Consider the following 54,651-nt stretch of genomic DNA (forward strand, 5'->3'; position numbering starts at 1 on the left):
CTCGCCCGACTTGACGTTCTTCACGCGGACGCCGGTGACGGCGCGCGGGTTGCCCAAGGTGCCGTCGCCCTCGCCGACGATCTCCTCCACCGTGCTGTCCCACACCACCTCGATCTTCGGGTGGCGGAACAGGCGGTCCTGCATGATGCGTTCGGCGCGGAAGCTGTCGCGGCGGTGGATGACCGTCACCTTGGTGGCGTGGTTGGTCAGGTACAGCGCCTCCTCCACCGCGGAGTTGCCGCCGCCGATCACCGCGACCTCCTTGCCGCGGAAGAAGAAGCCGTCGCAGGTGGCGCAGGCCGACACGCCGAAGCCGCGATAGATCTCCTCGGTCGAGATGCCGAGCCAGCGCGCCTGGGCGCCGGTGGCGATGATGACGCTGTCGGCGGTGTAGGTGTCGCCGCTGTCGCCCTTGCAGACGAAGGGACGCCGGCTGAAGTCGACGTCGGTGATCAGGTCGAACACCATCTTGGTGCCGACATGCTCCGCCTGCTTCTGCATCTGCTCCATCAGCCAGGGGCCCTGGATCGGATCGGCGAAGCCGGGGTAATTCTCCACATCGGTGGTGATCATCAGCTGGCCGCCCGGCTGCATGCCCTGGACCATCAGCGGTTCCAGATTGGCGCGCGCGGCATAGATGGCGGCGGTGTAGCCGGCCGGGCCGGCGCCGATGATGAGGACCTTGGTGTGGTGCGTGGTGGCCATGGGTCTGATCCCGCTCTGTATCGGCAAATGACGTGGTGCGTTTTTGGAACGGCTCTAGAAACCGAACATATGGTCGAGGCTGAAGGCGCTGTCACCGGCAGCAAGGCAGCCATGGTAGCCGAACAGGCGGCAGGTGGTGTCGCGGATCAGCACATAGGCATGCTCGCCCGCCGCCAACCGTTCCGCTTCGGTAAACATCTCGTGATAGCGCCAGAAACGCGAGCCGCCGCAGGGGATCGCCAGCCGCTTGCGCGCCACTTCGACGCCGTCGCGCCGCACCAGGATCAGGCTGGTGTCGGACGTGGCATGCCACTGGGTCGAGGCAGGGTAGACGAGGTGGCAGAGCGTGTCCCACGGGTCGGTGCCCAGCCGCAGGAACAGGCGGGTCGACAGGCCCGGCGGACGGCCATGGTAGCTCTGCGGCTCGTCGCGATAGACCATCGCCATGTTGAACATGTGGCTGCCGAAGCTGGTCTCCGCCACATGGCCGGTCGTTACGTCCTCGTAACGGACCAGCGCGTGCAGCCAGCCGTCGGCCATCGTTCCGGCCTCGAAATCATAGACGAGTTCGACATGGCCCCAACCGTCGACGACGCTTTTGTCGGCGACCAGCCCGGTCACGTCCAGCGCCACGCTGTCGGAGCGCTTCAGGTTGCCGAAGCGGTGTTCGGCGATCTCGGCGCCGTTGCGGTCGTAGACCACCGCCTTCACCGGCAACTCGGTCTGCGCCGTGCTCATCGGCGTCGGCAGCAGGGTGGTGCGCCAGCGGCCCATCGGCAGAAGCGGCGCCGGCAGGATGTGGCCCTTGCCGACCACGCCCTTGTCGATGGCACCGCCGGTCAGTTGCGGCAACTTGGGGTCGGGCTTCAGGTCGGTGCGCTCGACATTGGCATGGGCCATGCGGCGGCGACCGTCGGCGGCGACGATCTCGTAGCGCGGGCGGACGAAATGCTTGCCGGCCTGCACCTCGAACTGCTGCGGCCAGCGCGCCTCGGGGAACAGGTCGGCGACGTCCAGTTCGACGGTGGCGAAGGCCGGGACCGGCTGGTCGAGCCTGCGGATGTCGGCCGAGCCCATCAGGTTCAGGCCGACGGCGCCGGCCGGGATCGGCGTCGGGTGGCTGTTCTGGATCCACAGGGTCACCCGCTCGCCCTCGCGCGGGGCGGGCAGGCCGGCATAGAGGTCGGCCGGCCACGCATTGGCGTCGTGGGTGCAGGACAGCACCGTCTCGTCGTCGCCATAGGTGTCGAGCGCGTATTTGACCACGTCATGCCCTGCGGCGCCGATGACATGCAGGAACAGCGAGCCGCAGAAGTCGGACAGCTTGAAGCGCTCGCGCACCTGACGGCTGTCGATCACCACGGTGCCGTCGGTCGGTGGCATCGGCTCCGTCCAGTCGGCGATGGGGCGGCCCTCGCCGTCGAACAGACAGGCCCACAGCCGGGTGCCCTTGGCGCCATAGCGCGGCCAGTAATTGGCCGACACCACGCGGGTGTGGTGGCCGGCGCCGTCGCGGAACCAGGCGAAGTTGGTCGCCCAGTTGAACTTCGACAGATAGTGGCCGGGATCGTTCAGCATGTCCTCCGGCACGCGCATGGCGTCGAGCGAGACGACGCCGGCCTGCTTCGGGATCAGATGCGCGATGTGGCCTTCCAGCCGTTGGGAGTCGAAGGCGACGATGAAGACGGTGCGGGCGCCGCTGGACGGCAGGTCGGTGACCGGGCGGGCGGCATGGCCGAACACCTCGCGGCCCACCTGTTCCACGTCCTGGACATAGATGCCGCCGATGTCGATCGACGACAGGTCATAGAACTCCGCCAGCCCCGACAGCAGGCCCAGCGGGTCATAGACCGCAACCGGGCCGAAGGAGGCCAGCCGCGCGATCAGGATCGCGGCCTTGGGCGCCGCCAGCGGGTGGCCCACCGCCTTGAAGAAGCTGGAGCCGCCGGTGACGTTGGAAAAGGTCTCGATCCGAAGGGGCATGAGGACACACACGCGCGATAGCAATGCCAGGGCGTCGGTTATAGCCCCTTCGGCCGGGCGGGCGACAGTGATTTGCGGACGGACGCGTTTTGTCCGTCGGTGCCGACGCCCACCCACAAGAACCCCCTTGTCGAAGAGCGGGTTTCGATATATCTAAGTTTTCGTTATATCGAAACTGCATCTAGAGAGGGTTCCATGTTTCGGCATCTGTTTCACGGCCACGGCCGCCGCTTCTCCCGTCCGGACTTCGACGACGAGATGGGGGAGGGACGGGGGGAAGGCCGCGGCCGGCACGGGCGCCACGGCCATCGCGGCGGCTGGGAAGGCTGGGGTGGCCACGGCAAGGGTGGGCGCGGGGAGCGGCGCATCTTCGACCATGGCGATTTGCGCCTGGTCCTGCTGTGGCTGATCGCGGAGAAGCCGCGCTCCGGCTATGACCTGATCAAGACGATCGAGGAGATGGTCGGCGGTGCCTACAGCCCCAGCCCCGGCGTCGTCTATCCGACGCTGACCCTGCTGGAGGAGCAGGGCCACATCCGAGTCGGCGCCACCGAGGGCAACAAGAAGCTCTACGAGATCACGGAGGAGGGCACGGCGGCGCTGGCGGCGGCGGCGCAGACGGTGGCGGCGGTGCGCGAGCGCATCGCCCATGCGAAGGCCTGCCGCCAGCGTGAATCGTCGCCGCAGATCGTCCGCGCCGTCGAGAACTTCAAGATGGCCCTGCGGATGCGCCTGTCGCGCGGCGACCTGACGACGGAGCAGACCCAGGCCATCGCCGACATCATCGACAACGCCGCCCGCAGCGTCGAACGCATCTGACCAAGCAGGAGACAATGACCATGGCCGCATCGACCGCGCGCATCGCGACGCCGAACGGGCGCCGCTACATGACCCAGCTGTGCAAGCATTGGGCGCACAAGTTCGAGGTCGTTTATGACGAGACCCAGGGACTCGTCCCCTTCAGCCCCGACAGCCGCTGCCGCATGGCGGCCGACGATGCGGGGCTGACCCTGACTCTGGAGGTGGCGGACGCCGGGCAGATGGAGCGCATGCAGGGGGTGGTGATCGACCACCTGAAACGCTTCGCCTTCCGTGAGGATCTGGGCGAGGTGACTTGGGGCCTGGTGGAGTGAATGTGGGGTGAGGGCGCATTTTCCCGAATCTGTCTGCGACAAATCCTGTTGAGAATTACCGCGCCAGCGGTGTAAAACGGTTCTTAACCAACAGGCGGGAATGGGAGAGAAGGCGGTTTTCCACCGCCGGGCCGCCCATGGACAGATCACCGGGAGTCGTTCGTGATGCTCCGCATCTCCAAGAAGCTGATGTTCGCCATCGAGGCGGTCCTCGACATCGCCTACAACGCGGGCACCGAGCCGGTGCAGTCGGGGGAGATCACCCGGCGCCAGGGCATTCCGAAGCGGTATCTGGAACAGGTGCTGCAGCAGCTGGTGCGCGAAGGCGTGCTGGCCGGCGTGCGGGGGCCGCGCGGCGGTTACCGGCTGGCGCGCGAGCGGCGGCGGATCACGCTGGGCGAGATCGTCAAGGTCGTCCGCGCGATGGAGACCGCCACCGACCCGATCGAGGAGCCGGCCGGTTCCGTGCTGGGCCATCAGGTGGTGCGCCCGCTGTGGGGCGAACTGCAGGAAGAATGCATGGTGAAGCTCGACACCATCACCATCGAGGATCTGTGCATGCGCGCCCGCCGCGCCGGTGTGGAGAGCGAAACCGAGGACCGGATCGACTTCACCATCTGATGCGGTCGGGCTGATGCGGTCGGACTGGGCTGGTGCGGATGGCCTGGGGACCCCACTTGCCATTTGCCCCACTTGCCATTTGACAGCGTGCCGAGGCTGGATAATGCTCCGCCCGGGGTGTTGAACTCACTTATAACACAAATCTCAGAGGTGGAATCATGGCTGCACCGGAATTCCGCGGCAAGATCTACGACAGCATCCTCGATACGATCGGCGCCACGCCGCTGGTGCGCCTCGACCGTCTCGCCGCCGAGGCGGGGGTGAAGGCCCAGATCATCGGAAAGCTGGAGTTCTTCAACCCGCTGGCCAGCGTCAAGGACCGCATCGGCCGCGCCATGATCGAGGCCGCCGAGGCCGCCGGCACCATCGCCCCCGGCCGCACGACGCTGGTCGAGCCCACCTCCGGCAACACCGGCATCGCGCTGGCCTTCGTCGCCGCCGCCAAGGGTTACAAGCTGATCCTGACCATGCCGGAAAGCATGTCGGTGGAGCGGCGCAAGATGCTGAAGCTGCTGGGCGCCGAGCTGGTGCTGACCCCGGCGGCGGAGGGCATGAAGGGCGCCATCCGCAAGGCGGAGGAGATCCTGGCCGCCGACCCGAACGCCTATCTGCTGCAGCAGTTCAAGAACACCGCCAACCCGGCCGTCCACCGCGCCACCACGGCGGAGGAGATCTGGAAGGACACCGACGGTCAGGTCGATTTCCTGATCTCCGGAGTCGGCACCGGCGGCACGCTGACCGGCACCGCCGAGGTCATCAAGGCGCGCAAGCCCTCCTTCAAGGCGGTGGCGGTGGAGCCGGAGGACAGCCCCGTCCTGTCCGGCGGCATGCCCGGTCCGCACAAGATCCAGGGCATCGGCGCCGGCTTCGTCCCCGACATCCTGAAGAAGGAGCTGATCGACGAGGTGGTGCGCATCTCCAACCAGCGCGCCTTCGAGACCGCCCGCAGCGTCGCCCGCCTGGAAGGCGTGCCGGTCGGCATCTCGTCCGGCGCGGCGCTGGCCGCGGCGCTGGAGATCGGCGCCCGGGCGGAGAATGCCGGCAAGCAGATCGTCGTGATCCTGCCGTCCTTCGCCGAACGCTACCTGTCGACCGCGCTGTTCGAAGGTCTGGAGTAAGACCGTACCGATGCGGGTGGGGGCGACCCTTGCCCCCGCTTCGCAGCGTCGGTTCGCAGCTTGGCGGCGAAATTCCGGCCCGAAATTTGACGGAATTTGCTCTTTGGGCTAATCTTCCCGGCAACCGCACCGCCATTTCCGTCCGTGCCGCCGCCGGGGAGTGACCGCCATGACGGATATTACCGCCGCCACCTATGTTCCGAACCTGTCGAGCAGCGCCTTCTCCCAGTTCAAGGGGAAGACGACCAAGATCGGCAACGACGGGGCCAACGCCGACAGCCAGACCTTCACGGTCAGCAAGGCCGGCGAGTTCAATTTCAAGATCAACAACACCTTCACCAACGTCGAGATCCGCAACGACCGCAACGAGGTGGTGAGCACCATCAAGTCGCAGGAATCGGCAGCGGACGCCACGGCGCGGCTGGGGCCCGGCACCTACACCGCGACCTTCTCGCAGGCCAACCGGGCGGCCGGCGTGCGCGATTATTCGATGGACGTCACCGAACGGCAGAATGTCCTGGTAACGGCCGGCGGCGCGACGCTGAAAGGCACCGCTCAGCCGCCGGAAAATGGCGACACCGGCGTTCAGAAGCACACCTTCAACGTCGTGCAGGGCGGCACCTTCACCGCCGACATCTCGCTTCCCAACACACGCTGGGCGATGATGGACAAGGACGGCAAGGTGGTGGCCGCCAGCGACTCGGGCAAGACCGATACCAATCAGAACTTCCTGCAGAAGCCGACCTACAAGCTGGAACCCGGCCAATATTCGATGGTGATCGTGCCGCCGTCCAGCCTGAAGACCCCGACGGATTTCCGGCTGGGCTTCGTGCCGCGCAATCCCGACCTGACCGACAGCGGCACGACCCAGGAAAGCGCCATCCAGAAGACGCTGCGCGAGCGGCAGGACCGGCTGCGCCAGTGGGCGTCGGAAGCGAAGCCCACCACCTCGACCAAAGCCTGACCGGCAACACTGCCGGCTTGCGGAAAACGCGGCATCGAATGTTGCTGCAACGGCCCGTCCTTGCGCTATGCTGCGGGCCATGGACTTCACGGATACCCAGCTTCACCGCTATTCCCGCCACATCGTGCTGCCGGAAGTCGGCGGCATCGGCCAGGAAAAGCTGTTGCGTTCCAAGGTGCTGGTCGTCGGTGCCGGCGGCCTGGGCGCGCCCCTGCTGCTCTATCTGGCGGCGGCCGGCGTCGGCACCATCGGCATCGTCGACGACGACACCGTCGACCTGTCGAACCTGCAACGGCAGGTCATCCACGACGAATCGTCGCTCGGCCTGCCGAAGGTGGAGAGCGCCGCAGCCCGCATCCGGGCGCTGAACCCGGATGTCCGGGTGGAGACGCACCGCAGCCGGATCAGCCGCGACAATGCGATGGACCTGATTGCCGGCTATGATCTGGTCGCCGACGGGTCGGACAATTTCGCCACGCGCTTCCTGCTGAACGACGCCTGTTATCTCGCCGGCAAGACGCTGGTGTCGGCGGCGATCCTGCGCTTCGACGGGCAGCTGACCACCTTCAAGGCGCATCTGGGCGCGCCGCACCCCTGCTATCGCTGCCTGTTCCCCGAACCGCCGCCGCGCGGCGCGGTGCCGTCCTGCTCGGAAGGCGGGGTGCTGGGGGCGCTGGCCGGCTCCGTCGGCTCGCTGCAGGCGACGGAGGTGCTGAAGGAGCTGCTGGGGCTGGGCGAGAGCCTGTCGGGCAGCCTGCTGATGATGGACACGCTCTATGCGTCCTATCAGCGCATCTCCATCAAGCGGGATCCCGACTGCGCTCTTTGCGGCGATCATCCGACGATCCACGACCTCTCCGCCCATTGACGGGCGCCGCGGCAAAGACGGGAGGCGGCCGATCATGTCCACCACCATATCCGCATCCGCAACCACTGCCGGCGGCACGTCGGCCCTGTCGATCGTGCTGTTCGCCGGCGGCTTCGACCGCGTCCATTACGCGCTGGTGATGGCCAGCGCCGCCGCGGCCACCAACCGCAAGGTCACGCTGTTCTTCACCGGCCGCGCCCTGCGCGCCCTGGTGCATGAGCGGGAGCCGGGCGTGCTGGGCTGGCACGACCTGGATCCGGCCGACGACGGCAGCACGCCGGTGGCGCGCGACCGCTATTTCGCCACCCACGGCCTCGCCACCTTCGAGGAGCTGCTGGAAGCCTGCGTCGCCATGGGCGTCACCGTGATGGCCTGCGAGATGGGGTTGCGGGCGCTGGGGCTGCCGCCGGGCGTCTCGCTGCGTGCGGACGTCCCGGTCGCCACCGGCGGCGTCGTCACCTTCCTGAATGAGGCGCCGGCCGGCGGCGCCATGCTGTTCGTCTGAAACTTCTGGAACGGGCATGAGCGACAACCGCGAGATCCTCGACCTCGCCAACCGGTTCGAGTCGATCGCCACCGACGGGTTCGAGGGGCGTCCCTACCGGCCGGCGCTGGCCGAGCTTGCCACCCGCGTGCGGGAGCGGCCGGGCATGGCTCCGCGCGTCGCCCATGCGCTGGGGATCATGATCCAACTGATCGGCGAGAGCGATCCCGAGGGGCGGTTCGCCGCCAAGATCGCCATCCTGCGCGAGGCGGTGGGGCTGCTGAGCGACGCCTGAGGCCGGCGTCTGAGCTGAGCGCAGGGCAGCCATGCGTCACGCTGGAGACATGCGCCCCGTCATGGGGGTGAAGACACTCCAGATGAGGATGAACACCATGGCTTTCCGTTTCACCGTCGCCACCGAGACCCCGTCCCTGTACGCCACGCTGTTCGCCACCGCCAAGGCCATCCGCGGCAGCGGCCTGCCGACCGGGCTGGTCCACCTGATCGACCTGCGCGTGTCGCAGATCAACGGCTGCGCCTATTGCATCGACCTGCATACCAAGGAGGCCCGCCACGACGGCCAGGCGGACGAGCGCATCGCCGCCCTCGCCGGGTGGGAGCACTCCGACCTGTTCCTGCCGGACGAACGTGCCGCATTCGCCTGGGCCGAGGTGCTGACCCGCACCCAACATGACCGCATCGACGACGCCTACCAGGCGCTGCAGCGCCATTTCAGCGCCGAGCAGATCGCCCAGCTGACGGTGACGGCGGCGCAGATCAACGCCTGGAACCGCATCGGCATCGCCCAGCATATCGAGGGCACCGCCGTCGGGATGGCGGCGTGACGGCGCTGGCCGACCCGGATACCGCGCTCGCCGCCTTCGCGGGCGAGCGGGCGCGGCTGCGTGCCCTGGCCTACCGGCTGCTCGGTTCGGTGGCGGAGGCGGAGGACACGCTGCAGGATGCCTGGCTGCGCTGGTCCGCGGTGGCGCCCGGCAGCGTCGGGTCGGCCCCCGCCTTTCTGACGACGCTGGTGACGCGGCTGGCGCTCGACCGGCTGCGCTCCGCCCGGGTGGCGCGGGAGCGCTATTACGGGCTGTGGCTGCCCGAGCCCGAGGTCGCCGACTGGGATGACGGGGCGGAGGGCGGGCCGGAGGACGGGGCTGAGTCCGAGTCGGTGCCGCTGGCGATGCTCCTGCTGCTGGAGCGGCTGGCGCCGGAGCAGCGGGCGGTCTTCGTCCTGCGCGAGGCGATGGATTTGGATTACGCGGAGATCGCAGGCATGCTCGGCAAGTCGGTCGAGGCCTGCCGGCAGATCATGCGGCGCGCCCGCGCCCGCATGGCCGAGCCGTCCGCCGCGCTGGCCGATCCGGATGCCGGGCGCCGTCTGGCCGCCGCCTTTGCCGAAGCCAGCGTCCGGCGCGACTATGCCGCCATCGTCGCCCTGCTGTCGGACGACGCCCAGTGGCTGAGCGACGGCGGCGGGATGGTGCGGACGGCGGTCAACCCGCTGTTCGGCGCCGACCGCATCGCCCGCTTCCTGATCGGTGTCCAGCGCAAGCGCGGCCTCAGCTTCCGGTTCGTGCCGGTGCGGGTCAATGGCGGGCCGGGACTGCTGACCGAGCTGGGCGGTTCGTTCCGCAGCGTGCTGGGCTTCGACGTTGCTGATGGCCGGATTGTGCGGGTCTATCAGGTCGCCAACCCGCAGAAGCTGGAGCGGGTGGCGGGCTTTTAAGCTTTCCGGTTTTTAGCCTGCCGCCTCGTCCAGCCAGCGGTCGAGCGCGGTCAGGTCGACCGGGCGGGGCAGGATGGGGAAGGGCAGGTTCGGCATCCGCGGGCCGGTCATCAGGATTCGCGTCTGCGGATAGAGCATCGCCGCCAGCGCAGCGGCGCGGTCGCCCTCGTCGCCCTCATGGTCGAGCGGCAGCAGGGCCACGACCGGTGCCTCCGCCCCGATCAGGGTCAGCGCCTCCAGCGCATCGGCGGTCTGCGAGACCTGGAAGCCGCGGCCGGACAGATGGCCGGCCAGCGCCTCGCGCTGGATGCGGTCGGCATCGGCGACCACGGCGCGGCGCCCGCCGTACCCCGGAATCCGGATGTCCGCCTCGATGCTGAAAGCCACGTTCCCCTCCGTCCATCATGTTTTTGTTATGGACGGGACGAGTATGCGGGTGGGTGAACGGGTTGTAAACGGCCGCTACCTGTGGTTCGACCTTCGTCGAATACGGACCACTTCGCCCTTGTGCATCAGCGCCAGCATCGGCAGGTCGCTGGGATGGTTGCCATATCCCCAGGTGGCGGCGACCGGGCCGTTGCCAGCGATCCAGCCGGTCACCCGCTCCGCCTTGTCCAGCCGCACGCAGTTGGCGGTGCTGAGCCGGCCGGTCAGTCTGCCATCCACCACCTCCATGCCGGTCGCCAGCAGGTCGTCCACCTCCAGCCCGCGCAGCAGCGCCGGCATGTAGAGGTCGAGCGCGCCGGTGGCGACCACCACGCGGCGGCCCAGCCGGCGATGCTCCTTCAAAACGTCGAGCATCGGCTGGTGCCAGCGCACGCGGGGGACCATCCGCTCCGCCGCGGCCAGCGCGTCGGCCACCGGCAGGCCGCGCAGGGTGCGCTTCAGATAGATCGCCTTGACCGAGCCCGGAAAATCGCAGCCCGGCCCGCGGCCGCGGACATGGCGGTGCAGGGCCGACCGGATCGCGTCGGCCAGCGCCAGGGCCGCGCGGCGCCGGCCGATCACCTCGCCGACGAACATCGGCAGGCTGTCGCCATGGATCAGCGTCCCGTCGAAGTCGAAGAAGGCCACGCCGGCCGGCCCCAGAACCGATGACTCGATAGCCGGCGAATCGGGAGCCACCGCCAGCAGCGGCGCGGGCGGCGTGATGCTGATCCGGGGCTCGATGCCGCGGGGCGGAACGGACGTCGTTTGCATGACGATGGTTATCCGGCCGGTGCGGTGCGGCAGGCAAGGATTTTCAGGTCGGCCCAGTCAAGTCGGCCCAGTCAAGTCGGCCCAATCAAGTCGGTCCCGGCAAAGCCGATCAATGCAGCATGGTGGGGCCGCAGGGCGCCTCGAACAGCGGTCCCTCTTCCGACCCGTCCTCCGCGTCGTCGGATGCGAAGTCCGCTCCGGCGCTGTCGTCCACCTCTTCAAGCTGGGCGATCAGGTCGCCCGAGGCTTCCTCCAGCCCGGCCTTGACGGCGATCAGCAGGTTGATGATCTCGCCATTGTCCTGCTCCAGGCTGCGGACCCGCTCTTCCAGCCGGTCGATGCGGCGCATCAGCAGGTCGGACAGGCGGTCCAGCCGTTCGAGGACGGGGTCGGGACCCGGCCCGGCCGTGCTTGGCGGGCTTTCGGGCCGGGCGTCGGGGCGTCGGTCTTGGCGATTGTCGGGACGATCATCCATGGTGCGGCCGGTTCCGGTCAGTGAGGTTTGCTCCTCGCCTAACCTTGGGCCAGCGGCCGGCAAGGTCCAGCCCGGCACCCGATGCACCCCGCAAGCGATGGCCGCCTGATCCGCTCGTTCCGCGTGTGGAGATTCCGGGGAAGGGCGATTCAGCCGGCACCCCTTGTGCGCATCGCCAGCAAGTTCCGTATACAGTTAAGACTCAGATTTATCGGTGCGGCGTTTGCGCGGAACACCGTACAGTTCCAACCGATGGCCGATGAGGTCATAGCCAAGTTCGCGGGCTATGCTTTCCTTCAGCCGTTCCATTTCATCGTTGGTGAACTCGATCACTTCACCCGAATCGACATCTATCAGATGGTGGTGATGATCGGTTCTGGTTTCTTCGTAGCGCGCGCGGCCATCACCGAAATCCAGCCGGTCGATGACGTGCGCCTCTTCGAACAGCCGCATCGTGCGATAGACCGTGGCGATGGAAATGCGCGGGTCGATGGCGGATGCACGGCGGTGCACTTCCTCCACATCGGGGTGGTCCGTCGCCTCCGACAGCACGCGCGAGATCACGCGGCGCTGGTCGGTCATCTTCAACCCCTTCTTCACGCACAGTTCTTCAAGGCGCGAGGGCATGGACATCCCCTGTATTCCTGTCTTTGTTCGACGGGCGACGGTTCGCCCCTCCGGTCTCCCTGATCCCCGGGAACGCCAGCACCGAACGCCGACCGGATGTTCCATCCCGGCCGGCCATTCGCGGCACCCCGAATATCCGACCAATATACTGTGTTTCGGACGCATTCTCAAACACCCACGTCCATCGACAGCCCTACCGGACGGCCGAGCGGACGGCGCTTTCCCAGCCAACGACATAATACTTTCAGACTATTGGCCGAAGGGGGCGGGCAGGTGGGGCGGAAACCAATTGCTCATAATCCGCTGCTAGGTTTTGTCGGACGAAGCGCCGTGCGGTCCGGGACGGCGACCGATCGGATGTGACCATGCCGGATAGGGAGGGGGAGGAGCCGCAATGACGCCATTCGATGTCCCGCCCCCCGTCCCGACGATTCCGGCGGAGCCGCCCATGGACGAACCCGCCTTCACCGCCGCGGGCCTTGCCGTCCCGGTGCCGCCGCTGACCCGGGACCAGGAATGTGCCGCCGCGCTCGCCCGCTTCCGGCGCCAGCCGGAGCTTGCCGCCCTTCCGGTGGTCGACGGCGAGGGCCGCGTCGCCGGGCTGCTGGAGCGTGGCCGCCTGCTGCCGGAGGGCGAAGGAGAGGGTGGCGGGGCAGAGGGGGCCGGGGGAGACAGGGCCGGGGGAGACGGATTCGGGCAACGGCTGGTCTCCGACATGATGGACCCGCACCCGCTGCTGATCGACGGGGCGACCCCGCTGGCGGAGATCGGGCGGCGGCTGGCCAAGCTGAAACCGGCGGCGCTGGTGACCGGTTTCCTTGTGGTGGAGCAGGGGCGCTATCTCGGCGTCGGCACGGTGACGGGGCTGATGGCGCGCTCGGCCGAACAGACGGAGCTGCGCGCCCGCCAGTTGGAGGAGGCGCGCCGGCAGGCCGAACAGGCGATCCGGGCCAAGACCGCCTTCCTCGCCAACATGAGCCACGAGATCCGCACGCCGCTGACCGCGATGATGGGCTTCGCGGAACTGCTGGAGCAGGAGGTGCTGGGGCCGCACGCCATCCCGCTCTATCGCGAATATTCCCGCGACATCGCCGAGAGCGGCCGGCACCTGATGGAGCTGATCAACGACCTGCTCGACTTGTCCAAGGCCGACGCCGACCGGCTGGAGCTGGTGGATGGCACGGTGGACGTGGTGCGGGTGGCGATCGGCACGGCGCGGCTGCTGGCCGAGCGGGCGTCGCGACATGGCGTCAGCATCGCAACCGAGGTGCCGCTGGATCTGCCGCCGCTGCGCGCGGACGAGCGCAAGCTGCGCCAGATGCTGCTGAACCTGCTGTCGAACGCGGTGAAGTTCACGCCCGCGAACGGCGTGGTGACGCTCGGTGCCCGGATGGCGGCGGACGGTGCCTTGTGGCTGTCGGTGCGCGACACCGGCATCGGCATGACCGGCGAGGAACTGGGCAAGGCGCTGGAGCCCTGGGGGCAGGTGGACAGCGCGCTGGCCCGCAGCCAGATCGGCACCGGCCTGGGACTGCCGCTGACCAAGCGCCTGATCGAACTGCATGGCGGCCGCCTGGACGTCGTCAGCCGCCGCGACGAAGGCACCACCATGTCGCTGGTCTTCCCGGCCAAGCGGGTGGGGCGGGGGTAGATAGAACGCGGCCTGTCGTTACTCGTCGCAGTCCACCGTGCTGCCATAGGCGGTGACGAAGGCGGTCATCATCCAGCAGGCCCACTCATCAGGCATGAACGCTTTCTGGTGCATGCAGATTTGGAAATCCCGCTCAACGTCGCTCTTTCCAATACTTTTCCCAGCTCCGGCGAAGGCGCAGATCAGCGTAAAGGAGAATTCATTGTGAAGTTTCTCCATAAAATCATCGCTGACTGAGTTTTCCTGCCGCCCGAACAGATACTGCCATTTCAGGGTGAAGCATGTCTTGAGAAGAAGTGCGCATATCTTATGCTGGTTGATGCGCTGCCTCTTTTCATAATCGTTCCGCACCTTGAATAAGGCGACGTTCTGAAAATAGACGTCAACGAAGACCTCGATGCCGCCGCTTAGCAGAAACACGGGATCGGCCAATCCGTGATCGCGCAACGCGATACGATTGTAGGTCTCCACCGTGATGTCAGCGGTTTCCCGGACGACGCTAATGCGGTTGAGGCGCTTCGACTCGGTGGGGCGAAAATCATCGACTGAGTACGATGGCATGATACGGCAATCTGATTGCAAAAATGGCAGCCCGGATGGGCTGCCATTTCGATTAATCTGAATGATGATCGGAAGAGCTTACTTGGTAATCGCGTCGTAACGCCGAATCCCTTCCTTGATAAGCTCTTCCTTGTTTTCGATCAGATAGCGGAGGATTTTGCCATCATCATGCTCCGTTGACGAATTCTTCATCTTCAGTTCATCGAGCGTCCGCTCGTGCTGATGAGAGGAGCTCGCAATGGGAGCTGGATATGTCATGACGATTGACCGAAGTTTGAGTCTTGTTCAGATGGCAAAAGCGGGCCCGTTTCCGGAAACGCATTTCCCTTGCAGACTCTTTATAGAAGCGCCTGGGTTCCAGATCAAGTAAATTTTATAAGGTTGGCAGAGTAGGAAAAGGAAATGAGACTGCGCGTTGTATGAATTCGATTGTATGGCTATCTAAAAACGCAGATCAAATGAATTACATACATTATCACAGGGTTCAAAAGTTGCTTGACTGCTGAAGCGGCGGCAAGAGAACTGAGGAATATCAATCCTCTTGCCGCCATGTGTATGCCGTGGCGCTCCTGGGTGGCTTACGCCAGCCCCTTCTCCATCGCGCTCGCCAGACGGCGGGCGAAGGCGGCGGGGTCGGGCAGCGGCTCGCCCTCGACGATGCGGGCCTGATCGAGCAGGAGCCAGGCCGCATCCTCCAGCGCGTCGGTGGCGCCGGTGCCCTTGGCCCGTTCGGCCAAACGCTTGATCAGGGCGTGGGACGGGTTGATCTCCAGGATGCGCTTGCCGACCTCGCCGTTCAGCTGCTTGTGCTGCTTCAGCAGGCGTTCCAGGTGCATGTCCATGTCGTTGTCGTCGGCGACCAGACAGACGGCGCTGTCGGTCAGGCGTTCGGACTTGCGGACGTCCTTCACCGCGTCGGACAGGGTCAGCTTCAGCAGGGCCAGCAGGTCGGTCAGCTCGCCCTCCGGCGCCTTCTCCTCCGGCTTCTCGGCCTCCTCGCCCTTGATCTTGCCGAGATCGGCGCCGCCGCGGGTCACCGACTTGAAGGGCTTGCCGTCATAGACGCCGACCGACGGCATCCAGAACTCGTCCACCGGGTCGGTCAGCAGCAGGACCTCGACGCCCTTGGCCTTGAAGCCTTCCAGCTGCGGGCTGCGCAGCAGGGTGTCGATGTCGTCGCCGCTGATGGTGAAGATGGCGTCCTGGCCTTCCTTCATGCGGGCGACATACTGCTCCAGCGACACCAGTTCGTCGCCGGCGGTGGTGCGGAAGCGCAGCAGCTTCAGCAGGTCGTCCCGGTGCTCGTAGTCCTCGTAGAGGCCCTCCTTCAGCACCGCGCCGAAGTTTTCCCAGAACGTGTCGTATTCGGCCGCATTCTCGGTGTCCTTGGCCTTCTTCGACAGTTCCGACAGCACGCGCCGCGTGATGCCGGCCTTGATCTTGGCCAGCATCGGGTTGTGCTGCAGCATCTCGCGGCTGATGTTCAGCGGCAGATCCTCGCTGTCGACCACGCCGCGCAGGAAGCGCAGGTAGGGCGGGATCAGCCCTTCGGCCGCGTCGGTGATGAAGACGCGCTTGACGTACAGCTTCACCCGGTGGGCGCGCTTGGGGTCGAACAGGTCGAAGGGCTTGGTCGAGGGCACATAGAGCAGGTTGGTGTATTCCAGCGCCCCTTCGGCCCGCCAGTGCAGGGTCAGCCACGGATCGTCGAAGGCATGGCCGACATGGTGGTAGAATTCCTTGTACTGGTCGGCGGTGATCTCCGACTTCGACCGGGTCCACAGGGCCGACGCGCTGTTCAGCGCCTTGGCCTCGTCACCCTCGCCGAACAGGATCGGGATGGCGATGTGGTCGGAATATTTGCGGACGATGCCGCCGAGCCGGGCCTCGTCGAGATACTCGTCGTCGCCGTCCCGCAGATGCAGGACGATCTTCGTGCCGCGCGGCAGGCCGTCGGTCTCGGCGATGGTGAACTCGCCCTTGCCGTCGGATTCCCAGCGCCAGCCCTGGTTTTCGCCGGCCTTGCGGGTCAGCACGGTGACCTTGTCGGCGGCCATGAAGGCGGAATAGAAGCCGACGCCGAACTGGCCGATCAGGTTGACGTCCTTCTTGCCGTCGCCCTTCTCCGCACCCTCCAGCGACTTCATGAAGGCGGCGGTGCCGGAGCGGGCGATGGTTCCGAGATTCTCGACCAGATCCTCGCGGTTCATGCCGATGCCGTTGTCGGCGACGGTCAGGGTCCGCGCGTCCTTGTCGACCAGCAGGCGGACCTTGAGGTTCGGATCATCGGCCGAGAGTTCGGGCTGGGTCAGCGCCGCGTAGCGCAGGCGGTCGCAGGCGTCCGACGCGTTGGAGACCAGTTCGCGCAGGAACACTTCCTTCTCGCTGTAGAGCGAGTGGGCGACGATGTCGAGCAGACGGCTGACCTCGGCTTGAAAACTGAGCCGTTCCTCGGTCATTGGGGGCACCTTCGTTGGTTTTGCACAGGTGGGCGTCAAGACGGCGGAGATATGTGAAAGCGTCTCCGCCGTTCAAGAGGCTTGTGGCGTGCAACCGCGGGAGGTGTGCGGTGAGGTGTCGCGGGTGGGGGCGTGGCGATTGCCCCCACCGAGGTCCCCTTACTTCTTCTTCTTCGGCGGCTCCGCCGGAGCCGGTTCGCCGCCGCCGGCCAGCAGCGGGGTCATGTCGGCGCCGTTCAGCAGGAGCTGGCCGGCCTCCGTCACCTCGAACTTGTAGGTGCGGATGTCGGCGCCGGTGTCGTCCTTGCCGGCCTGACCCATGGCCTGGACCATCGCCAGACCGCCCAGCAGATCCTGGGTCTCCTTGTCGGGCTTGGCGCCCGGGGCCGGCTGCATCGCCTTCACCGCGGCGTCGATGCCGCGCAGCAGGACGGTGGCGCCGCCGGTGACGCCGAAGGCGGCCTGGGTGGCGACCTTGACCGCGCCGGTGGCGGTGCCGGCCGTCGCCGGGGTGTCGAGGTTCAGCGCGTCGATCCGCAGCTCCGTCCCGGCCTCGCCCATCGCGGCCATCGCCTGCTGCATGACGATGTCGGAGGACGGCGGCGGCGGGGCCTTGTTCTTGGCGCCCTTCTTCGGCTGGGCCTCTTCCGCCTCGGCGGCCTTGGCCAGTTCGGTGAAGGCCTTCCACAGGGCGCTGTTCGGCAGCTTGGCGACCGACAGCTTGACCTCGAAGGCGCGCGGGGTGAAGGCGGCGGGCGCCGGCGACGGCGTCATGGCGAAGTCGCGCGCCTCGATGCCCATGCTGACGGTGGATTGCGCCTGGTCGAGGTCGGTCAGGCCGCTGCGGAAGGCGAGCTGGCCCAGCGTCACCGTGGTGCCGTCCTCCGGATTGACGACGGACAGGTTGGACAGGCGCATGGCGCCGCTGACGCCGCCGAAGATGCCCTGCAGCTTCGGCAGAAGCTCCGCGCTGGTCGGCGTCGTGCCCTTGGCGGCGGTCTGTTCCGACAGCTTCTGCAGCGCGCTGACCTTGGTCAGGTCGACGCGGGTGTAGGTGGCCTCGGCGGTGACGCCGCCGATCTTCACCAGCTCCTTGTTCTTGTCGTCCTTCACCGACAGGCCGCCGAAGGCGAAGGCGGCCGGGCCGCTCCACAGGGTGGCGCCGCCGGTTCCGGCCTCCGGCTTCAGGTCCTGGACCATGGTCATGGATGCGACGGAGATCTTGCCCTTGCCGTCGGCGGCGCTGACCGCGATGTCGTTGTAGGCGGCATCGACCGCCAGCAGAGTCTCCAGCGCGCCCGACCAGGTGCTGGTGAAGGACTGCTTGCCGATGGAGATGGTGGCGGCGTCGACATACTCGTCGTTGTCGTCGAGGTTCTGCACCTTGATCGCGCTGGGCAGCGTGATCGACACGCCATACTGGCCGTCGTCTTTCGGCGTCACCGACAGCAGCACGGTGCCGATGTCGAACAGCGTGCCTTCGGCATCCTCGGCCGACAGGCGGGGCAGGGCGACGTCGTAATGGTCGCCGGCCGGCTTGACGGTGGGCTCGCCCTGCCATTCGAAGCCGACGCCCTCGCCGTCCTCGCTGGGCGGCGGGAACCAGCGGGGCAGGTCCTTCTTCAGCGAGGCGGCGAGCGCCTTGGCCCCGGCGTCGTCGACGGCCGGAGCGGCATGAACGGGCGACCAGCCGGCAACCAGCGCCAGCATGCCGCCGGCGATCAGGGCGGGCCTCAGGGAACGGACCGGCAGGGCCGGGACGGGCGAAAGACGGCTGAGACGCATCGAGCAACTTCTCCCGGGTACGATTTGGGAGCACGTTAAGCTTGATACGCGACGCCGGTCCATGCCCCTGATGAGCGGACCCTCAAGAGGCGGTTAAAAATCCAGGTCGGCGTAGTGTTTGGGCGGCGGGCAGCCGGTGATGTTGTCGGCCAGCAGGGCGCGGAAGCTGGGGCGCGACTTGATGCGGGCGTACCAGTCCTTGGCCTCCGGACTGCGGTCCCACGGCACGTTGTCGATATAGTCCAGGCAGGACAGCTGCGCCGCGGCGGCGATGTCGGCCAGGGTGAAGACCGACCCGGCCAGCCAGGGCCGCCGTTCCGACAGGAAGGCGATGTAGTCGAGGTGATAGGTGACGTTGGCCAGCCCGGCGCGAATCGCCGGGGCGAAGGGATGGCCCTGGCCGGACAGCCGCTTGATCAGCTTCTCGCCCACCAGATTCTCGGTCACCTCGCGGTCGAACTTGTTCAGGAACCAGTCGGCGACCCGCCGCACCTCCGCCCGCGCCGCGACCTCGCGCGGCAGCAGGGGGGTGTCGGGATAGGCCTCCTCCAGATATTCGATCACGGCGAGGCCGCCGGCGACCACCGTCCCGTCCTCCTCCACAAGAACCGGAACCTCGGCGGCCGGGTTCAGCTTCAGGAAATCGGTGCGTCGCTCCCATGGCCGTTCGACCACGGGTTCGAAAGGCAGGGCCTTCTCGGCGAGCATCACGCGCGCGGTGCGCGACAGGGCGTGGATCGGGTGGTGGTACAGGGTTCGCATGGCGGCGGGACTTTACCGCAACGCCGCAAAGGAAAACAGCCTGCGCATATGCGCCCGAAGGTCTCGTTCGGGGAGGTTTTGCGGCACTTCACCCCGCCCGCGACAGACGGTAGAGCACCAGCGCGTCCGGCTGGTCGGAGGGGGTGCTCACCGGCGTCCAGCCATTGCGTTCGTAGAAGGCGCGGGCGGCGGCGTTGCGGGCGGCGCAGGCCAGCTCGACCGGGTGGGGGCCGCCGCGCAGCAGGGCCAGCGCCTCGCGCAGCAGGGCGGATCCGATGCCGCGCTTGTGCCATCCGGGGTCGATGAACAGGTTGTGGATGACGCCGGCCCTGGGATCGAGCGAGACGAAGCCGACCACCATTCCGTCCGATTCGGCGACCAGCACCGCATCCTCGCGTACGCAGTCGTAGTAATCGTCGAGCCCGAATCGGTCGGCGGGCTGCCAGGAGAAGGCCTGGCGGCGGCCGTGCAGGAAGATCTCGGCACAGCGTTCGGAGTCGGCGCTGCGGGCGGAACGGATCGCGATGCGCACCCCTTCCCCGGCCGGCATGCCCCCTCTCCTTCTGCCCGTTGCGTCCGATCATGTGGATCAACCGGATTTCCGGTCAGACTATTCCACCGGCGGGCCGTCCGGGAACGGTCCTTTCGTCCTGTGTGGGGAGTGGAGCGTTCAGCGCGGCGCCTTGTCTCCGGCCGCCTTCCCAGTGGGGGTCGTCTCGGCAGGGATCTTCCCGTTCGCTGCCTTCTCGCCGGTGGCGCTGTCGGTGCCGGTCGTGCCGGCCGGCGCTCCCGCCGATTCGTTGGCGGCGTTGCCGAGCAGGCCGGCCTCGCGGTAAAAGCGCTCCGCCCCCGGATGCAGCGGGACCGAGACGTTGGCGACCGCGCGGGCGGGGTCGAAGTTGCGGCCCTGCGGATGCCCCTCGGCCAGGACGCGGCGGGTGTTCTCGTGCCACAGCGCGCGGACGATGCCATAGATCAGGTCGGGATCGCGGTCGGCGCGGGTCAGCAGCTCCGCCCCCAGGCTCAGCGTCGGGGTGGGGGCGGTGCCGGGATAGGCGTTCGCCGGGATTTCGTCCTCGATATAGAAGCGCTGGGTCCGCAGCAGCCGGTCGGCCGGCTCGCCGTCCAGCGGCACCAGCCGGATCGGCACCCGCGCCGCCACGTCGCTGACCGCCGCCACCGGATATCCGCCGACCATGAAGAAGCCGTCCAGCTCGCCCTTCGCCAGCCGGTCGGCCGCCGTGCCGGGCTTCAGGTAGAGCGGCGTGATCGTGCTTTCCGACAAGCCGTAGGCGTCCAGGATCAGCCGCGCCTCCACCAGCGTGCCGGAGCCTTCCTCACCCAGCGAGATGCTGCGGCCCTTCAGGTCGGCCATGCGGTCGATGAAGCCGTCGGAGCGGACGACGACCTGGATCGCCTCCGCATAGAGCATGCCGAGCGAGCGCAGTTCCGCGAACGGGCGCTTGCCGGTGAAGCTGCCGGTGCCGCTGTAGGCCCAATAGGCGACGTCGGCCTGGGCGAAGCCGGCCTCCACCGTGCCGGCGCGCAGCATCTCGACATTGTCGACCGAACCGTTGCTGGCCTGCGCCACCACGATCAGGCCGGGGATGCCGCAGCTTCCCCCCTTGTCGCAGGGGCGGGAGCCCGGCGGGTTGGAGATGGCGTTGGCGATCAGCCCGCCGATCGGAAAATAGGTGCCGGCGGTGGTGCCGGTGCCGATGCGGAAATAACGCAGGTCCTGCGCCAGGGCCGGCCCGCCCGACAGAATGCCTCCCAGCAGCGGCGCCAGCGCCACCCCTCCCATCAGGCCGCCCAGCAGATGGCGGCGGGTCAGGCTGGACGTGTCGGAAGCGGGCGCATCGGGATCCTCCCGAAGCTCCGGTGAGGGGAGCCCCGGCGGGGTAGGGCAGGCTTTGGCGGCTGCGCGGGGCACCGGGGCGTTCCGTTCGTCTGGCCCGCCGGTCCCGGACGGGAAGGGCGGGGCGGGAAGGAGGGGCGTGTCTTCAAAGATTTCCGCGCAACCCCGTCATTTCAAGGCGCAACCGGTCAAATCACGCCGACGAGGTCAAGAACGCCGGCGACTGCTACCGCACCGCCACACAGCCGCACCGCGCGCTCCGACTCGGCCTGCGTCACCGCGACCGACAGCCCGAGCCCGCCGCAGGCGACCAGCATCAGACCGGCGGCGAATCCGGCCCAATAGAGCGGTGGTCCCTGGTGGGCATGACCGTGGAACACCGCAGCGACCGCGGCGATCAGCACCGCCAGCACGGCGGGCGCCCGCACCCCCAGCGCCACCAGCGACCCGACCACCAGCAGCGAGGCGGCCAGTCCCGGCCCGGCATAGGGCAGCCGCACCCCCATCTGGGCGGCGAAGCCCGCCGCCAGCGCCGCGGTCACGGCGGCGGCCGGCACCTGCCACACCGCGGTGCCGCCGGTCTGCCCGGCCCACATGCCGATGCCGAGGATGCCCAACAGATGCTGCAGCACCCACACCGGCGTGGTCAGCCCGCTGCCGAAGGCCCCCGTCAGCGTCGTCATGCGCCCGCATCCCCCATACCGTGTCGATCCGGCAGCCGGTATGGCGGCTGAGGCGGGGCGGGGTCAAGCGGTCAGGCTTCCGGTCGGGGAGGGCGGACGGCTACCGCGCCAGCGGGTCGCCCCATTGCCGCAGGTCGTTCTCGCGCTTCATCAGCTCGCGCTGGCCCAGCGGATCGAGCCGTCCCATGGCGTCGTCGGTGCGCATGCGGTCGACCTCCGGCCGGATCAGGTCGCGCTTGAAGGCGTCGGTGGCGCTCTGGGACGAGGGCGGCGGCGGTACCGGGATCGGTCGCGGCGGCTGGGGCAGGACGGCCGGGTCGGGCGGGGGCGACGAACTGCCGCGGCGGCGCTTGGGCGGGGGCTGGCCGGTGTCCTCCGAGTCGCGGCGCGCCTGCGGAGCCTCCGCCTGCGAAGTCCGGGCCTGCCGGGTCTGGAGGGCGGGCTTCGAGCCGGCGCGCGACTGCTCCGCCTGGATCTGGCTCCAGGTCCGCCGCTCCCCGCCGCCGGGGATCACCGTCTGCTCGTGGACCGGCGGAAAGGCCTGGGCGCGGCCGGGCATGTCGTCGCGCAGGTCCGGCTGCGCACAGGCGCCGGCCGCCAGCAGGAAAGCCAGCGGAGCCAGACGGCGGGCGGGGAACGGGAGATGTGGGGTCATCGATGGAATGTCGGCACTGCCGATCGTTTCGGCAAGATGACCCCAAAGGAGGGACTCGCGCCAAGGCCAAGCCGGCGCTAGAATGTTCTTTGTTTGTTCTTGATTGTTGGTCATCGTATGACACGCCCTTTCTCACACCCGCCCGTATCTCCCTCTCCCCCCCGGGGAGAGGGTCGGGGTGAGGGGGATGTGCGGCGGGGCCTTCGGGAAAATCCTGAAACGCACCCCCCTCACCCTAACCCTCTCCCCGGGGGGGAGAGGGGATCTTGCAGCAGGGGAGAGAAGGGAAAGCGCCGCATCCTCGCTTTGTGGCTCCTGCGCTTGGCCACCGACGCCCGGGAACGGCTCATGCCGCCGGAGTTGCGTGCGCGTCCCCTTGCCCTGCTGCGGACGGAGCGCCAGCGGCGGATGGTGGTCGCGGTCAACCGGGCGGCAGCGGTGCTGGGCATCGCTCCCGGCCAGACCCTCAGCGATGCCCGCGCGCTGGAGCCGGCGCTGGAGGTGGCGGAGGCGACGCCGGAAGCCGATTCGGCCCTGCTCGGCCGCATCGCCGACTGGGCGCGGCGCTACAGCCCCTGGACCGCGGCGGACGAGCCGGACGGGGTGGTGATCGACATCACCGGCTGCGCCCACCTGTTTGGCGGCGAGGCAGCGCTGGCCGCCGACCTGACCGGCCGGCTGCGCGCCGCCGGCTTCGCCGCCCGCGCCGCCATCGCCGACACCCCGGCCGCCGCCTGGGGACTGGTGCGCTTCGGCAGTCCGGAGGAGCGGCGGCGGGAGGCGGTGGACGGCCTGCCGCTCGCCGCCCTGCGGCTGCCGGCGGAGATGGTGGAGGGGCTGCATGCGCTGGGCCTGCGCCGGATCGGCGACCTGCACGCCATGCCGCGGGCGGGGCTGGCGGCAAGGTTCGGGGGCGGGTTGCTGCAACGCTACGATCAGGCCCTCGGCCGGCTGGACGAGCCGATCTCGCCGCGCCGGCCGGTGGCGGACCACCGCGAGCGGCTGACCTTCGCCGAACCGATCGCCACGCCCGAGTCGATCGCCGGGGCGCTGCGTCATCTGCTGGGCCGGTTGTGCAAGGGGCTGGAGACGGCGGGACAGGGCGCGCGCCGGTTGCGGCTGGATGCCCACCGCACCGACCAGCGGGTGGACGACGAGCCGCAGAGCCTGACGCTCGGCACCAGCCGCCCGACCCGCGACCCGGCGGCGTTGGCCCGGCTGTTCGCCCCGCTGCTGGAACGCATCGAGCCGGGGCCGGGCCTGGAAACGCTGGTGCTGTCGGCGACGGAGACCGGGCCGCTGTCGGCCGTGCAGACCGGCATGGATGGGGAGGAGGCGGATGGCGGACTCGCCGAGCTGGTGGACCGGCTGACTCTGCGGCTGGGGGAGCGGGCGGTGCTGCGGCTGGTGCCGCGGGAAAGCTGGCTGCCGGAACGCTGCGTGGCGCCGCATCCGCCATTGGAGAGGTTGCCGCCGCCGAAGCCCTGGCCGGCGGGACAGCCGCGCCCGTTGCGCCTGCTGACCCCGCCCGAACCGGTGGAGGCCACCGCCCCGCTGCCCGACGACCCGCCGCTGCAATTCGTCTGGCGCGGCGTGCGCCACCGCGTCAGCCGCGCCGAGGGGCCGGAGCGGATCGAATGCGAATGGTGGCGTGGGGAAGGATCGCTGGGGCTGGCCGTGCGCGATTACTACCGCGTGGAGGATGGCGACGGCCGCCGCTTCTGGCTGTTCAGGGCCGGGCTGTACCGGCCGGGGGAGAACCCGCGCTGGTTCCTGCACGGGTTTTTGGGGTGAGGGTGGTGGGGAATGGAGAAGTTAGACCCCCACCCTAACCTCCCCCGCTGGGCGGGGGAGGGGATAAGTGCTTAAGCGGGAAAGCAGCGGCAGTCCCTCCCCCGCCCAGCGGGGGAGGCTAGGTGGGGGCAACACGGACCAGGAACTTACCCCAGCCCCTTCTGCCCCATTTCCAGGAACTTCTCGCGGCGCTTGGCGCGCAGGGTGGCGCCATCCAGGCCGTCCAGTTCGCCCAGCGACTCCTCGATGCAGTCGCCCAGCTTCTTGATCGTCTCGGCCGGGTCGCGGTGGGCGCCGCCGATCGGCTCGCTCACCACATGGTCGATGACGCCCAGTTCCTTCAGGTCCTGGCTGATCAGGCGCAGCGCGATGGCCGCCTCGCCCGCCATGTCGGAGCTGCGCCACAGGATCGACGCGCAGCCTTCCGGCGAGATCACCGAATAGATGGCGTGTTCCAGCATCAGCACGCGGTCGGCGGTGGCGATGGCGATGGCGCCGCCCGATCCGCCCTCGCCGATGACCGAGGCGACCATCGGCACGTTCAGCCGCAGGCAGCGCTCGATACTCTTGGCGATGGCCTCGGCCTGGCCGCGCTCCTCCGCCTGGACGCCGGGGAAGGCGCCGGCGGTGTCGACCAGCGAGACGACCGGCAGCTTGAAGCGGTCGGCCAGATCCATCAGGCGCTGGGCCTTGCGGTAGCCCTCGGGCTTCGCCATGCCGAAATTGTGGCGGACGCGCGATTCGGTGTCGTTGCCCTTTTCCTGGCCGATCACCACCACCGAGCGGCCACGGAAGCGACCCAGCCCGCCGATGACCGCGCGGTCCTCGGCGAAATGGCGGTCGCCGGCCAGCGGCGTGAAGTCCTCGATCAGGCCATGCACATAGTCCAGGCAGTGCGGCCGATTGGGGTGGCGGGCCACCTGTACCTTCTGCGCGGGCGTGAGCTTGGCGTAGGTCTGCCGCAGGAGCTTGTCGACCTTGGCCTGCAGCTTGGCGACCTCGTCGGCGATGTTGATGTCGCCGGCGTTGGTCAGGTGCCGCAACTCCTCGATCTTGCCTTCAAGCTCGGCGATCGGCTTTTCGAATTCCAGGAAGGTCTGCATGCCGGACACGGGTGGTTGGCGAGGCGCACAAAAAAGCGCGCGCTTGGTAGCACGCCCGGCGCGCCTGCGCCACAGCGGAAAGATGCGGGACAGCCTGGGAAGGGTTCCGCGACGAACCCACAGGGTTTATCCTTAACCGCCGGGAAATTCCAAGCCTAATCGTTGCCCGGATCGTGCAAGGCGGATCGCTGCATGCCCTCTTTCAAGGACCATTTTTCCGGCCATGCCGGCGATTACCGCGCCTTTCGTCCGACATATCCGCCCGGTCTGGCCGCCGCCCTGGCCGATACGGCGCCGGCGCGCGATCTCGCCTGGGACGTCGGTTGCGGCAACGGGCAGTTCTCCGTTTCCCTGGCCGACCAGTTCGCGGCGGTCCACGCCACCGACGCCAGCGCGGAGCAGATCGCGCAAGGCGAAGCCCATCCGCGGGTGCGCTATGCCGTCGCCCCGGCGGAGGACAGCGGGCTGCCCGACGGCTGCTGCGACCTGATCGTCGCGGCGCAGGCGGCGCACTGGTTCGACCTGGGGCGGTTTTATGCCGAGGTGCGGCGGGTGGCGAAGCCGGGGGCGGCGGTGGCGCTGGTCTGCTACGGGCGGCAATGGCTCGACCATCCCATGCTGGATCCGTTGGTGGAGCGGTTCCACAACGGCACGCTGGGACGCTATTGGCCGGCCGACCGCTGGAAGGTGATCGGGGGCTATCGCGGGATGGAGTTCCCGTTTCCGGAACTGCCGGTGCCGCCGCTGGCGATGGAGGCGGTTTGGACGCTGCCGCGGCTGCTCGGCTACATGAACACCTGGTCGGGGGTGAAGGCGGCGACCAAGGCGCTGGGGCGCAACCCGCTGGAGGACTTCGCCGAGGAGATCGCGCCGCTGTGGGGCGACGCGGAGACGGAACGGCGGATCCGCTGGCCGCTGACGGTTCGGCTGGGGCGGGTGGAGTAGGCGTCGGCTTCGAATGCCCCCACCCTAACCCTCCCCCGCTGGGCGGGGGAGGGGATAAGAGCTTGAGCGGGAAGAGTAATGCCCTCCCCTGCCCAGCGGGGGAGGTTAGGGGCAAACGGGCGAGGACCTTTACGCCCCCTCCGCCACCACGCGCTCATAGGCCTGCAGGGTCAGGAAGTCGGTGAAGTCCTCGCGCGCGACCAGATCGCGGAACAGCGAGGCGGCGTCGGCATAGCGGCCCTTGGCGTAGGCGTCGGCACCGACGCGGGTCCCCCAGGCCGACAGTTCCTCCGCGATCACGCGGTCGACGAGGTCGAGCGTCACCGCCTGCCCGTCGTCCAACGCCGTGCCGGTGTGGAGCCACTGCCAGACCTGGGTGCGGCTGATCTCCGCGGTGGCGGCGTCCTCCATCAGGTTGAACAGCGGGACGCAGCCCTGGCCGCGCAGCCACGCCTCGATATAGCCGATGCCGACCGCCACGTTGTTGCGCAGGCCCGCTTCCGTCTTCGGCCCGGTGGGCACCGCCAGCAGGTCGGCGGCGCTGACGGTCACGTCGGTGCGCTTGCGGGCGATCTGGTTCGGCGTCGGCATGTAGGCGTCGAACACCTCGCGCGCCACCGGGACCAGTCCGGGATGGGCGACCCAGGTGCCGTCATGGCCGTTGGACGCCTCGCGCTCCTTGTCGGCGCGCACGCGGGAGAAGGCGGCCTCGTTGGCCTCCGGGTTGTCCTTGACCGGGATGAAGGCGGCCATGCCGCCGATGGCGGGCGCACCGCGGCGGTGGCAGGTCCTGATCGCCAGCTGGCTGTAGGCCGACAGGAAGGGGGTGGCCATCGTCACCTCCGCCCGGTCGGGCATGACGGCGGAGGGGTCCTTCCGGAACTTCTTGATGAAGCTGAAGATATAGTCCCAGCGCCCGCAGTTCAGGCCGGCCGAATGCTCGCGCAGCTCATAGAGGATCTCGTCCATCTCGAAGGCGGCGAGGATGGTCTCGATCAGCACCGTCGCCTTGATCGAGCCGTGCGGCAGGTGGAGATACTCCTCCGCCACCAGGAAGACCTCGCGCCACAGCCGCGCCTCGAAATGGCTTTCCAGCTTGGGCAGGTAGAAATAGGGACCGCTTCCGCGCGCCAGCAGTTCCTTGGCGTTGTGGAAGACATGCAGGCCGAAGTCGAACAGCGCGCCGGAGATCGGCTCGCCGTCCATCAGCACATGGCGCTCCGCCAGATGCCAGCCGCGCGGCCGGACCTTCAGCACCGCGGTCTTGTCGTTGAGGCGGTATTTCTTCCCGCTGGCCGGGTCCTCGTACGAAATGGTCCGGCGCACGGCGTCGCGGATGTTGATCTGCCCCTCGACCAGATTGGTCCAGGTCGGGCAGGTCGCATCCTCGTAATCGGCCATGAAGAGTTTGGCGCCGCTGTTCAGCGCGTTGATGACCATCTTGCGGTCGACCGGACCGGTGATCTCCACCCGGCGGTCGAGCAGGTCGACGGGCAGCGGGCTGATGGTCCAGTCGGCCTCGCGGATCGCGCGGGTTTCCGGCAGGAAATCGGGCTTGTGGCCCTGGTCGAGCAGCGCCTGCCGCTTGGTCCGCACATCCAGCAGCCGCAGCCGTTCGCCGCCGAAACGACCCTCCAGCTCCGCCAGGAAGGCCATCGCCTCCGGCGTCAGGATCTCCTCGAAACCGGGCTTGATCGGACCACGGATTTCAAGACCGGACATGCTGGTGGCCATCGTGCTGCTCCCCTTCCCGCATTGTGACGAACCGCTCTCGCGACGGTTGGACAACCGGTATAGCACGGGAAACGCACAATCCGGGGACGGCCTAAGGTCGCAGATGGGCGGGCGGGATCAGCCCATGCTTCTTCAGCATGCCGCGCAGCTGGTGATAGCCCAGCCCCAGCGCCTCGGCGGTCTGGCGCTGGTTGAAGCGGTTGCGCTCCAGCGCCTCGCGCAGCCGGGCGGCCTCGAAGGCGCGGACCTGATCGAGGATGCCGCCGTCGACCTCGGGCGTTGCGGCCTTTTCCGCGACGGGCGCGGCCTCGACGCGGGCGGTCGGCGCTGTGGCCAAAGCGGCTGTGGGGCGCCAGGGCGACTCGAAGGGGTCGAGGATGATGTGGTCCAGCGGCCCGTCGGGATCGGCGGCGGCGACGGAGCGCTCCACCGCGTTGCGCAGCTCACGCACGTTGCCGGGCCAGTCATGGCCGCGCAAGGAGCCCAGCGCGGCGGCAGTGAAGCCGGGGAACAGCGGGCGCTGCAGCTCGCGCACCATGCCCAGCGCGAAATGCTCGGCCAGCGGCGGGATGTCCTCGGGCCGGGCGCGCAGCGGCGGCAGGGTCACCACGTCGAAGGCCAGCCGGTCCAGCAGGTCGGCACGGAAGCGGCCCGCCGCGGCCAGCGCCGGCAGGTCGGCGTTGGTGGCGCCGACCACCCGGACATCGACGGTGGCGGTGCGGCCGCCGACCCGCTCGATCTCGCCATATTCGACGGCGCGCAACAGCTTCTCCTGAACGGCGGGGGAGGCGGTGGCGATCTCGTCCAGGAACAGGGTGCCGCCGTCGGCCTGCTCGATCCGGCCGATCTGCCGGCGGGTGGCGCCGGTGAAGGCCCCGGCCTCGTGCCCGAACAGCTCGGAGTCCAGCAGCGACTCAGGCAGCGCCGCGCAGTTCACCTTGACGAAGGGGCGGTCCCACCGCTGCGACAGGTAATGAAGGCGGGCGGCGATCAACTCCTTGCCGGTGCCGCGCTCGCCGATCACCAGCACGGGCCGCTCCAGCGGCGCCACCCGCGACACATGCGTCAGCGCCGCCAGGAAGGCCGGCGATTCGCCGAGCAGGGACGGGGGAGTGATGGTCATCGCGCTTCTCGCCACTACTTCGCGGGATTGGCGATGGTATCGCCATATCAGCGAAGCAGCAACCCGGAGCGCCGAGCAGCGCAAGCGCGGCAAGTCCAGGCTTTGCAACGGTTTGGGGCCGATCCGCCGGAATTGGCACGGCGGTTGCGATACCCGTGTCATGGCAAGGAGGTCATCCATGAGCGACTTCAGCGATTTCCGCCGCCGCTATGGCGGTGACCGCTTCAACACCACGCAAGCGCGCCCGACGATGCGGCGCGTGCGCAACTATCTCGCCACCCGGCCGGCGGAGAGCTGGCTGTTCTTCTTCGCCGGCATCGTCGCCGGCGCCATCCTCGGCTGACACACGGGACATCCATCATGAGCATCTTTTCGCGCCTGACCGACATCGTGCAGTCGAACCTGAATTCCCTGCTCGACCGCGCCGAGGAGCCGGAGAAGCTGATCCGCCTGATCATCCAGGAGATGGAGGACACGCTGGTCGAGGTGCGCTCCTCCACCGTCAAGATCATCGCGGAGAAGAAGGAGATCGAACGCCGCGTCGCCGATCTCCACCGCGAGCGCGACGAATGGGACCGCAAGGCCGAGGTGGCGCTGACCCGCGACCGCGAGGATCTGGCCAAGGGCGCCCTGATGGCGAAGTCCAAGGTCGCCGAACAGGCCGACGCGCTGGCCGAGCAGCTGGTGCAGGTCGAGGCCGCGCTGTCCAAGGCCAACGAGGATATCGGCCGCCTGCAGGCCAAGCTGACCGACGCCAAGACCCGCGAGAAGGCGCTGGTCGCCCGCACCCAGACGGCCAGCAACCGCGTCAAGGTCCGCACCGTCCTGCACGACGAGCGCATCAACGACGCCCTGTCGCGCTTCGAGCAGGTCGAGCGCAACCTGGACGAGATGGAGGGCCGGGTCGAGGCCTATGACGTCGGCCGCACCAAGAGCCTGACCGAGGAGATCGCCGAGCTTGAGGCGACCCACAAGGTCGAAGAGGATCTGGCGGCGCTGAAAGCCCGCATCGCCGCGCGGCGCAACGGCTGACCGGCGGCGTGGTGCCGGGGTGGGGCTTCACTGCCCCGCCCCCTCTTCTCACGACAATAAGAAGGCCCGACGACCATGGGGTTCCTGGGTTTCGTCCTCGCGGTGCTGTTCATGGTGGTGGTGGCGCCGGTCTGGATCGTCTTCCACTACATCACCAAATGGCGCTCCCAGCGCGGGCTCACCGCGCAGGACGAACGGCTTCTGGCCGAATTGTGGGAGATCTCCAACCGGCTGGAAGCCCGCGTCCACTCGCTGGAGCGCGTGCTGGACGCCGAGGCGCCGAACTGGCGCGACAAGGTGTGACGGACGTCATTCAATATCAGGGAGGAGTCATGGACCGCGCGTCCCCCTACGACTCGCCGAATCCGCACCGGCTCTACCGCGATCCGCAGCGCGGGGTGCTGGGCGGGGTGTGCACGGGCGTTGCCGATTACTTCGGCGTGCAGCCGGCCGTCGTCCGGCTGGCGATGCTGTTCGCCCTGTTCTTCTTTTCGGTGCCGCTGGTGATCGCCTATGTCATCGCGCTGATGGTGCTGCCGGTGCGTCCGGCGCAGCTCTATCGCGATGCCGAGGAGGAAGCCTTCTGGCGGACGGTGTCGACCAAGCCCGACCGGACGCTCGCCGGTCTGACCCAGCGCTTCCGCGACATGGAGAAGCGGATCGTCGGAATGGAGGCCTACGTCGCCTCGAAGGAATTCGAGCTAAACCGCGCGATCCGCGATCTGGATCGCTGACTGCGTTCTGGTCGATCGAACCGCTGATCCCCGACCGTGAAGGCCGGGGGTCGGTGCCGTCAGCGCCGCTGGCGGCGCCGGTCGCGGACGCGGATCGGGATCGGTTTGGGCGTGGGCATCGTGGCGATCAGACCGGCCAACGCCGCAGCCGTCGCCACCGCACCACCGAGCAGAACGAGATCCATCATAGGCCCTCCACCATCGAGATCCCTGCAGTCACCCACATGGTGAAGCAGTTGGTTAGAACATGGTAGCGAAAAGAGAGACTGACAACATCTCTCCCATCGGGGCAGTCCCTGATACCTGCCGTCATGGGACACCCTCCGTACCGTCCGGGCCTTGATCCAAATCACGGGCTGAACCGTTATTGGTCGAAAGAACAGGGATCGGTCCTTTCCAGATGGGAAGGGGCCGGCCCTTTGTCGAATCCCCGGCCTTTGACGGAGCCCCGCCCCGATGTCCGATACCAGCCTTCGCCAAAGCGCTCCCCACCGACGCAAATCCCTGGTGCTCCGCGCCCTGATGCTGAACGGCGCCTCGATGGTGGTGACGGTGCTGCTGTTCGTCCTGCTGTTGTCGCTGTTGGCGCCGCCGATGGGCATCAACGCGCCGGGCGCGCGGATGGCGCTCTGGGCGCGGCTGGCGGTCTGGCCGGCGCTGGTCCTGTTCGGCATGGTCATCGGCGTGATGGCGATGCGTGGCCGCACCCAGGCCTTCAACCCCATCGAGGATCCCGAATCGCGCGGGCAGCGCGTCTGCCAGCGGGTGCTCGCCAACAGCGTGGAGCAGACCGCCATCTTCGTGCCGGCGCTGGCCGCCCTGGTCGCCACCCTGCCGCAGCCCTCGCTGGGGGCGGCAGTGGCGGCGACCGCGCTGTTCGTGCTGGGCCGGCTGCTGTTCTGGGCGGGCTATCTGGTGCATCCCTTCGCCCGCGCGCCGGGCATGGCGATGACGCTGACCGTCAATCTGATCGTGCTGGGCTGGGCCGTTCTGCTGCAACTGGGCGGGATGCAGCCCGGCTGACCGGCTTCTCAGCAGGAGGCGCACTGGCCGGGGCCGCCGTCTTCGCCAGATGCAGCCAGCGCTGGTAAGCCTCCACGCTCACCGGCGCCCGGTGCTTCAGCCCGATGCGCAGGATCTGCGGCAGGGCCAGCAGCACCTTCAGGTCGGTCATCCGCGGGCCGTGGCGCAAATTCTTCCAGCTGTTGCCGGCCCAACTGCGCGCCAGCCGCCACGCCATCAGCGAGGACGGACAGCGCGCCACCTCGCGGATCAGGTCGTTGCGGTGGTTGTAGAAGCGCTCCATCCCCGGCTTGCGGCCCTTCTCGCTCTTGTCGTGGTAGACCATGACGTCGGGCAACGCCACGACGCGATAGCCGGCGCCGACCAGCCGCAGGCAGCGGTCCTTCTCCTCCCCCTGGCGGTAGAGTTCGGGCATGTAAAGGCCGACCTGCTCGACCGCGCTGCGCCGCAGCAGATGGCCGCAGCCGACATACCACGGCACATCGAAGGGGGCCGCGCCCTTGGGAAAATAGACCAGCCCGTCGCGCGTCTCGATGTTGCAGGCGACGGCGGCGACCTCCGGGTTCTGTTCCAGATAGGCGACGCAGCGGGCGAGACCGTCGGGATCCTCGAACCAGCTGTCGTCGTCGACCGACAGGATGCAGTCGCCGGTCGTGTTCACGAAGCCGAAGTTGCGGGCCAGGATCAGCCCGCCATTGTGCGGCTGGCGGACATAGCGGACGGCCGGGAATTCCGCCCGCATCATCGCGCCGGTGCCGTCGCTGGAGCCGTCGTCGATGACGATGATCTCCATCGGCGGGGTGGTCTGGTTCATCAGCCGGGTCAGCGCGATGCGCAACTCCGGCCCGCGGTTGTAGGTGGCGATGACGGCGCTGACGGTCAGCGTCATGACGGCTCCCTTCGAGCGATATGGGGCGGCGCCACCACCGGGCGCAGCGGGTCGTCCTCCAGGATCCCCCAGGCGCGGAGCGCACGGGTCAGCCCGATCCACAGCAGGATCGGCAGCAGCGAGAAGAAGCCGAACTTCACGATGGTGATGTTGCCGTCGCGGAACCACTGCAGGCAGAGCGGCAGGAAGGCGCAGTAGAACAGCACGGCGTAGCGGTTGCGGAAGCCGCTGGTCCAGAACCAGCGGTGCATGCGGCCCAGGATCAGGCCGACCACCACCATGGTGACGATCATGCCGATCCAGCCGGCGCTCATCCAGCCGTCGCCGGGCAGCGAGGTGGTCAGGTTGTAGAAGACGCCGTAGTCGTTCAGATCCACCCACTTCACCGGCGCGCCGACCGGCTTGCCCGGCCACAGCAGGCGCGGGATCGGTTCGGTGAACAGCTGCAGATACTGGGTGAACCAGGTGTAGGTGCCCGACTGTTTCGGCACCACCCACAGGATGTAGGCGAGGAAGTCGAAATTCGCCAAATCCTGGCCGGCCAGCGCGTCGAGCGCCCGGCCGCTGCCGCTGCCGCCGTTGAACTTCAGCAGGACGGACACCGGGGCGTCGCCGGCCAGCACGTCGCGGAAGGCGTCGCGGTTGTTGCCCAGCACGGTGAACAGCCCCAGCACCGGGACCGCGGCCAGCACATGCCACAGCCGGAACCATTTGGTGCGGGTGCGGTACAGCATCAGCAGCACCAGCCCCAGGATGCCCATGATGATCGCCCAGCGCCCCCAGCCCAGATAGGCGCGGTAGGCGACGAAGCCGGCGAAGGGGATGAAGGACAGCGGGTGGAAGCGGCAGACCCAGATCAGCCCAAGCGTCAGCGGCAGGCCCATCGAATGGGCCTCGGCGATATAGCCGGTGGTGTTGGTGTAGATCGGCTGTCCGGTCAGCGGGTCGCGCTCCATCTGCACGTCGCCGGTGCCGTCGAAGCTGGCACCGCCCTGGCGCTGGATCGCCGAATAGATGGCGAGCGGGCCCAGCAGCAGAGCGGTGGTCAGGAAGGCCACGATGTCGACGCGGTCGAAGGAGAAGGCCGGCGCCGGTTCGCCGTTCGGGGTCCAGTCGGGCTTGACCAGACCGGCCCACATGCAGGCGGCGGCGAAGGCGATCAGTCCCACCGAACTGACCACCAGGGTCATGACGAACTGCTGCTCGTTCGGCCAGAAGCCCATGAACAGCCAGACATCGTCGAAGCCCTGCGTGTGGACCAGGATCGGCCGCATGACGAAGACCAGGGCGTGGAAGATCAGGTACAGCGTCAGCGGATGGAACATGGACGCGCTGCCGGAGCTGAGGAACACGGCGGTCACCAGCACCAGCACCAGGACCTGCGCGATCAGCGCCATTTCGATCATCGGCAAACAGTCCCCGGTAATTGGGCTCCGCCTGAAGACGGGCGCGGCCCGCGGGCAAGCGGGTACGACCGGCCGGTCAGGCTAGGATGAAAAGTCAGCCTATACGCCCCGTCCCGGTCCGGCAGGGGTGCAGAGGGCGTGGCCCCTTCGCACCTGCACACCCCCTTCGCGCTTTTGCCGGTGCGGCTGGGCTGGGTCAGTCTCCCCCCTTCGGCGGCTTTGCCGCTGTCTTGGAGGAGGGTCTTCCATGTTCCGTTGCCAACCTCGTCGTCGGAGTGGAGCGGCCAAAATCCTGACTCGGATTTTACTGTTGAACGCGCTTCTGCTGCCTGCCGCCGGATGGGGGCCGGCGATGGCGGCCCAGACCGGTTCTACCGAGACGACCTTCTATGTGTCGCCGACCGGCAACGACCGCTGGTCGGGGCGGCTGTCCCAGCCGTCGGCGGACGGGCGCGACGGTCCATTCGCGACCCCGGCGCGTGCGCTGGCCGCCGCCAAGGGCAACGGCCCGGCCACCTTGCGGCTGCATGGCGGGACCTATCGGCTGACGGCGCCGCTGGTGGTGGACGGCTCGCTGCCGGGGCTGCGGCTGCTCGCGGTGGAAGGGGAGCAGCCGGTCCTGTCGGGCGGAGAGGCGGTGGGCGGGGCGCAACTGGCGAACGGCCTGCTGTCCGCGCCGCTGGCGCGCGATCCGGGGCTGGACGTCTCGCTTGGCGGGCAGCGGTTGGACGCGGCGCGCAGCGGCGACTTCAATCCCGGCGACCCGCGCAGCGGCTGGTTCCCGGCCAAGGCGGTGCAGTCCGATCCCAAAAGTCCGGGGAGCAAGCGGCAGATGCGGCTTCCCGCCGGCGTGCTGAAGTCGGGCTGGGCCGGGCCGGGCGTGCGGGCGCAGGCGCTGGACCGCGAGCGGCTGTCAGACGATCTGCTGGGCGTGGTTTCGGCCGACCCGAAGGGCTTTCTGACCTTCGATGCCGACGGGCAGTATCCTTACCGTGACGGCTCGACCGTGCGGCTGCTCGGTCATCCCGATTTTCTGACGAGGGCCGGTGAATTCGCCTGGGACGCCAAAGCCAAGCGCCTGCTGGTGAAGCCGCCGGCCGGGCTGAACGCCGCCGGGGCGGAGTTGGTGGTGGCGCGCCAGCCGGTGCTGCTGCGGCTGGACAACGCCCGCAACGTGACGGTGGAAGGGCTGACCTTCACCGATGTGCCGTGGGACGGCACCGCGGTGCTGGCGAAGGGGAGCAGCGGCGTGCGGATCGCCGGCAACCGCTTCGCCCTGGTCGGCACCGCGGTGATGCTCGACGGCACCGGCCGCAGCGAGGTGTCGGGCAATCGGATGGAGCATCTCGGCCGCTCCGGCGTGATGCTGGCGCCGGGCAGCAGCGACAACCGCATCCTTGCCAACCGCATCAGCGACATCGGCGAGGTGCGCTTCTTCAGCGGCGGCGTGATGGGGGCGGGCATCCGCAACACGCTGATCGCCCACAACGATATCCGCCGGTCGGCCCGTTACGGCATCTCGATCAAGAACTGGAACCCGCAGACGGTGAACAGCGACAACACCATCGAGTTCAACCGCATCCGCGACACCGCCCGCCAGACCGCCGACGCCGGCGCCATCGAGATGCTGGGCCGCAGCGGCAACGACACCCGCAGCATCATCCGCTTCAACGACATCCGCGACACCGGCGGCCTCGCCACCGACGCGCAGGGGCGCTGGCTGGTCCGCTACAAGGGCTTCGGCATCTATCTGGACGACATGACCAGCGGGGTGACGGTGCAGGGCAACCTGCTGGAGAACACCGGCATGGCGGCGATCTTCCTGCATGGCGGCGACAACAACCGGGTGTCGGACAACATCACGGTGATGAACGACATGAAGGACCGCTTCCTGCGGCTGGAATGGGTGCCCAGCGCCGGCAGGAACGGTCTGATGCATGGCAATGTCGCCGACGGCAACGTGGTGGCCGGCCCGGCGGCGAAGGATCAGGTCGTCAACAGCCTGTCCGGCGGCGAGTACCGGATCGACCGCACGCAGCTGGAAAACGCGGTGCCGGTCGCGGGAGTGGCCAGTGCCGCCAGGGCTGCCGCCGCCCCGCCGGCTGGCGGGGGTCTGCTGGACCGGCTGGTGGCGATGAAGGAACTGCCCCTCGACCGCGTCGGGCCGGAAGGGATGCGGTAGAGGCAACAGGCTGGAGCGATCCTCATTCGGCCGTCATCCCCGCGAAGGCGGGGATCCAGGATTCCGGTCCAAGCGCTTGCAATGACTGGATTCCCGCCTTCGCGGGAATGACGGTCGAAAAGAGAGGCCGTTGGCTTCGGCGGACGGGAGACGACCAAAACCGACGGACATCCCGAAAAGAAGAAAGGCGCCCTTCCTGGTGAGGAAGGGCGCCTTTCTTAAACCTTAATCCATTCCTCACGCGGTGGCCGGACGGGCCAGCGCCGGGGGGATGTCGGTCGGTTCCATCACCGGGACGGCGACCGTCGGGGCCTTCCAGGTCAGCGTGTCGAAGGCGCCGCAATGGCCGCACAGGCCGCCCCAGTTGTGGCTGACCGCCCCGCAGGAGCTGCAGGTCCACACCGGATCCTCCGGCGCGTTGGCGGCCTTGGCCAGCCAGTCCTTCGCCGCGTCCTCGTCGTGGCGCTCGCCGCGGTCCAGCTCCGCCATCAGGCGGTAGGTGCGGCGGGTCGGGCCGATCTCCATGGCGCGGTTCAGGTGCTGGCGCGCCTCGCCCCACAGCTGGGCGTCGATGGCGGCGCGGGCGACGGCGAGGTGCGATTCGGCCGAATCGGGGGACTGACGCACCAGCTTCTGGAACAGCCGGACGCGGGTCAGCGGATCGTAGCTGGAGACGATCGACCGGTAGATATCGGCCAGTTCCGGATGCGGCGAGTGGCGCCATGCCCGCTCCACCACCTTGGCGGCCGGCTTCAGCCGGTCGGCGGCGAGCTGCAGGCGGGCCAGACGGACGGCGGCGGGGACGAAGCCCGGCATCATGTCGTGCGCAGCCTGGGCGTGCGACAGGGCGGCGTCGGCCCGGCCGCGGCGCTCCGCCTCGAAGCTGCGCTCCAGAAGCAGGACGGCGCGGTGGCGGCGGCCCTCGTCGGTCGGGATGGCCCCGGCCTGGATCGCCTGCTGCAGCGTGCCTTCGGCGGCAGCCCAGTCGCCGGCCTGCGCCTCCAGGTCATAGAGCGTGCCGAGCAGCCAGGGCGTGTTGGGCTGCAGCCCGCGCGCCTTGCGGGCCAGCGTCAGCGCCTCCACCCGGTCGCCCGACTTGATCGCCTGGGTCAGCAGCCCGCGCATGCCGAGGAAGGCCGTCTCCGGCCGCTCCAGCATGGCGGTGAAATATTCCTTGGCGGCGCGCTCGTCGCCCTGCAGCTGGGCGGCCTGGGCCGACAGCAGCATGGTCAGCGGCGGCTCGTTCAGCAGCCCGTCGGCCTTGCGCGCCATCTTGCGCGCGGTCTGCGCATCGCCGGCGGCGATGGCGACCATGCCCTGGGTCAGGGCGCGGTAGCCGCGCTCGCGGCGGCGGATGCGGCTCTGACGGCGGATGCGGTGCGGCGTGCGGATCAGCCCGCGGATCAGGCGGTAGCCCAGCGCCGCGATGCCCAGCGCCACGATGGTGACCAGCAGGGCGACCCAGAAGGGCGCCTCGACGGCGTAGCCCAGCCAGTGGACGCTGACGGTGCCGGGACGGTCGGCGAGCCAGATCGCGGCGGCGATGACCACCGCGACCTTGAGAAGGAACCAGAGGGCGCGGATCATTGGGCCGTCCCCTTCCCGCCGGCGGCGGTGGTCATCAGGGCGATGGCGCGGTCGTTCAGCTGGCGCGCGGCCTGATCGGCTGCCAGACGCGCCTTGGCGTCGGCCAGCCACGGGGCGGCGGCCTGCGCGGCCGGACCCTGCAGGGCCGACAGCTCCTCGACCGCCTTGGCGAGGTTGCCCTCGTTCAGCGCGGCCTCGGCGCGGGCGACGATGGCGGTGGCGGTGGTGCCGACGACCCCGCCGCCCTCCTGGCGCACAGTGACCAGGGTGGACAGCTTGCCGACCGCGGTGTCGATCCAGCTGTTGCCCTCGCCGCGGATGTCGGCGCGGACGATCTCGCCGGCCAGCGGCTGGAAGCGGTCGGTCAGCTGGGCGCGGGTCGGGATGCCCTTGGCGGCATAGGGCGCCACGGCGTCCAGCGGCTGGGTCACGCCCGCGTCGGAGATGTTGAGCGCGCGGACCGCCTGCAGGTCCTGCTGGAACGGCTGCCCGCCCGACAGGGAGGCGCGCAGCTGCCCGGCGGCCAGCACCAGCGCCTGCGCGGTGGAAGCGGCGTCCTGGCGCTCGCTGACGGCCTTGTTGACGCTGGTGACCTGCTGCTTCAGCTGGTCGACCTCGCTGCGCAGCTCCTGCGCCGCCTGGGAGTTGCCGGAGACGGCGGAGACCTTCTGCTCCAGCGCGGCGATGCGGTCGGCCAGCTCCTTGCGGGCGTCGCCGGCATCGGTGCTGGCGGCCGGGCGCTTCTCCAGCGCGTCGATCCGCTGGGTCAGCGCGGAGAGGTCGGCGCCGTTGCCGCCATTCGCGGCGGCCGGACGCTGCTCCAGCTTGCCGACGCGGTCGGCGATCTGCTGGATCTGCGCCTTCAGCGCCGGGTCGGCCGGGGCGGTGGCGCCGGTCGAAGCGGTGGAGGAGGCGGAGGTGGACGGCCAGCCGGGCAGGGCGGGACCCCACCAGGGCTCCGACAGCGCGGCGGCGCCGACCAGCAGGGCCACCACCGACAGGGCGGTGGCGAACCCGCCGCCGGAGCGCGGCTCGTCGATGTAGGACGGGGTGGGGGCAATGGTCGGACGGGCCGGCTCGGCATCGGCGCTGCGGCTGTAGCCCGCGCTGCCGCTGGTGCCGGACGGCGTCCAGCTGCCGGTTGTGGTCTTCGGCTCGTCAGATTTGGCGTCGGACTTGATGCCGTCGTCCTTGGTGGAGGCGTCCTTGGCCTCCTCGGCCTTCTCCGCGTCGCCCTTCGGCGTATCGGCGAGGCTGTCGGTCGCGCCGATCGGCGTGGCCGGCGGGATCAGGGCGTCGGAGGACTGCAGTTCGGTCGCGGCACCGGTGGTCGCGCCGGCCGCCGGGATATCGGCCGCCGGGCTGTCGGCGCCGGGGATGGTGTCGGCCGGGGAGGCGGTCGGAACCGGCTCCACCACCGGAGCGGCATCGACAGTCGTGGCGGCCGGGGTGATGACGGACGCGGCGGAGGCGTCGGTCGGCCGGTCCTCGCTGGGGGTGGCGGCGTCCAGGTCGGCGTCGTCCAGCTTGATGCGGTGCTTGGCGGCGGCGGCGCGCAGGTCGGCATGGCGGGCCAGCGGGATCGCGCCGCGCTTCTTCCAGCCCTGGACCGTCGTCACCGGGGTGTCCAGCTTGTGGGCCATCGGGCGGATGCCGCCGAAACGTTCGACGATGCGGTCGACCGCCGCATTGCCAGTGCTGGCGCCGTCGCCGTCACGGTCGGTGCCGGGGCGCTCGGGGCCTGGACGAGAGGTCATGGGCTGTACCTTCGGTTCGCTGTTGTTCGTTTTAACGTCACAGCCCCCTGACCGGTCCCCCTCGTCCCCCGTACGGCTGATGCACCCATCCGGAAGCACCGGGGGTGTAAGCCGTACGGCCGGACCGCGCCGGGGTTAACCGGCGACCGGCAACAGATCGAGCAGGGCGTCCTGCTCCGGCCGCGCCGCCACCCGTACGCTTCGCCACGGCGTCACTCCCTGGTCGCCGTACGCACGGGCAGCCTCCGCGACCGCGGGGCTGAGGCAGAACGCATCGACCGTACGACAACAATCGACCAGCCCCGCCTCGGCCAGCAGCCTAACAAAGGATGCCGCGGTACGGGGAGAGAAAAACAACACGCCGTCGAGCGCGGACGTACGCAAAAATGTCGCGGTATCGTCCGACAGGGTTAGCGCGGGTACGGCATCGTACATCACGCTGCGCCGCAGCGTGAACCCGGACGCTCCCAACAGGCCGGCGAGGTCGCCCGCCACCTTGCTGCCGGCCACATGCAGGAGCGTACCGGCGGCCGGATCGCGCAAGCGGCGGACATGGTCGGCCAGCGCGTACACGTCGCCCGACGCGCTGTCGACCTCCGCGAAGCCGGCCGCCCGCGCCGCCCGCGCGGTGGCGTCGCCGACCGCGTGCACCGGACGGTCGCGGCGGCTCGTACGTTTGGCGTAGGCGCGTACGCCGTTCGCGCTGGTGAAGAGCAGGGCTTGTACGTCGGACAGGTCGGGTTCCGGCCCGTCGAGCCAGACCATCGACAGCATCGGCTCCACCGCCGTGGCGAAGCCGAGCGCCTCCAGCCGGCGGACCAGCGGCTCGGCATCCTCCGCCGGACGCGTCACCAGAAGACGCGTACAGGGAGGGACGGCAGAGGGCGCAGGCTGTTTTCCCGTCATGCGGAAAACCCGGACGGAGGGACGGTCAGTGGGGGGCCGCGGCGAAGAAATCGGGCGGCAGCTGCGCCCGGATCTCGGCCCCGGCGTCGGCGCCCAGCGACTCGGCCTCGGCCGCCTTGCCGTGGCGTTCCGCCCGGAAGATGATGCGTCCGTCGGTCGACAGCACCTTGGCGCGGAGATGCAGGTCGTCGCCGTCCAGCATCGCCAGCGCCGCGATGGGCGTGCGGCAGGAACCGTCGAGCGCGGCCAGCAGCGCGCGCTCCGCCGTGACGCGGACCATGGTCTCCGCACAGTTCAGCGGGGCGAGCAGGGCGCGGGTGGCGTCGTCGGCGCTGCGGATCTCGATGCCGATGGCGCCCTGGGCAACCGCCGGCAGCATGGTTTCCGGCTCCAGCACCGCGGTGATGCGGTCGGTCAGGCCGAGGCGGCGCAGGCCGGCCAGCGCCAGCAGGGTGGCGTCCACCTCGCCCGCGTCCAGCTTGGACAGTCGGGTCTGCACGTTGCCGCGCAACGGGAAGATTTTCAGGTCGGGGCGCAGTTCCAGCACCTGGGCCTGACGGCGCAGGCCGGCGGTGCCGACCACGGAGCCGGCCGGCAGATCGGCCAGACCGCCGCCGGAGCGGGCGAAGAAGGCGTCGCGCGGATCCTCGCGCGGCAGCAGGGTGGCGATCTCCAGCCCGTCGGGAAGCTGGGTCGGCACGTCCTTCATCGAATGGACGGCAAGATCGGCGCGGCCGTCGAACAGCGCCTCCTCCAGCTCCTTGGTGAACAGGCCCTTGCCGCCCGCCTCCGCCAGGGTGCGGTCGAGGATGCGGTCGCCGGTGGTCTTGAAGACGACGATCTCGATGGCGCCGGGCGCGGCGAGATGCGGATGGGCGGCGATCAGGCGGTCGCGGGTTTCATGGGCCTGCGCCAGCGCCAGCGGGCTGCCGCGCGTCCCGATACGGAGCGGGTGGGTCGTCATAGGGCGTGTTCTAGGCGATCCGCGCAGCTTTGCAAGGATTCGTCGGCTCTTCATACATAAGATTGAGGCGGATCAAATTTCATGCCCCCGGCTTTCCCGCACCGGCTGGTCCCCAACTCCATCCTGTACCCGGACGGGCAAGGCGGCTAATTTGGCGCCATGATCGTTCTTGGAATCGAAACAAGCTGCGACGAGACGGCCGCCGCAATCGTCACCGACGCGCGCGAAATCCGCGCCGACGTCGTGCTGTCGCAGTTGGACGACCACACGCCCTATGGCGGCGTCGTCCCGGAAATCGCCGCCCGTGCCCATCTGGAACATCTGGACGGGCTGATCCGCCGCGCCATGGCGGAGGCCGGGATCGGCTTCGGCGACCTCGACGCGGTGGCGGCGACCGGCGGGCCGGGGCTGATCGGCGGCGTCATCGTCGGCGTCATGACCGCCAAGGCCATCGCCGCGGCGCGCGGGCTGCCCTTCGTCGCCGTCAATCATCTGGAAGGCCACGCGCTGACCGCGCGGCTGACCGACGACGTCGCCTTTCCCTACCTGCTGCTGCTGGTGTCGGGTGGCCATTGCCAACTGCTGGCGGTGGAGGGGGTCGGGCGCTACCGCCGGCTCGGCACCACCATCGACGACGCGGTCGGCGAAGCGTTCGACAAGACCGCCAAGCTGCTGGGGCTGGGCTACCCCGGCGGGCCGCTGGTGGAGAAGGCGGCGGCGCGCGCCACCAACCCGGCGCGGTTCGATCTGCCGCGGCCGATGCTGGGGCGTCCGGGCTGCGATTTCTCCTTCTCCGGGCTGAAGACCGCGGTGCGGCGGCATGTGGAGGAGTTGGGCGCGCCGCTGTCGGATGCCGACCGCGACGATCTTGCCGCCGCCTTTCAGGCGACGGTGGCGGAGGTGCTGGCCGACCGCTGCGCCCGCGCCATCCGCCGCTTCAAGGAGGACCATCCGCAGGGCGGCGCCCTGGTGGTGGCCGGCGGCGTCGCCGCCAACAAGGCGATCCGCAGCCGGCTGTCGACCCTGGCGGAGAAGCAGCGCATGCCGTTCGTCGCGCCGCCGCTGCGCCTGTGCACCGACAACGCGGCGATGATCGCCTGGGCCGGGATCGAACGCTTCCGGCTGGGCGAGAGCGACCCGCTGAACTTCGCCCCCCGCCCGCGCTGGCCGCTGGACCCGAACGCGGCGCCGGTGATCGGGCGCGCGGGGGTCGGGGCGGGGGTGAAGGCGTGAGACCCATCCTTACATCCCCTCTCCCGCCCGCGAGATCCCCTCTCCCCCCCGGGGAGAGGGTTAGGGTGAGGGGGATGCGTTGCGAGGACCGTCAAGCATCGCGCAACGCCGGGTCTCCCGTCGACTTCTCCCTGTGCATCCCCCTCACCCCGACCCTCTCCCCGGGGGGGAGAGGGGGAGACGAGCGTGGTCGTTTTATTGATGTGAGAGACTTGCCATGAGTGCCGTGCCCCCCACCTCCCTCAACCGCATCGGTGTCGTCGGCGGCGGCGCCTGGGGAACGGCGCTGGCGCTGGCGGCGTTGCGGGCTGGGCGCGAGACGCTGCTGTGGGCGCGCGAGCCGGCGGTGGTGGAGGCGATGAGCATCCGCCGCGAGAACCGCGATTACCTGCCCGGCGTGCCGCTGCCCGACGCGCTGCGGATCACCGGCGACCTGGCCGATCTCGGCGATTGCGACGCGGTACTGCTGGTGTCGCCGGCCCAGCATGCGCGCAGCGTCACCGCGGGCATGGCGCCGCTGCTGAAGCCGGGGGCGCCGGTCGTCGTCTGCGCCAAGGGAATCGAGCTGGACAGCCACGCGCTGATGAGCGAGGCGGTCGGCGCCGCGCTGCCGGCCGGCAACCCGGTGGCGATCCTGTCCGGCCCGACCTTCGCGGCGGAGGTGGCGCGCGGGCTGCCGACGGCGGTGACGCTGGCCTGCGCCGACGAGACGCTTGGCACCGCGCTGGTCGCGGCGCTGGGGAGCCGCACCTTCCGGCCCTACCGCTCGGACGACGTCGTCGGCTCGCAGATCGGCGGGGCGGTGAAGAATGTTCTGGCCATCGCCTGCGGCGTGGTCGAGGGGCGGCGGCTGGGCGACAACGCGCGCGCCGCGTTGATCACCCGCGGGCTGGCGGAGATCACCCGGCTGGCGCTGGCGCTCGGCGGCCGGGCGGAGACGCTGATGGGGCTGTCGGGGCTGGGCGACCTGACGCTGACCTGCTCCAGCCTGCAGTCGCGCAATATGTCGCTGGGCGCGGCGCTGGGCGAGGGGAAGACGCTGGCCGAGATCCTGGCGGCTCGGCGGTCGGTGGCGGAGGGCGTCTATACCGCCGCCGCCGTGGTCGGGCTGGCGGCGAAGCTGGGCGTCGACATGCCGATCTGCGCCGCCGTGGATGCCATCCTGAACCGCGGCGCCGGGCTGGACGAGACCATCGACGGGCTGCTGTCCCGGCCCTTCCGGGGGGAAGGCGTTTAGGGGCGTTTAGGAGACGGCCTTCTCGACCCAGCCGGCGGCGCGCACCGAGGGCGCGTGGGTGCGGCTGACCGGGACCAGCAGGCCGTTGGTCAGGCGCAGTGACAGCTTGCCGTCCGGCTTGCGCTCCACCGCCGCGACCGCCGATGCTGCAACCCAATAGGAGCGGTGGACCTGCCGGCCGTCGAGGCCCGCCAGCTCCGCCACCGCGTCGCGCATCCGCATCAGGATCAGGTCGCTGCCCAGCGCGGTGTGAACGCGGACGTAATGGTCCTCCATCTCCAGCGCCAGCAGGTCGCGCCCCAGCTTGGCCGGAATGCGGTCGAGGAAGGGGGCGGGGCGGTCGGCGGTCGGTTCGCCGCCGGGGACGGGCACTTGCGGAGGGGCGGGCGGCTGGTGGCCGACCACGCCATGGTCGCGCAACTCCAGCCACACCGGCAGGGCCGACACCAGCGTGGTGATGACCAGCACATAGCCGTACATCTCGGCCAGCCCGGCGGGGGTGAGGAAGTCCTGGCCGCGCAGCCGGCTTTCCAGCAGGGCGACCACCAGGGTCTGCAGGATGCTGACGGTCAGATAGGCCGCAGCCAGCATCAGCGGCCATGTGCGCTCCAGGTTCGGCAGGAGGCGGCGGGTGACCAGAATCACCAGTTCGAACATCGACCAGCCGCTGACGATCTGCCCGCCCCAGTAGGCAAGCCGGACGGCGAAGCCCATGTCACGGAAGGTGCCGAACGGTCCCAGCAGGGCCAATGCTAGGATGGAGGCCGCCAGCAACGGAAGGCGGCGGCGCAGCACGCGCCGGCCATAGGGAACGGGCGGCGACTGCCAGGGGAGGGCCGGGGATGAGGTTTCGGTGTCGGGTTGCGCGTTGGTCTGCAAGGATGGTCGCCCCAGGAACGGTGGCAGTGGCTCTGCTGGCGCTGGCCGCCGCTGGTCCGGCCGCCGCGGGGGAGCTTCGCGCAACCGTCCGCAACGTCAAGCCCAATCAGGGCAAGGTGATGGTCGCGCTGTTCGACAGCGCCGAGGCGCAGGCGGCCAAGCGGCCGCGCGCCGGCTATTTCGTCGCCGCGCTGGGGCCGGAACTGCAGGTGGTCTTCCCCGACCTGCCGGCCGGCCGCTATGGGCTGATCGCCTTCCAGGATCTGGACAACAACGGCGAGCTTGCCACCGGCCTGTTCGGCATCCCCGCCGAACCGCACGGCTTCAGCCGTTCCGCCCGCGGCAGCTTCGGCCCGCCCGGCTTCGACGATTACGCGGTGGCGGTCGGGGCGTCGGGCGTGGCGACGACGGAGATCCGGCTGGTGGAGTGACCTGCGGGCTCACCCGCGCGGGCAGCCCTCCTGGCGCCAGCGGGCGAGATAGTCGTCCAGGCCGCGGCCGGGGATCTCGTCGAAGCGGCGGTCGAGCGCCAGCAGGGTTTCCATGCGGTCGATGCGGAAACTGCGGAATTCCTCGCGCAGCTCGCACCAGGCGCCCAGCGTCCACACCCGGCCCCAGAAGAACAGGCCAAGCGGCTGGACCGCGCGGGCGGAATGGGTGCCGTCCTCGCGCCGGTAATCGAACAGCACGACGCGCCTGGCGTTGATGGCGCAGCGCAGCACGTCCATCCGCTCGCGCAAGGGGGCGGGGAACGAGAAGTCGGGGACGAAGACGCGGCTGTCGGCCAGCTCGCGACGCCGTGCCTCCGGCACGACCGCCTCGACCTTGTCGAGCGCACGGGCGGCTGCATCGGCCAGACCGCCGCCGACCCAGGCGCGGGCGAGGCGGGCGCCGACCACCAGCGCCTCCACCTCGTCCTGGGTGAACATCAGCGGCGGCAGGTCGTAGCCGTCGCGCAACAGATAGCCGACGCCGGCCTCGCCCTCCACCGGCACGCCGGAGGAGGCGAGGTCGCGCATGTCGCGGTAGACCGTGCGCTCCGACACCTCCAGGCACCGCGCCAGCTCGGCAGCCGTCACCAGCCGCCCCTTGCGGAGATGCTGGACGATCTGGAACAGGCGGTCGGCGCGGCGCATGGCGGCGGCTCCGGTCAGACGTGTCAGTGCATCGAATAGAGGCCGACGCGGTTGCCCTCGCTGTCGATGAACTGGGCGAAATAGCCGATCTCAGGGGTGATCAGCGTCTTCGGCACGACGATGGTGGCGCCGGCCTGCTCGGCACGGGTCAGCGGGGCGGACAGGTCGTCGCCGCCGTTCAGGTAGACGGTGGTGCCGTCGGCGCTGGGCTTGCAGGCCTCGTGCTGGATCAGGCAGCCCTTGACGGCGGTGCCTTCGGCCGGGAAGACTGCCATGGTCATGCCGCTGGGGCAGGGTTCCTGCACCATCTTGGCGGCGAAGACGGTCTCGTAGAAGCCGACGGCGCGGGCGAGGTCGGTGACCGGGATTTCGAACCAGGTGACGACGTGCGGGATGTTCATCGGAGTGGCTCCTGACAGTGGGGGGAGGGATGTTCGTGGTTCGTGCCGGCACACCCTCTTGATAGCACGCCCCTCCTGACAGCGTGATGTCAGGAGCAATCAGCCGGCTGAATTAAAATGGCCGGCCCCTTCAATGAAAATTGCGGCCCTTGGGAAATGGGGCTTGAGTCTCATTGGGGGCCGCAGGCCGGTCCTCGCCGGTCAGTTCGGCCAGCCGGTGGGTCAGGTCGATCAGCGATTCCACCCGCAGATGCACGACTCCCTCCTGGTTCTGCACCCGGCCGGTGGCGGCCATCAGCCGGGCGGTCATGATCGGACGGCGGAAGGTCTCGAAGGCGTCGGGCATGACGACGAGGTTGGCGACCCCGGTCTCGTCCTCCAGCGTGATGAAGACGACGCCCTCGGCGCTGCCGGGCCGCTGACGGACCAGGACGAGGCCGGCGGTGGTCAGTCGCCGGCCGTCGCGCGTCCAGGCCAGCCGCTCCGCCGGGGTGACGCCGGGCAGGCCGTCGCGCAGCAGCGACAGCGGATGGGCCTTCAGCGACAAGGACAGGCTGGTGTAGTCCATCACCACATGCTCGCCCAGCGCCATGGCCGGCAGCGGTGCCTCGGGCTCTTCCGCCATCGGGCCGTCCAGGCGGGCGAACAGCGGCAGCGGCCGGTCGCCCAGCGCCCGCACCGCCCACAGCGCCGCCCGGCGGTCCAGCCCGACGGAGCGGAAGGCGTCGGCCTTCGCGAGCTTTTCCAGCGCCGCGACCGGCAGGCGGGCGCGGCGCCACAAATCGTAGGGGTCGCGGTAGCCGCCGGCGCGGGAGAGGACGATCGAGTTGGCGTGCGACTCGGCGAAGCCCTTGATGAGGCGGAGGCCGAGGCGGAGGGAAGAAGAGCCTTCCACCGCGCAATCCCACCCCGACAGGTTCACATCCGGCGGCAGCACGGTCACGCCATGCTCGCGGGCGTCGCGGACGATCTGGGCGGGGGCGTAGAAGCCCATCGGCTGGCTGTTCAGCAGGGCGGCGGCGAAGATGGCGGGGTGGTGGCGCTTGATCCAGGCGGAGACATAGACCAGCAACGCAAAGCTGGCGGCGTGGCTTTCCGGGAAACCGTATTCGCCGAAGCCCTCGATCTGCTGGAAACAGCGCTCGGCGAAGGCGGGGTCGCAGCCCCGGGCGGTCATGCCGGCAATGAATTTGTCGTGGAACAGGTGGACCTGCCCGGACTTGCGGAAGGCGGCCATGGCGCGGCGCAGCCGGTCGGCCTCCTCGGCGCTGAAGCCGGCGCCGACCATGGCGATCTTCATCGCCTGCTCCTGGAACAGCGGCACGCCCAGCGTCTTGCGCAGCACCGGCTCCAGCGCCGGCATCGGATAGGTGATGTCCTCCGCCCCGCTGCGGCGGCGCAGGTAAGGATGGACCATGCCGCCCTGGATCGGGCCGGGGCGGACGATGGCGACCTCGATCACCAGATCGTAGAACTTCCGCGGGCGCAGCCGGGGCAGCATGCTCATCTGCGCGCGGCTTTCGACCTGGAAGACGCCCAGGCTGTCGGCGCGGCAGAGCATGTCGTAGACCGCCGGGTCCTCCTTGGGCAGGCTGTCCAGCGTCCAGCGTTGCCCGTGCACCTGCTCGATCAGGTCGAAGGCCTTGCGCACGCAGGTCAGCATGCCCAGCGCCAGGATGTCGACCTTCAGGATGCCCAGCGCGTCGATGTCGTCCTTGTCCCACTCGATGGTGGTGCGGTCCTCCATCGCCGCGTTGGCGACCGGGCAGAGGTCGGACAGCGGGCCGCGGGTGATGACGAAGCCGCCGACATGCTGCGACAGGTGGCGGGGGAAGCCCATCAGCTCGTGGGCCAGTTCCAGCGTGCGCTTGAGCCTGGGGTCGTCGGGGTCCACGCCGAGCGAGCGGGCGCGCTCCTCGTCGACGCCGTCGCGGCTCCAACCCCAGATCGAGCCGGTCAGCCGCGCCACCAGATCGGCCGACAGCCCCATCGCCTTGCCGACCTCGCGCAGCGCGCCGCGGGCGCGGTAGCGGATGACGGTGGCGGTCAGGCCGGCGCGGTGGCGGCCGTATTTTTTGTAGATGTACTGGATCACCTCCTCGCGCCGCTCATGCTCGAAATCGACGTCGATGTCCGGCGGCTCGTTGCGGGCGGCGGAGATGAAGCGCTCGAACAGCAGGTCGAAGCGGGCGGGATCGACCGCGGTGATGCCCAGGCAATAGCAGACGGCGGAGTTGGCGGCGCTGCCGCGCCCCTGGCAGAGGATGCCCTGGCCGCGCGCGAATCGGACGATGTCGTGGACGGTCAGGAAATAGGGGGCATAGCGCAGCTCCCCGATCAGGGCCAGCTCATGCTCGACGGCGGCGCGGACCTTGTCGGGGACACCGCCTGGATACTTACCGGCGGCCCCCTCCCAGGTCAGGGTGACCAGCGTGTCCTGCGGGTCGCGGCCCTCCGCCACCTCGTCGGGGTATTCGTAGCGCAGTTCGTCCAGCGAGAAGCGGCAGGCCTCGGCGATCTCCAGGGTGCGGGCGACGGCGTCGGGGTGGTCGCGGAACAGGCGGACCATCTCGACGGATGGCTTCAGGTGGCGCTCGGCATTGGCGGACAGCCGCCAGCCGGCCTCGTCGATGGTGGTGTGGTGGCGGATGCAGGTCATCACGTCGGCCAGCGCCCGCCGGCCGGCGCCGTGATAGAGCACGTCGTTGGTGGCGACCAGCGGCACCCCCTCCGCCTCCGCCAGTCCGGCCAGCCAGCGCAGCCGCCGGGCATCGTCGCCCTGATAGCGGTGGCTCGCCGCCAGATAAAGCTGTCCGCGCGCCAGCCCGCCGCGCCAGGCCCGCAGCTCGCGCAGGAACGACTCGTCACGCTGGTGAGGGCCGAGCAGCAGGAACAGCATGCCCTCGGCATGGGCCAGCACGTCGGCGCGGGCGATGAAGCATTCGCCCTTCGGCGCCCGCATCTTGCCCAGCGTCAGCAGCCGCGACAGCCGGGCATAGGCGGCGCGGTCGGTCGGGTAGGCCAGCAGGCTGTCGGCGTCGGTCAGGTCCAGGCGGCAGCCGATCAGCGCCCGGATGCCCGCCTTCTTCGCCGCCGCATGCATCTGCACCACGCCGGCCAGCGAGTTGCGGTCCGTCACCCCCACCGCCGCCAGCCCCAGCGCCGCCGCCGTCATCGCCAGCTCGTAAGCGTGCGACGCCCCCTCCAGGAAGCTGAAGTTGGTGGCGACCTGCAGTTCGGCGTAACGGATCATGGCAAGGCTCCCCGGCGCGCATGGGATGGGTGCGTGCGGGGATGATAGTCCGGAAATAAGACTTATGTCATTACTGTGGCGGAGATATCAGGGCAGAGCCAATTTCTAACCGGCGCTCTAACCCAGATAGGACTCAACGCCCATGACTGCGAAGCCCTTGTTCTCCGGGAAACGGGCGTTGACCTTTTCGCGGGCCTTCTTCTCGTCCAGCGCCCAGACCAGGAAGCGGCGGCCGCGCTTCCAGCTGTCCAATGCGGTGGGGGTCAGGCCGGCGTTGACGCGGGAGGCATATTCGATGTTGACCACCCGCAGCAGCCAGCCCTGGTCCTTCTGGGTGCGGCGGTCGTCCAGCACATAGATGCGGCGGTCGGCGGCGCCGGCGGCCTTCAGGCGCTGTTCGAGATCCTCGCAGCCCAACTCGGCCATCGCCTTGCGGCGGCGGGCCTCGCGCAGGTCGCGGGCCTGCTGCAGCGTGACGCGCGCGATCTTCTTGATCCGCTCCACCTGCGCCTGCTTGCGCGACACGGCGGTGGCGATCCGCTCCTCCGAGGTCTTCAGGCGGCGCAGAGCCAGCAGCAGCGACACCGCCAGCGAGGCGAGGCCGACCAGACCGGCGAAGACGTAGGGCATGCTGTCCATGGCGCGTCCTCCGTCTCAGCTGGCTTTGGCGACGGGCGTGTCGGCGGACAGGAATTCCTGCATCCGCGTCACCGCATAGCCGAAGGCGGGCGGATAGCGCCGTTCGATCTCCGTCCGCGCTTCCGCCATCGAGCGCGCCCACACCTCGATCATCTGCGGCTGCGCCCAAGTCGGGTCGACGAGCGCGTGCTGGCTCTGCTGGGCGGCGCCGGTGCCGACATATTTGTTCACGACCATGGCGACGTAGCAGGGGCTGCCCTGGACCTCCTCGCCGATCAGGCGGACCAGCCGTTCGCCGGACTGGCGCGCATCTTCGATCTGGCGTTCCATCACCTTGCGGCGGCGCAGCACATCCTCGACCGCGCCATCCAGTTCCTTCAACTCGCGGATGCGGTCGCCGCGGCGGGCTTCGAACTTCGTCTCCATCTTGGCGCGGCGGGCGATGACGTCGCGCACCCCCTCCGACCCGTGGCGGCGTTCGATCGCGCGTTCACCCATCACGATGACGAGCTTGCCGATGCCGAACCCCAGCCCCGACAACCCGAAGGCGGTGATCAGCGCGTTGGTATAGTCCTGCCACATGTGCGAATCCCCGATCCGGAATGCCATCCGGGTGGATGCTTCCGACCCTAAGGAGTAACCCTTAGCCGCCCGCGGTTCAATCGCGGCGCTGTAACGATATTTCACATGAAACATGCCGATGGGGGAGGGCGACCCTATCCCTCCGCCCGTTCCACCCGGTTGCGGCCGGCCTGCTTGGCGGCGTGCAGCGCATGCTCGGCGCGGTGCAGGGTCTGTTCGACGCCGGGCTCAAGGGGCAGCCAGCTGGCGACGCCGATGCTGGCGGTGACGGGGATCGCCCGCTCCTCCACCAGGATGGGGCTGTCGGCCAGGGCGGCGCGCACCCGTTCCGCCACCACGGCGGAGCCGGCCCCGTCGGTTTCCGGCAGCAGCACGACGAACTCCGCCCCGCCGGAGCGGGCGATATGGTCGGAGATGCGCAGCGCCGCCCGCACCCGCTTCACCACCGCGCGCAGGACGGCGTCGCCGACGGTGTCGCCATGGGCGTCGTTGACCGCCTTGAAGCCGTCGAGGTCGAGCAGGAAGACGCCGAGATGCCGGCCATAGCGGCGCGCCCGCGCCAGCTCGGCCGCCGCCAGCTCCAGGAAGCGGCGGCGGTTCCACACGCCGGTCAGCGGGTCCAGAGTGGCCATGCGGTTCAGGCGGACGGTCGCCTCCTCCAGCGCGCGGCTGCGCTCGGCGAGGCGGCGTTCCAGATCCGCCAGTTCGGCATAGGCGCGCAGCGCCGTGACCACGCTGGTGAACAGGCGGCGGGCGGTCAGTTCCGTCTTCGCGGTATAGCCGTCGATCTCATAGGCGAGGACCAGATCCTCCTCCGGCACGCGGGCCGGCTGGCCGGTGCGCAGGACGATGCGGACGGCGCGGTTGCCCAGATCCTGGCGGATGCGGCGGACCAGCTGCAGGCCGGCATCCTCGGTCTCCATCACCACGTCGAGCAGGATGACGGCGATATCCGGGGTGTCGCGCAGGATGCGTTCCGCCTCCGCCGCGCTGGTGCAGTCGAGCAGGCGGACGGGACGGTCGCGGAAGCGCAACCGCGCGAGCGCCAGCCGGGTGACGGCATGCACCTCCGGCTCGTCGTCGGCGACCAGCACCAGCCAGGGCGGGGCGCCGGGATCGGCGGCATTCCGCGGGTCTGGAGACTCGTCCGAGGCGAACAGGAAATCATTGGACATGGCTGCCGGCTCGGGACTGTCCACGGTACACGTAAGGATAGAACCACGCCGTCGCCGCCGATGCAACGGTGCCGAGTGACGCGCCCGCCCTATGTCGTTTCGGGCCATGTGCGGCGAATTTGCCGGCGCATTTACTGGCGGATCGGTCGGGCCGGTGGCGCGTTTCGCCATTCGGGGCTTGCGCGGCGACGCCAAGCCACCTTAGGCATGGCCGTGCATACGAAACGATCGGAGCGGACCAGGTATGGAAGCAAGCATGGACGGGCGGGAGCATGCGGCAAAGCTGCGCGCGCTCGCGCTGGGGGCGCTGGGTGTCGTCTATGGCGACATCGGCACCAGCCCGCTCTACACGCTGCGCGAATGCCTGACCGAGGGCGGCGGCTTCCCGCTGACGCCCGAGGTCATCCTGGGCGTGCTGTCGCTGATCTTCTGGGCGCTCATCATCACCGTGACGGTGAAATACGTCGTCTTCATCATGCGCGCCGACAACCAGGGCGAGGGCGGCATCCTGGCGCTGACCGCGCTGGCCCTGCGCGGCATGCGGCCGGGACACCGGCGCACCGGCATGGTGATGGCGATCGGCGTGATGGGCGCCTCGCTGTTCTACGGCGACAGCCTGATCACGCCCGCGATTTCCGTGCTGAGCGCGGTGGAGGGGCTGCATGTCGTGGCGCCGGCACTGGACGCCTATGTCATCCCGATCACGCTGACCATCCTGGTCGGCCTGTTCGTCCTGCAGCGGTTCGGCACGGAGAAGGTCGGCCGGCTGTTCGGGCCGGTGATGCTGGTGTGGTTCGCGACGCTGGCGGCGATGGGCGTCGGGCAGATCGTCCGCTATCCCGGCGTGCTGGGCGCGCTGTGGCCCGGCCATGCGGTGTGGATGCTGTTCGAGCATGGCTGGCACGGTTTCCTGCTGCTGGGGGCGGTGGTGCTGGCGGTGACCGGGGCCGAGGCGCTCTATGCCGACATGGGCCATTTCGGCCGCAAGCCGATCCGCGGCGCCTGGTACGTCATCGTGCTGCCGTCGCTGCTGCTGTGCTATTTCGGCCAGGGCGCCCTGCTGCTGCACGAACCGGAGGCGATCGAGAATCCCTTCTTCCATCTGGCGCCGGACTGGGCGCAGGTGCCGCTTCTGCTGCTGGCGACCGCCGCCACCATCATCGCCGGTCAGGCGGTGATCTCCGGCGCCTATTCGGTGACGCTGCAGGCGATGCATCTGCGCTATCTGCCGCGGATGGAGGTGATGCACACCTCGGAGCACGAGAAGGGCCAGATCTACATGCCGCAGCTGACCTGGCTGCTGCTGGCCGGGGTCATCGTGCTGGTGCTGAGCTTCCAGACCTCCAGCAATCTCGCCGCCGCCTACGGCATCGCGGTGACCGGCACGATGGTGGCGACCACGCTGCTGGCCTACAAGGTGGCGCGCTCGCTCGGCCGCTGGAAGCTGTGGCAGGCGGTGCTGGCGCTGGTGGTGTTCCTGTCGGTCGATCTCGCCTTCTTCCTGTCCAACCTGATCAAGGTGGAGGAGGGCGGCTGGTTCCCGCTGGTGGTCGGCGGGATGGTCTTCCTGTTGATGGCGACGTGGCGGCGCGGGCGCGAGGTGGTGCGCAAGCGGCTGGCCGAGGACGCGCTGCCCTTCGACATGCTGCTGGAGCGGCTGAAGGGCGGGTCGGTGCAGCGGGTGCAGGGCACCGCCGTCTTCCTGACCGGCAACCCGCGCGGCCTGCCGCCGGGGCTGCTGCACAGCCTGAAGCACTACAAGGTGCTGCACCAGCGGGTCGTGCTGCTGACTGTCGACATCGAGGACGTGCCCCATGTGCCGGACGACCAGCGTTTCGAGCTGAAGGCGCTGTCCGCCGGCTTCTTCCGGCTGATCGTCCATTTCGGCTTCAAGGACGAGCCCGACATCCCGCAGGCGCTGGAGGCGCGGCGCATCCCGGGATTGCCGTTCGAGTCGATGGAGACGACCTACTTCGTCAGCCGCGAGACGCTGATCCGCACCCACGGCAAGTCCGGCCTGCCGCGCTGGCAGGAACCGCTGTTCATCTTCCTGTCGAAGCTGTCGTCCAGCGCGTCGGAATATTTCTGCATCCCGCCCAACCGGGTGGTCGAACTGGGCATGCAGCTGGAGATCTAGGGCAGAGTTTTGGGGCAGAGTTTGCCGGCCGGATTTTACCGGTGAGGCGGCGGGCGGGGGCAGATTGTGCCGCCCCCGCCCGCAGTCCGCACGCCTCATGCCGCTACCGGACGGCCTTTACCAGACGATCGAGACCGGCGGTTTGTAGGCGGAGGCGGCGAACATCTGCCGCACCGCCAGTTCCAGCTTGATCTGCGCCTCCGACTTCTTGACGAAGGACAGGTCGATGTCGCCCAGGGATTTCACCACGCAGCCGGAGCGACTGAGGCTGCGAAGCGCCGCCTGCGACGACTGCTGCTTGTCTTCGGGGATGGCGGTGACGGTGGCCGATCCCTCCGGCGGCCGGACGACGTAGAGGTCGAATTTCGGCATGGGCACTCTCCGTTCTGACGAAAGGTCGAGTGCCCATCGCAAGGGCCGGGCCAACTTCTGTGCGGAGGTCAGCGCCGGACCATCGGCGCCAGATCCTTGCG

Annotated in this window: 56 protein-coding genes (2 of these 56 running past the window's edge); 23 read left to right on the forward strand and 33 right to left on the reverse strand. The window is 69.0% G+C overall.

The window, feature by feature from the left end:
* Together trxB and PWS46_RS00965 are read right to left on the reverse strand one after the other, a co-directional pair.
* Positions 1–705, reverse strand: the 5' portion of a protein-coding gene (trxB, locus tag PWS46_RS00960) for a thioredoxin-disulfide reductase (RefSeq protein ID WP_434616853.1). 300 nt of this gene lie to the left of the window's left edge; the window shows 705 of its 1,005 coding nt (coding positions 1–705); its start codon is at positions 703–705; the stop codon falls past the left edge of the window.
* Between the two features lie 54 nt (positions 706–759).
* Positions 760–2,688, reverse strand: a complete 1,929-nt coding sequence (locus PWS46_RS00965) for a hypothetical protein (protein WP_434616856.1) — start codon at positions 2,686–2,688, stop codon at positions 760–762.
* A gap of 195 nt (positions 2,689–2,883) precedes the next feature.
* Here PWS46_RS00965 and PWS46_RS00970 point away from each other — a divergent pair, with 195 nt between their 5' ends.
* The 10 genes from PWS46_RS00970 to sigJ all read left to right on the forward strand — a co-directional run bounded on the left by PWS46_RS00970 (position 2,884) and on the right by sigJ (position 9,611).
* Complete coding sequence (locus PWS46_RS00970; RefSeq protein ID WP_434616859.1) at positions 2,884–3,507, forward strand: PadR family transcriptional regulator; 624 nt, start codon at positions 2,884–2,886, stop codon at positions 3,505–3,507.
* A 20-nt stretch (positions 3,508–3,527) separates the two neighbouring features.
* A complete protein-coding gene (locus PWS46_RS00975) occupies positions 3,528–3,821 on the forward strand; it encodes a DUF2218 domain-containing protein (RefSeq protein ID WP_434616862.1) in 294 nt (97 codons plus the stop codon).
* Between the two features lie 165 nt (positions 3,822–3,986).
* Positions 3,987–4,442: an RrF2 family transcriptional regulator gene (locus tag PWS46_RS00980; RefSeq protein WP_434616865.1), complete on the forward strand. Its 456-nt coding sequence runs from the start codon at positions 3,987–3,989 to the stop codon at positions 4,440–4,442.
* Positions 4,443–4,600: 158 nt separating this feature from the next.
* Positions 4,601–5,560 (forward strand): cysteine synthase A, encoded by a 960-nt coding sequence (gene cysK, locus PWS46_RS00985; RefSeq protein WP_434616867.1) that lies wholly within the window; start codon positions 4,601–4,603, stop codon positions 5,558–5,560.
* 169 nt (positions 5,561–5,729) lie between these two features.
* Positions 5,730–6,524: a hypothetical protein gene (locus tag PWS46_RS00990; RefSeq protein ID WP_434616870.1), complete on the forward strand. Its 795-nt coding sequence runs from the start codon at positions 5,730–5,732 to the stop codon at positions 6,522–6,524.
* A gap of 79 nt (positions 6,525–6,603) precedes the next feature.
* Positions 6,604–7,392, forward strand: a complete 789-nt coding sequence (locus tag PWS46_RS00995; RefSeq protein ID WP_434616873.1) for a HesA/MoeB/ThiF family protein — start codon at positions 6,604–6,606, stop codon at positions 7,390–7,392.
* Positions 7,393–7,426: 34 nt separating this feature from the next.
* Positions 7,427–7,897, forward strand: a complete 471-nt coding sequence (locus PWS46_RS01000) for a DsrE family protein (protein ID WP_434616876.1) — start codon at positions 7,427–7,429, stop codon at positions 7,895–7,897.
* A 16-nt stretch (positions 7,898–7,913) separates the two neighbouring features.
* The gene (locus tag PWS46_RS01005) at positions 7,914–8,171 is read left to right on the forward strand and encodes a hypothetical protein (RefSeq protein ID WP_434616879.1); all 258 of its coding nucleotides are present in this window, start codon (positions 7,914–7,916) and stop codon (positions 8,169–8,171) included.
* Between the two features lie 97 nt (positions 8,172–8,268).
* Entirely contained in the window at positions 8,269–8,721 is a 453-nt protein-coding gene (locus PWS46_RS01010) for a carboxymuconolactone decarboxylase family protein (RefSeq protein WP_434616882.1), read from the forward strand.
* On the forward strand, positions 8,718–9,611 hold the full coding sequence (sigJ, locus tag PWS46_RS01015) for an RNA polymerase sigma factor SigJ (RefSeq protein ID WP_434616885.1): 894 nt from the start codon (positions 8,718–8,720) through the stop codon (positions 9,609–9,611). Before PWS46_RS01010 ends, sigJ begins: the two co-directional genes overlap by 4 nt.
* A 12-nt stretch (positions 9,612–9,623) precedes the next feature.
* Here the strand turns inward: sigJ and PWS46_RS01020 are convergent, their stop codons facing one another.
* The 4 genes from PWS46_RS01020 to PWS46_RS01035 all read right to left on the reverse strand — a co-directional run bounded on the left by PWS46_RS01020 (position 9,624) and on the right by PWS46_RS01035 (position 11,913).
* Complete coding sequence (locus tag PWS46_RS01020; protein ID WP_434616888.1) at positions 9,624–9,998, reverse strand: response regulator; 375 nt, start codon at positions 9,996–9,998, stop codon at positions 9,624–9,626.
* A 75-nt stretch (positions 9,999–10,073) separates the two neighbouring features.
* The gene (locus PWS46_RS01025; protein WP_434616890.1) at positions 10,074–10,811 is read right to left on the reverse strand and encodes an HAD family hydrolase; all 738 of its coding nucleotides are present in this window, start codon (positions 10,809–10,811) and stop codon (positions 10,074–10,076) included.
* Between the two features lie 109 nt (positions 10,812–10,920).
* Positions 10,921–11,286, reverse strand: a complete 366-nt coding sequence (locus tag PWS46_RS01030; protein WP_434616893.1) for a hypothetical protein — start codon at positions 11,284–11,286, stop codon at positions 10,921–10,923.
* 195 nt (positions 11,287–11,481) lie between these two features.
* Complete coding sequence (locus tag PWS46_RS01035) at positions 11,482–11,913, reverse strand: Fur family transcriptional regulator (RefSeq protein WP_085090580.1); 432 nt, start codon at positions 11,911–11,913, stop codon at positions 11,482–11,484.
* Positions 11,914–12,361: 448 nt separating this feature from the next.
* Between PWS46_RS01035 and PWS46_RS01040 the strand changes: the two genes are divergently transcribed.
* Positions 12,362–13,564, forward strand: coding sequence for an ATP-binding protein (locus PWS46_RS01040; RefSeq protein ID WP_434616896.1), 1,203 nt, complete (start codon positions 12,362–12,364; stop codon positions 13,562–13,564).
* Positions 13,565–13,582: 18 nt separating this feature from the next.
* On the opposite strand, the gene PWS46_RS01045 is transcribed toward PWS46_RS01040, so the two are convergent.
* The 8 genes from PWS46_RS01045 to PWS46_RS01080 all read right to left on the reverse strand — a co-directional run bounded on the left by PWS46_RS01045 (position 13,583) and on the right by PWS46_RS01080 (position 22,327).
* Entirely contained in the window at positions 13,583–14,125 is a 543-nt protein-coding gene (locus PWS46_RS01045; protein ID WP_434616899.1) for a hypothetical protein, read from the reverse strand.
* 578 nt (positions 14,126–14,703) lie between these two features.
* Complete coding sequence (htpG, locus tag PWS46_RS01050; protein WP_434616902.1) at positions 14,704–16,584, reverse strand: molecular chaperone HtpG; 1,881 nt, start codon at positions 16,582–16,584, stop codon at positions 14,704–14,706.
* Positions 16,585–16,743: 159 nt separating this feature from the next.
* Positions 16,744–18,369: a hypothetical protein gene (locus tag PWS46_RS01055; protein WP_434616905.1), complete on the reverse strand. Its 1,626-nt coding sequence runs from the start codon at positions 18,367–18,369 to the stop codon at positions 16,744–16,746.
* 93 nt (positions 18,370–18,462) lie between these two features.
* Entirely contained in the window at positions 18,463–19,131 is a 669-nt protein-coding gene (locus PWS46_RS01060) for a glutathione S-transferase family protein (RefSeq protein ID WP_434616907.1), read from the reverse strand.
* A gap of 88 nt (positions 19,132–19,219) precedes the next feature.
* Entirely contained in the window at positions 19,220–19,681 is a 462-nt protein-coding gene (locus PWS46_RS01065) for a GNAT family N-acetyltransferase (protein ID WP_434616910.1), read from the reverse strand.
* A 120-nt stretch (positions 19,682–19,801) separates the two neighbouring features.
* Positions 19,802–21,064: a TAXI family TRAP transporter solute-binding subunit gene (locus PWS46_RS01070; protein ID WP_434616913.1), complete on the reverse strand. Its 1,263-nt coding sequence runs from the start codon at positions 21,062–21,064 to the stop codon at positions 19,802–19,804.
* A gap of 113 nt (positions 21,065–21,177) precedes the next feature.
* Positions 21,178–21,672 carry a HupE/UreJ family protein gene (locus PWS46_RS01075; protein ID WP_434616916.1) on the reverse strand — a complete coding sequence of 165 codons (495 nt, stop codon included), beginning with the start codon at positions 21,670–21,672 and terminating at the stop codon, positions 21,178–21,180.
* A 100-nt stretch (positions 21,673–21,772) separates the two neighbouring features.
* A complete protein-coding gene (locus PWS46_RS01080) occupies positions 21,773–22,327 on the reverse strand; it encodes a hypothetical protein (protein WP_434616919.1) in 555 nt (184 codons plus the stop codon).
* Positions 22,328–22,675: 348 nt separating this feature from the next.
* On the opposite strand from PWS46_RS01080, the gene PWS46_RS01085 reads away from it, so the two are divergent.
* Positions 22,676–24,121, forward strand: coding sequence for a Y-family DNA polymerase (locus tag PWS46_RS01085; RefSeq protein ID WP_434616922.1), 1,446 nt, complete (start codon positions 22,676–22,678; stop codon positions 24,119–24,121).
* 146 nt (positions 24,122–24,267) lie between these two features.
* Here PWS46_RS01085 and PWS46_RS01090 read toward each other — a convergent pair whose 3' ends face one another.
* Positions 24,268–25,224, reverse strand: a complete 957-nt coding sequence (locus tag PWS46_RS01090) for an acetyl-CoA carboxylase carboxyltransferase subunit alpha (RefSeq protein ID WP_434616925.1) — start codon at positions 25,222–25,224, stop codon at positions 24,268–24,270.
* 192 nt (positions 25,225–25,416) lie between these two features.
* Here PWS46_RS01090 and PWS46_RS01095 point away from each other — a divergent pair, with 192 nt between their 5' ends.
* A complete protein-coding gene (locus PWS46_RS01095; RefSeq protein WP_434616928.1) occupies positions 25,417–26,169 on the forward strand; it encodes a class I SAM-dependent methyltransferase in 753 nt (250 codons plus the stop codon).
* 129 nt (positions 26,170–26,298) lie between these two features.
* On the opposite strand, the gene aceB is transcribed toward PWS46_RS01095, so the two are convergent.
* Both aceB and pspF read right to left on the reverse strand, forming a co-directional pair.
* On the reverse strand, positions 26,299–27,903 hold the full coding sequence (gene aceB, locus PWS46_RS01100; protein WP_434616931.1) for a malate synthase A: 1,605 nt from the start codon (positions 27,901–27,903) through the stop codon (positions 26,299–26,301).
* 91 nt (positions 27,904–27,994) lie between these two features.
* Positions 27,995–29,026 (reverse strand): phage shock protein operon transcriptional activator, encoded by a 1,032-nt coding sequence (gene pspF / locus PWS46_RS01105; RefSeq protein ID WP_434616934.1) that lies wholly within the window; start codon positions 29,024–29,026, stop codon positions 27,995–27,997.
* A 178-nt stretch (positions 29,027–29,204) separates the two neighbouring features.
* On the opposite strand from pspF, the gene PWS46_RS01110 reads away from it, so the two are divergent.
* The 4 genes from PWS46_RS01110 to pspC all read left to right on the forward strand — a co-directional run bounded on the left by PWS46_RS01110 (position 29,205) and on the right by pspC (position 30,792).
* Positions 29,205–29,369, forward strand: a complete 165-nt coding sequence (locus tag PWS46_RS01110; RefSeq protein ID WP_188051987.1) for a hypothetical protein — start codon at positions 29,205–29,207, stop codon at positions 29,367–29,369.
* A 17-nt stretch (positions 29,370–29,386) separates the two neighbouring features.
* Positions 29,387–30,058 (forward strand): phage shock protein PspA, encoded by a 672-nt coding sequence (gene pspA / locus PWS46_RS01115; protein ID WP_085087733.1) that lies wholly within the window; start codon positions 29,387–29,389, stop codon positions 30,056–30,058.
* 75 nt (positions 30,059–30,133) lie between these two features.
* The gene (gene pspB, locus PWS46_RS01120; protein ID WP_085087734.1) at positions 30,134–30,361 is read left to right on the forward strand and encodes an envelope stress response membrane protein PspB; all 228 of its coding nucleotides are present in this window, start codon (positions 30,134–30,136) and stop codon (positions 30,359–30,361) included.
* Between the two features lie 29 nt (positions 30,362–30,390).
* Positions 30,391–30,792 carry an envelope stress response membrane protein PspC gene (gene pspC / locus PWS46_RS01125; RefSeq protein ID WP_109154894.1) on the forward strand — a complete coding sequence of 134 codons (402 nt, stop codon included), beginning with the start codon at positions 30,391–30,393 and terminating at the stop codon, positions 30,790–30,792.
* Positions 30,793–30,851: 59 nt separating this feature from the next.
* Here pspC and PWS46_RS01130 read toward each other — a convergent pair whose 3' ends face one another.
* Positions 30,852–30,980: a hypothetical protein gene (locus PWS46_RS01130; RefSeq protein ID WP_256379242.1), complete on the reverse strand. Its 129-nt coding sequence runs from the start codon at positions 30,978–30,980 to the stop codon at positions 30,852–30,854.
* A 268-nt stretch (positions 30,981–31,248) separates the two neighbouring features.
* Between PWS46_RS01130 and PWS46_RS01135 the strand changes: the two genes are divergently transcribed.
* Positions 31,249–31,815: an MAPEG family protein gene (locus tag PWS46_RS01135; protein ID WP_434616941.1), complete on the forward strand. Its 567-nt coding sequence runs from the start codon at positions 31,249–31,251 to the stop codon at positions 31,813–31,815.
* Here PWS46_RS01135 and PWS46_RS01140 read toward each other — a convergent pair.
* Both PWS46_RS01140 and PWS46_RS01145 read right to left on the reverse strand, forming a co-directional pair.
* Positions 31,754–32,704 (reverse strand): glycosyltransferase family 2 protein, encoded by a 951-nt coding sequence (locus PWS46_RS01140; RefSeq protein ID WP_434616944.1) that lies wholly within the window; start codon positions 32,702–32,704, stop codon positions 31,754–31,756. The genes PWS46_RS01135 and PWS46_RS01140 overlap by 62 nt on opposite strands.
* Positions 32,701–34,110, reverse strand: a complete 1,410-nt coding sequence (locus tag PWS46_RS01145) for a hypothetical protein (RefSeq protein ID WP_434616947.1) — start codon at positions 34,108–34,110, stop codon at positions 32,701–32,703. The genes PWS46_RS01140 and PWS46_RS01145 overlap by 4 nt, the downstream gene beginning before the upstream one ends.
* Before the next feature lie 310 nt (positions 34,111–34,420).
* On the opposite strand from PWS46_RS01145, the gene PWS46_RS01150 reads away from it, so the two are divergent.
* The gene (locus tag PWS46_RS01150; RefSeq protein ID WP_434616950.1) at positions 34,421–36,292 is read left to right on the forward strand and encodes a right-handed parallel beta-helix repeat-containing protein; all 1,872 of its coding nucleotides are present in this window, start codon (positions 34,421–34,423) and stop codon (positions 36,290–36,292) included.
* 237 nt (positions 36,293–36,529) lie between these two features.
* Here the strand turns inward: PWS46_RS01150 and PWS46_RS01155 are convergent, their stop codons facing one another.
* The 4 genes from PWS46_RS01155 to hemC all read right to left on the reverse strand — a co-directional run bounded on the left by PWS46_RS01155 (position 36,530) and on the right by hemC (position 41,506).
* The gene (locus PWS46_RS01155) at positions 36,530–37,879 is read right to left on the reverse strand and encodes a heme biosynthesis protein HemY (RefSeq protein ID WP_434616953.1); all 1,350 of its coding nucleotides are present in this window, start codon (positions 37,877–37,879) and stop codon (positions 36,530–36,532) included.
* Positions 37,876–39,636, reverse strand: a complete 1,761-nt coding sequence (locus PWS46_RS01160; RefSeq protein WP_434616956.1) for a mitofilin family membrane protein — start codon at positions 39,634–39,636, stop codon at positions 37,876–37,878. The genes PWS46_RS01155 and PWS46_RS01160 overlap by 4 nt, the downstream gene beginning before the upstream one ends.
* A 135-nt stretch (positions 39,637–39,771) precedes the next feature.
* Complete coding sequence (locus PWS46_RS01165; protein ID WP_434616959.1) at positions 39,772–40,488, reverse strand: uroporphyrinogen-III synthase; 717 nt, start codon at positions 40,486–40,488, stop codon at positions 39,772–39,774.
* 79 nt (positions 40,489–40,567) lie between these two features.
* Entirely contained in the window at positions 40,568–41,506 is a 939-nt protein-coding gene (hemC, locus tag PWS46_RS01170) for a hydroxymethylbilane synthase (RefSeq protein ID WP_434616962.1), read from the reverse strand.
* A gap of 159 nt (positions 41,507–41,665) precedes the next feature.
* Between hemC and tsaD the strand changes: the two genes are divergently transcribed.
* Both tsaD and PWS46_RS01180 read left to right on the forward strand, forming a co-directional pair.
* The gene (tsaD, locus tag PWS46_RS01175) at positions 41,666–42,739 is read left to right on the forward strand and encodes a tRNA (adenosine(37)-N6)-threonylcarbamoyltransferase complex transferase subunit TsaD (protein ID WP_434616965.1); all 1,074 of its coding nucleotides are present in this window, start codon (positions 41,666–41,668) and stop codon (positions 42,737–42,739) included.
* 217 nt (positions 42,740–42,956) lie between these two features.
* Positions 42,957–43,976 carry an NAD(P)H-dependent glycerol-3-phosphate dehydrogenase gene (locus PWS46_RS01180; protein ID WP_434616968.1) on the forward strand — a complete coding sequence of 340 codons (1,020 nt, stop codon included), beginning with the start codon at positions 42,957–42,959 and terminating at the stop codon, positions 43,974–43,976.
* Between the two features lie 6 nt (positions 43,977–43,982).
* Here the strand turns inward: PWS46_RS01180 and PWS46_RS01185 are convergent, their stop codons facing one another.
* On the reverse strand, positions 43,983–44,855 hold the full coding sequence (locus tag PWS46_RS01185; protein WP_434616971.1) for a LytTR family DNA-binding domain-containing protein: 873 nt from the start codon (positions 44,853–44,855) through the stop codon (positions 43,983–43,985).
* Positions 44,856–44,857: 2 nt separating this feature from the next.
* Between PWS46_RS01185 and PWS46_RS01190 the strand changes: the two genes are divergently transcribed.
* A complete protein-coding gene (locus tag PWS46_RS01190; RefSeq protein WP_434616973.1) occupies positions 44,858–45,286 on the forward strand; it encodes a DUF2141 domain-containing protein in 429 nt (142 codons plus the stop codon).
* Positions 45,287–45,295: 9 nt separating this feature from the next.
* On the opposite strand, the gene PWS46_RS01195 is transcribed toward PWS46_RS01190, so the two are convergent.
* The 6 genes from PWS46_RS01195 to PWS46_RS01220 form a co-directional block, all read right to left on the reverse strand.
* Positions 45,296–45,991, reverse strand: a complete 696-nt coding sequence (locus PWS46_RS01195) for a helix-turn-helix transcriptional regulator (protein ID WP_434616976.1) — start codon at positions 45,989–45,991, stop codon at positions 45,296–45,298.
* 23 nt (positions 45,992–46,014) lie between these two features.
* Positions 46,015–46,392, reverse strand: a complete 378-nt coding sequence (locus tag PWS46_RS01200) for a VOC family protein (protein WP_434616979.1) — start codon at positions 46,390–46,392, stop codon at positions 46,015–46,017.
* 130 nt (positions 46,393–46,522) lie between these two features.
* The gene (locus tag PWS46_RS01205; protein WP_434616982.1) at positions 46,523–49,645 is read right to left on the reverse strand and encodes an error-prone DNA polymerase; all 3,123 of its coding nucleotides are present in this window, start codon (positions 49,643–49,645) and stop codon (positions 46,523–46,525) included.
* 117 nt (positions 49,646–49,762) lie between these two features.
* Positions 49,763–50,284 carry a hypothetical protein gene (locus PWS46_RS01210; protein ID WP_434616985.1) on the reverse strand — a complete coding sequence of 174 codons (522 nt, stop codon included), beginning with the start codon at positions 50,282–50,284 and terminating at the stop codon, positions 49,763–49,765.
* A gap of 15 nt (positions 50,285–50,299) precedes the next feature.
* Complete coding sequence (locus PWS46_RS01215; protein ID WP_434616988.1) at positions 50,300–50,866, reverse strand: hypothetical protein; 567 nt, start codon at positions 50,864–50,866, stop codon at positions 50,300–50,302.
* Positions 50,867–51,000: 134 nt separating this feature from the next.
* Positions 51,001–52,041 carry a GGDEF domain-containing response regulator gene (locus PWS46_RS01220; protein ID WP_434616991.1) on the reverse strand — a complete coding sequence of 347 codons (1,041 nt, stop codon included), beginning with the start codon at positions 52,039–52,041 and terminating at the stop codon, positions 51,001–51,003.
* 244 nt (positions 52,042–52,285) lie between these two features.
* On the opposite strand from PWS46_RS01220, the gene PWS46_RS01225 reads away from it, so the two are divergent.
* Positions 52,286–54,178, forward strand: coding sequence for a potassium transporter Kup (locus PWS46_RS01225; protein WP_434616994.1), 1,893 nt, complete (start codon positions 52,286–52,288; stop codon positions 54,176–54,178).
* A gap of 117 nt (positions 54,179–54,295) precedes the next feature.
* Here PWS46_RS01225 and PWS46_RS01230 read toward each other — a convergent pair whose 3' ends face one another.
* Positions 54,296–54,550: a hypothetical protein gene (locus tag PWS46_RS01230; RefSeq protein ID WP_434616997.1), complete on the reverse strand. Its 255-nt coding sequence runs from the start codon at positions 54,548–54,550 to the stop codon at positions 54,296–54,298.
* Positions 54,551–54,618: 68 nt separating this feature from the next.
* Positions 54,619–54,651, reverse strand: the 3' end of a protein-coding gene (locus tag PWS46_RS01235) for a hypothetical protein (protein ID WP_434617000.1). It continues 564 nt past the right edge of the window; the window shows 33 of its 597 coding nt (coding positions 565–597); its start codon lies off the right edge, out of view — the gene reads right to left on this strand; its stop codon occupies positions 54,619–54,621.

Origin of the sequence: Azospirillum sp. B2RO_4 (genome assembly GCF_051124815.1) — a bacterium.
GTDB lineage: Bacteria > Pseudomonadota > Alphaproteobacteria > Azospirillales > Azospirillaceae > Azospirillum.

Coding starts and splice junctions, on each gene's coding strand:
- aceB (WP_434616931.1), bottom strand. CDS start 27,903: ATGGCCACCAGCATGTCCGGTCTTGAAATCCGTGGTCCGATCAAGCCC.
- PWS46_RS01090 (WP_434616925.1), bottom strand. CDS start 25,224: ATGCAGACCTTCCTGGAATTCGAAAAGCCGATCGCCGAGCTTGAAGGC.
- PWS46_RS01195 (WP_434616976.1), bottom strand. CDS start 45,991: ATGCGCCGCGCCGACCGCCTGTTCCAGATCGTCCAGCATCTCCGCAAG.
- PWS46_RS01030 (WP_434616893.1), bottom strand. CDS start 11,286: ATGGATGATCGTCCCGACAATCGCCAAGACCGACGCCCCGACGCCCGG.
- pspC (WP_109154894.1), top strand. CDS start 30,391: ATGGACCGCGCGTCCCCCTACGACTCGCCGAATCCGCACCGGCTCTAC.
- PWS46_RS01180 (WP_434616968.1), top strand. CDS start 42,957: ATGAGTGCCGTGCCCCCCACCTCCCTCAACCGCATCGGTGTCGTCGGC.
- PWS46_RS01135 (WP_434616941.1), top strand. CDS start 31,249: ATGTCCGATACCAGCCTTCGCCAAAGCGCTCCCCACCGACGCAAATCC.
- PWS46_RS01155 (WP_434616953.1), bottom strand. CDS start 37,879: ATGATCCGCGCCCTCTGGTTCCTTCTCAAGGTCGCGGTGGTCATCGCC.
- PWS46_RS01025 (WP_434616890.1), bottom strand. CDS start 10,811: ATGCAAACGACGTCCGTTCCGCCCCGCGGCATCGAGCCCCGGATCAGC.
- PWS46_RS01205 (WP_434616982.1), bottom strand. CDS start 49,645: ATGATCCGTTACGCCGAACTGCAGGTCGCCACCAACTTCAGCTTCCTG.
- PWS46_RS01140 (WP_434616944.1), bottom strand. CDS start 32,704: ATGACGCTGACCGTCAGCGCCGTCATCGCCACCTACAACCGCGGGCCG.
- PWS46_RS00990 (WP_434616870.1), top strand. CDS start 5,730: ATGACGGATATTACCGCCGCCACCTATGTTCCGAACCTGTCGAGCAGC.
- PWS46_RS01035 (WP_085090580.1), bottom strand. CDS start 11,913: ATGCCCTCGCGCCTTGAAGAACTGTGCGTGAAGAAGGGGTTGAAGATG.
- PWS46_RS01160 (WP_434616956.1), bottom strand. CDS start 39,636: ATGACCTCTCGTCCAGGCCCCGAGCGCCCCGGCACCGACCGTGACGGC.
- PWS46_RS01110 (WP_188051987.1), top strand. CDS start 29,205: ATGAGCGACTTCAGCGATTTCCGCCGCCGCTATGGCGGTGACCGCTTC.
- PWS46_RS01225 (WP_434616994.1), top strand. CDS start 52,286: ATGGAAGCAAGCATGGACGGGCGGGAGCATGCGGCAAAGCTGCGCGCG.
- PWS46_RS00965 (WP_434616856.1), bottom strand. CDS start 2,688: ATGCCCCTTCGGATCGAGACCTTTTCCAACGTCACCGGCGGCTCCAGC.
- PWS46_RS01085 (WP_434616922.1), top strand. CDS start 22,676: ATGCCGCCGGAGTTGCGTGCGCGTCCCCTTGCCCTGCTGCGGACGGAG.
- PWS46_RS00995 (WP_434616873.1), top strand. CDS start 6,604: ATGGACTTCACGGATACCCAGCTTCACCGCTATTCCCGCCACATCGTG.
- PWS46_RS01220 (WP_434616991.1), bottom strand. CDS start 52,041: ATGTCCAATGATTTCCTGTTCGCCTCGGACGAGTCTCCAGACCCGCGG.
- PWS46_RS01130 (WP_256379242.1), bottom strand. CDS start 30,980: ATGATGGATCTCGTTCTGCTCGGTGGTGCGGTGGCGACGGCTGCGGCG.
- PWS46_RS01080 (WP_434616919.1), bottom strand. CDS start 22,327: ATGACCCCACATCTCCCGTTCCCCGCCCGCCGTCTGGCTCCGCTGGCT.
- hemC (WP_434616962.1), bottom strand. CDS start 41,506: ATGACGACCCACCCGCTCCGTATCGGGACGCGCGGCAGCCCGCTGGCG.
- PWS46_RS01210 (WP_434616985.1), bottom strand. CDS start 50,284: ATGGACAGCATGCCCTACGTCTTCGCCGGTCTGGTCGGCCTCGCCTCG.
- PWS46_RS01190 (WP_434616973.1), top strand. CDS start 44,858: ATGGTCGCCCCAGGAACGGTGGCAGTGGCTCTGCTGGCGCTGGCCGCC.
- PWS46_RS01075 (WP_434616916.1), bottom strand. CDS start 21,672: ATGACGACGCTGACGGGGGCCTTCGGCAGCGGGCTGACCACGCCGGTG.
- PWS46_RS01045 (WP_434616899.1), bottom strand. CDS start 14,125: ATGCCATCGTACTCAGTCGATGATTTTCGCCCCACCGAGTCGAAGCGC.
- pspB (WP_085087734.1), top strand. CDS start 30,134: ATGGGGTTCCTGGGTTTCGTCCTCGCGGTGCTGTTCATGGTGGTGGTG.
- PWS46_RS01230 (WP_434616997.1), bottom strand. CDS start 54,550: ATGCCGAAATTCGACCTCTACGTCGTCCGGCCGCCGGAGGGATCGGCC.
- PWS46_RS01055 (WP_434616905.1), bottom strand. CDS start 18,369: ATGCGTCTCAGCCGTCTTTCGCCCGTCCCGGCCCTGCCGGTCCGTTCC.
- cysK (WP_434616867.1), top strand. CDS start 4,601: ATGGCTGCACCGGAATTCCGCGGCAAGATCTACGACAGCATCCTCGAT.
- PWS46_RS01065 (WP_434616910.1), bottom strand. CDS start 19,681: ATGCCGGCCGGGGAAGGGGTGCGCATCGCGATCCGTTCCGCCCGCAGC.
- PWS46_RS01145 (WP_434616947.1), bottom strand. CDS start 34,110: ATGATCGAAATGGCGCTGATCGCGCAGGTCCTGGTGCTGGTGCTGGTG.
- PWS46_RS01060 (WP_434616907.1), bottom strand. CDS start 19,131: ATGCGAACCCTGTACCACCACCCGATCCACGCCCTGTCGCGCACCGCG.
- tsaD (WP_434616965.1), top strand. CDS start 41,666: ATGATCGTTCTTGGAATCGAAACAAGCTGCGACGAGACGGCCGCCGCA.
- PWS46_RS00975 (WP_434616862.1), top strand. CDS start 3,528: ATGGCCGCATCGACCGCGCGCATCGCGACGCCGAACGGGCGCCGCTAC.
- PWS46_RS01215 (WP_434616988.1), bottom strand. CDS start 50,866: ATGTGGCAGGACTATACCAACGCGCTGATCACCGCCTTCGGGTTGTCG.
- PWS46_RS01095 (WP_434616928.1), top strand. CDS start 25,417: ATGCCCTCTTTCAAGGACCATTTTTCCGGCCATGCCGGCGATTACCGC.
- PWS46_RS00980 (WP_434616865.1), top strand. CDS start 3,987: ATGCTCCGCATCTCCAAGAAGCTGATGTTCGCCATCGAGGCGGTCCTC.
- PWS46_RS01040 (WP_434616896.1), top strand. CDS start 12,362: ATGGACGAACCCGCCTTCACCGCCGCGGGCCTTGCCGTCCCGGTGCCG.
- PWS46_RS01200 (WP_434616979.1), bottom strand. CDS start 46,392: ATGAACATCCCGCACGTCGTCACCTGGTTCGAAATCCCGGTCACCGAC.
- pspF (WP_434616934.1), bottom strand. CDS start 29,026: ATGACCATCACTCCCCCGTCCCTGCTCGGCGAATCGCCGGCCTTCCTG.
- PWS46_RS01005 (WP_434616879.1), top strand. CDS start 7,914: ATGAGCGACAACCGCGAGATCCTCGACCTCGCCAACCGGTTCGAGTCG.
- PWS46_RS01000 (WP_434616876.1), top strand. CDS start 7,427: ATGTCCACCACCATATCCGCATCCGCAACCACTGCCGGCGGCACGTCG.
- PWS46_RS01010 (WP_434616882.1), top strand. CDS start 8,269: ATGGCTTTCCGTTTCACCGTCGCCACCGAGACCCCGTCCCTGTACGCC.
- PWS46_RS00970 (WP_434616859.1), top strand. CDS start 2,884: ATGTTTCGGCATCTGTTTCACGGCCACGGCCGCCGCTTCTCCCGTCCG.
- htpG (WP_434616902.1), bottom strand. CDS start 16,584: ATGACCGAGGAACGGCTCAGTTTTCAAGCCGAGGTCAGCCGTCTGCTC.
- pspA (WP_085087733.1), top strand. CDS start 29,387: ATGAGCATCTTTTCGCGCCTGACCGACATCGTGCAGTCGAACCTGAAT.